Annotated in this window: 46 protein-coding genes, 1 tRNA gene and 1 pseudogene (1 of these 48 cut by a window edge); 23 read left to right on the plus strand and 25 right to left on the minus strand. The window is 70.4% G+C overall.

Going from position 1 to position 57,671, the window contains the following annotated elements; genetic code table 11:
* The first annotated feature begins 68 nt into the window (after positions 1-68).
* The 7 genes from ACFYSH_RS20755 (at position 69) to ACFYSH_RS20785 (ending at position 9,076) form a co-directional block, all read left to right on the plus strand.
* Complete coding sequence (locus ACFYSH_RS20755) at positions 69-2,339, plus strand: FdhF/YdeP family oxidoreductase (protein WP_359466240.1); 2,271 nt, start codon at positions 69-71, stop codon at positions 2,337-2,339.
* A gap of 96 nt (positions 2,340-2,435) precedes the next feature.
* Positions 2,436-2,906, plus strand: a complete 471-nt coding sequence (locus ACFYSH_RS20760) for a hotdog fold thioesterase (protein ID WP_359466242.1) — start codon at positions 2,436-2,438, stop codon at positions 2,904-2,906.
* Positions 2,907-3,504: 598 nt separating this feature from the next.
* On the plus strand, positions 3,505-4,743 hold the full coding sequence (locus ACFYSH_RS20765; RefSeq protein WP_359466244.1) for a branched-chain amino acid ABC transporter substrate-binding protein: 1,239 nt from the start codon (positions 3,505-3,507) through the stop codon (positions 4,741-4,743).
* 100 nt (positions 4,744-4,843) lie between these two features.
* A complete protein-coding gene (locus ACFYSH_RS20770) occupies positions 4,844-5,776 on the plus strand; it encodes a branched-chain amino acid ABC transporter permease (RefSeq protein ID WP_033303185.1) in 933 nt (310 codons plus the stop codon).
* 5 nt (positions 5,777-5,781) lie between these two features.
* A complete protein-coding gene (locus ACFYSH_RS20775; protein WP_359466463.1) occupies positions 5,782-7,506 on the plus strand; it encodes a branched-chain amino acid ABC transporter permease in 1,725 nt (574 codons plus the stop codon).
* 5 nt (positions 7,507-7,511) lie between these two features.
* The gene (locus tag ACFYSH_RS20780) at positions 7,512-8,363 is read left to right on the plus strand and encodes an ABC transporter ATP-binding protein (RefSeq protein ID WP_359466246.1); all 852 of its coding nucleotides are present in this window, start codon (positions 7,512-7,514) and stop codon (positions 8,361-8,363) included.
* On the plus strand, positions 8,360-9,076 hold the full coding sequence (locus ACFYSH_RS20785; protein ID WP_359466247.1) for an ABC transporter ATP-binding protein: 717 nt from the start codon (positions 8,360-8,362) through the stop codon (positions 9,074-9,076). Before ACFYSH_RS20780 ends, ACFYSH_RS20785 begins: the two co-directional genes overlap by 4 nt.
* Before the next feature lie 72 nt (positions 9,077-9,148).
* On the opposite strand, the gene ACFYSH_RS20790 is transcribed toward ACFYSH_RS20785, so the two are convergent.
* Positions 9,149-9,805 carry a response regulator gene (locus tag ACFYSH_RS20790; RefSeq protein ID WP_359466249.1) on the minus strand — a complete coding sequence of 219 codons (657 nt, stop codon included), beginning with the start codon at positions 9,803-9,805 and terminating at the stop codon, positions 9,149-9,151.
* Positions 9,806-9,905: 100 nt separating this feature from the next.
* On the opposite strand from ACFYSH_RS20790, the gene ACFYSH_RS20795 reads away from it, so the two are divergent.
* Positions 9,906-9,978 (plus strand) — tRNA-Leu (locus tag ACFYSH_RS20795).
* 112 nt (positions 9,979-10,090) lie between these two features.
* Entirely contained in the window at positions 10,091-10,870 is a 780-nt protein-coding gene (locus ACFYSH_RS20800; RefSeq protein ID WP_359466251.1) for a helix-turn-helix domain-containing protein, read from the plus strand.
* A gap of 6 nt (positions 10,871-10,876) precedes the next feature.
* Here the strand turns inward: ACFYSH_RS20800 and pyk are convergent, their stop codons facing one another.
* Positions 10,877-12,310 (minus strand): pyruvate kinase, encoded by a 1,434-nt coding sequence (gene pyk, locus ACFYSH_RS20805; protein WP_359466253.1) that lies wholly within the window; start codon positions 12,308-12,310, stop codon positions 10,877-10,879.
* Between the two features lie 249 nt (positions 12,311-12,559).
* Between pyk and ACFYSH_RS20810 the strand changes: the two genes are divergently transcribed.
* Positions 12,560-14,371 (plus strand): bifunctional metallophosphatase/5'-nucleotidase, encoded by a 1,812-nt coding sequence (locus ACFYSH_RS20810; protein ID WP_388754319.1) that lies wholly within the window; start codon positions 12,560-12,562, stop codon positions 14,369-14,371.
* 116 nt (positions 14,372-14,487) lie between these two features.
* On the opposite strand, the gene ACFYSH_RS20815 is transcribed toward ACFYSH_RS20810, so the two are convergent.
* The 5 genes from ACFYSH_RS20815 to ACFYSH_RS20835 all read right to left on the minus strand — a co-directional run bounded on the left by ACFYSH_RS20815 (position 14,488) and on the right by ACFYSH_RS20835 (position 22,757).
* The gene (locus ACFYSH_RS20815) at positions 14,488-16,218 is read right to left on the minus strand and encodes a PE-PGRS family protein (protein WP_388754322.1); all 1,731 of its coding nucleotides are present in this window, start codon (positions 16,216-16,218) and stop codon (positions 14,488-14,490) included.
* 356 nt (positions 16,219-16,574) lie between these two features.
* On the minus strand, positions 16,575-18,053 hold the full coding sequence (locus ACFYSH_RS20820) for a lysine N(6)-hydroxylase/L-ornithine N(5)-oxygenase family protein (RefSeq protein ID WP_388754325.1): 1,479 nt from the start codon (positions 18,051-18,053) through the stop codon (positions 16,575-16,577).
* The gene (locus ACFYSH_RS20825; RefSeq protein WP_388754327.1) at positions 18,050-19,459 is read right to left on the minus strand and encodes a pyridoxal phosphate-dependent decarboxylase family protein; all 1,410 of its coding nucleotides are present in this window, start codon (positions 19,457-19,459) and stop codon (positions 18,050-18,052) included. The genes ACFYSH_RS20820 and ACFYSH_RS20825 overlap by 4 nt, the downstream gene beginning before the upstream one ends.
* A gap of 233 nt (positions 19,460-19,692) precedes the next feature.
* Positions 19,693-22,287 carry an aminopeptidase N gene (gene pepN, locus ACFYSH_RS20830; protein ID WP_359466262.1) on the minus strand — a complete coding sequence of 865 codons (2,595 nt, stop codon included), beginning with the start codon at positions 22,285-22,287 and terminating at the stop codon, positions 19,693-19,695.
* A gap of 134 nt (positions 22,288-22,421) precedes the next feature.
* Positions 22,422-22,757 carry a chorismate mutase gene (locus tag ACFYSH_RS20835; protein ID WP_359466264.1) on the minus strand — a complete coding sequence of 112 codons (336 nt, stop codon included), beginning with the start codon at positions 22,755-22,757 and terminating at the stop codon, positions 22,422-22,424.
* Positions 22,758-22,946: 189 nt separating this feature from the next.
* Between ACFYSH_RS20835 and ACFYSH_RS20840 the strand changes: the two genes are divergently transcribed.
* On the plus strand, positions 22,947-24,749 hold the full coding sequence (locus ACFYSH_RS20840; RefSeq protein ID WP_388754331.1) for a beta-galactosidase family protein: 1,803 nt from the start codon (positions 22,947-22,949) through the stop codon (positions 24,747-24,749).
* A gap of 6 nt (positions 24,750-24,755) precedes the next feature.
* On the opposite strand, the gene ACFYSH_RS20845 is transcribed toward ACFYSH_RS20840, so the two are convergent.
* On the minus strand, positions 24,756-25,532 hold the full coding sequence (locus tag ACFYSH_RS20845) for a serine protease (RefSeq protein ID WP_359466268.1): 777 nt from the start codon (positions 25,530-25,532) through the stop codon (positions 24,756-24,758).
* A 238-nt stretch (positions 25,533-25,770) separates the two neighbouring features.
* Between ACFYSH_RS20845 and ACFYSH_RS20850 the strand changes: the two genes are divergently transcribed.
* On the plus strand, positions 25,771-26,694 hold the full coding sequence (locus tag ACFYSH_RS20850; protein WP_359466269.1) for a hypothetical protein: 924 nt from the start codon (positions 25,771-25,773) through the stop codon (positions 26,692-26,694).
* 38 nt (positions 26,695-26,732) lie between these two features.
* Positions 26,733-27,803, plus strand: a complete 1,071-nt coding sequence (locus ACFYSH_RS20855; RefSeq protein ID WP_388754335.1) for an ankyrin repeat domain-containing protein — start codon at positions 26,733-26,735, stop codon at positions 27,801-27,803.
* Between the two features lie 45 nt (positions 27,804-27,848).
* Here ACFYSH_RS20855 and ACFYSH_RS20860 read toward each other — a convergent pair whose 3' ends face one another.
* From ACFYSH_RS20860 to ACFYSH_RS20870, 3 genes are all read right to left on the minus strand, one after another.
* The gene (locus tag ACFYSH_RS20860; protein WP_388754338.1) at positions 27,849-29,492 is read right to left on the minus strand and encodes a DEAD/DEAH box helicase; all 1,644 of its coding nucleotides are present in this window, start codon (positions 29,490-29,492) and stop codon (positions 27,849-27,851) included.
* Between the two features lie 196 nt (positions 29,493-29,688).
* On the minus strand, positions 29,689-29,892 hold the full coding sequence (locus tag ACFYSH_RS20865) for a cold-shock protein (protein WP_015607926.1): 204 nt from the start codon (positions 29,890-29,892) through the stop codon (positions 29,689-29,691).
* A gap of 464 nt (positions 29,893-30,356) precedes the next feature.
* Positions 30,357-30,878, minus strand: coding sequence for a pyridoxamine 5'-phosphate oxidase family protein (locus ACFYSH_RS20870; RefSeq protein WP_388754341.1), 522 nt, complete (start codon positions 30,876-30,878; stop codon positions 30,357-30,359).
* Positions 30,879-31,113: 235 nt separating this feature from the next.
* On the opposite strand from ACFYSH_RS20870, the gene ACFYSH_RS20875 reads away from it, so the two are divergent.
* Positions 31,114-32,028, plus strand: coding sequence for a rhomboid family intramembrane serine protease (locus tag ACFYSH_RS20875; RefSeq protein ID WP_388754344.1), 915 nt, complete (start codon positions 31,114-31,116; stop codon positions 32,026-32,028).
* Between the two features lie 51 nt (positions 32,029-32,079).
* On the plus strand, positions 32,080-33,333 hold the full coding sequence (locus ACFYSH_RS20880) for an SLC13 family permease (RefSeq protein ID WP_388754347.1): 1,254 nt from the start codon (positions 32,080-32,082) through the stop codon (positions 33,331-33,333).
* 125 nt (positions 33,334-33,458) lie between these two features.
* On the opposite strand, the gene ACFYSH_RS20885 is transcribed toward ACFYSH_RS20880, so the two are convergent.
* The 3 genes from ACFYSH_RS20885 to ACFYSH_RS20895 all read right to left on the minus strand — a co-directional run bounded on the left by ACFYSH_RS20885 (position 33,459) and on the right by ACFYSH_RS20895 (position 40,582).
* Positions 33,459-34,919, minus strand: a complete 1,461-nt coding sequence (locus ACFYSH_RS20885; protein ID WP_359466280.1) for a glutamate synthase subunit beta — start codon at positions 34,917-34,919, stop codon at positions 33,459-33,461.
* Positions 34,912-39,471, minus strand: a complete 4,560-nt coding sequence (gene gltB / locus ACFYSH_RS20890; RefSeq protein ID WP_359466282.1) for a glutamate synthase large subunit — start codon at positions 39,469-39,471, stop codon at positions 34,912-34,914. Before gltB ends, ACFYSH_RS20885 begins: the two co-directional genes overlap by 8 nt.
* Before the next feature lie 379 nt (positions 39,472-39,850).
* A complete protein-coding gene (locus tag ACFYSH_RS20895) occupies positions 39,851-40,582 on the minus strand; it encodes a VIT1/CCC1 transporter family protein (protein ID WP_359466283.1) in 732 nt (243 codons plus the stop codon).
* 222 nt (positions 40,583-40,804) lie between these two features.
* Here ACFYSH_RS20895 and ACFYSH_RS20900 point away from each other — a divergent pair, with 222 nt between their 5' ends.
* Genes ACFYSH_RS20900 through ACFYSH_RS20930 form a run of 7 tightly spaced genes read left to right on the plus strand, consistent with a single transcriptional unit; the run spans position 40,805 to position 48,597 of the window.
* Entirely contained in the window at positions 40,805-41,887 is a 1,083-nt protein-coding gene (locus ACFYSH_RS20900; protein WP_359466285.1) for an ADP-ribosylglycohydrolase family protein, read from the plus strand.
* Positions 41,884-43,212, plus strand: coding sequence for an ADP-ribosylglycohydrolase family protein (locus ACFYSH_RS20905; protein WP_388754352.1), 1,329 nt, complete (start codon positions 41,884-41,886; stop codon positions 43,210-43,212). The genes ACFYSH_RS20900 and ACFYSH_RS20905 overlap by 4 nt, the downstream gene beginning before the upstream one ends.
* Positions 43,148-44,344, plus strand: coding sequence for an ADP-ribosylglycohydrolase family protein (locus tag ACFYSH_RS20910; protein ID WP_388754353.1), 1,197 nt, complete (start codon positions 43,148-43,150; stop codon positions 44,342-44,344). The genes ACFYSH_RS20905 and ACFYSH_RS20910 overlap by 65 nt, the downstream gene beginning before the upstream one ends.
* The gene (locus ACFYSH_RS20915; RefSeq protein ID WP_359466290.1) at positions 44,341-45,708 is read left to right on the plus strand and encodes an ADP-ribosylglycohydrolase family protein; all 1,368 of its coding nucleotides are present in this window, start codon (positions 44,341-44,343) and stop codon (positions 45,706-45,708) included. Before ACFYSH_RS20910 ends, ACFYSH_RS20915 begins: the two co-directional genes overlap by 4 nt.
* Entirely contained in the window at positions 45,705-46,589 is an 885-nt protein-coding gene (locus ACFYSH_RS20920; protein WP_359466292.1) for a ribokinase, read from the plus strand. Before ACFYSH_RS20915 ends, ACFYSH_RS20920 begins: the two co-directional genes overlap by 4 nt.
* Positions 46,586-47,782, plus strand: a complete 1,197-nt coding sequence (locus ACFYSH_RS20925) for a CoA transferase (protein WP_359466294.1) — start codon at positions 46,586-46,588, stop codon at positions 47,780-47,782. Before ACFYSH_RS20920 ends, ACFYSH_RS20925 begins: the two co-directional genes overlap by 4 nt.
* Entirely contained in the window at positions 47,779-48,597 is an 819-nt protein-coding gene (locus ACFYSH_RS20930) for an HpcH/HpaI aldolase/citrate lyase family protein (RefSeq protein ID WP_388754358.1), read from the plus strand. The genes ACFYSH_RS20925 and ACFYSH_RS20930 overlap by 4 nt, the downstream gene beginning before the upstream one ends.
* Positions 48,598-48,675: 78 nt before the next feature.
* Here the strand turns inward: ACFYSH_RS20930 and lgt are convergent, their stop codons facing one another.
* The 11 genes and pseudogenes from lgt to hisI form a co-directional block, all read right to left on the minus strand.
* A complete protein-coding gene (gene lgt, locus ACFYSH_RS20935; RefSeq protein WP_359466298.1) occupies positions 48,676-49,647 on the minus strand; it encodes a prolipoprotein diacylglyceryl transferase in 972 nt (323 codons plus the stop codon).
* 114 nt (positions 49,648-49,761) lie between these two features.
* Positions 49,762-50,583 (minus strand): thioredoxin domain-containing protein, encoded by an 822-nt coding sequence (locus ACFYSH_RS20940; protein ID WP_359466300.1) that lies wholly within the window; start codon positions 50,581-50,583, stop codon positions 49,762-49,764.
* 75 nt (positions 50,584-50,658) lie between these two features.
* Positions 50,659-51,471 (minus strand): tryptophan synthase subunit alpha, encoded by an 813-nt coding sequence (gene trpA, locus ACFYSH_RS20945; RefSeq protein ID WP_359466302.1) that lies wholly within the window; start codon positions 51,469-51,471, stop codon positions 50,659-50,661.
* Positions 51,468-52,748 carry a tryptophan synthase subunit beta gene (gene trpB, locus ACFYSH_RS20950; RefSeq protein WP_359466304.1) on the minus strand — a complete coding sequence of 427 codons (1,281 nt, stop codon included), beginning with the start codon at positions 52,746-52,748 and terminating at the stop codon, positions 51,468-51,470. Before trpB ends, trpA begins: the two co-directional genes overlap by 4 nt.
* Before the next feature lie 125 nt (positions 52,749-52,873).
* A pseudogene (trpM, locus tag ACFYSH_RS20955) lies at positions 52,874-53,074 on the minus strand (tryptophan biosynthesis modulator TrpM); the annotation flags it as partial.
* Between the two features lie 10 nt (positions 53,075-53,084).
* Positions 53,085-53,894, minus strand: coding sequence for an indole-3-glycerol phosphate synthase TrpC (gene trpC / locus ACFYSH_RS20960; RefSeq protein ID WP_359466306.1), 810 nt, complete (start codon positions 53,892-53,894; stop codon positions 53,085-53,087).
* Between the two features lie 113 nt (positions 53,895-54,007).
* On the minus strand, positions 54,008-54,484 hold the full coding sequence (locus ACFYSH_RS20965) for a DUF2752 domain-containing protein (RefSeq protein WP_359466308.1): 477 nt from the start codon (positions 54,482-54,484) through the stop codon (positions 54,008-54,010).
* A 103-nt stretch (positions 54,485-54,587) separates the two neighbouring features.
* Positions 54,588-54,839: an HGxxPAAW family protein gene (locus tag ACFYSH_RS20970; RefSeq protein WP_359466310.1), complete on the minus strand. Its 252-nt coding sequence runs from the start codon at positions 54,837-54,839 to the stop codon at positions 54,588-54,590.
* Between the two features lie 94 nt (positions 54,840-54,933).
* On the minus strand, positions 54,934-55,593 hold the full coding sequence (locus ACFYSH_RS20975; RefSeq protein WP_359466311.1) for a TIGR02234 family membrane protein: 660 nt from the start codon (positions 55,591-55,593) through the stop codon (positions 54,934-54,936).
* Between the two features lie 14 nt (positions 55,594-55,607).
* Positions 55,608-57,101: an anthranilate synthase component I gene (locus ACFYSH_RS20980; protein ID WP_359466313.1), complete on the minus strand. Its 1,494-nt coding sequence runs from the start codon at positions 57,099-57,101 to the stop codon at positions 55,608-55,610.
* Between the two features lie 11 nt (positions 57,102-57,112).
* On the minus strand, positions 57,113-57,493 hold the full coding sequence (hisI, locus tag ACFYSH_RS20985) for a phosphoribosyl-AMP cyclohydrolase (RefSeq protein WP_359466315.1): 381 nt from the start codon (positions 57,491-57,493) through the stop codon (positions 57,113-57,115).
* Positions 57,494-57,578: 85 nt separating this feature from the next.
* Between hisI and ACFYSH_RS20990 the strand changes: the two genes are divergently transcribed.
* Positions 57,579-57,671 carry the 5' end (the start) of a TIGR03085 family metal-binding protein gene (locus ACFYSH_RS20990; protein ID WP_359466317.1) on the plus strand. Its footprint extends 540 nt past the window's final position, so the window shows 93 of its 633 coding nt (coding positions 1-93); its start codon is at positions 57,579-57,581; the stop codon falls past the right edge of the window.

Genomic DNA, 57,671 nt, shown 5'->3' on the forward strand with positions numbered 1-57,671 from the left:
GGTACACCGGACCCGCGTGACAGGATCTGAACAAAGTGAAGGCGCACGAAGGCTCGAAGGGGAGCACCATGGCCACCAAGCCCCCGACCGGTGACCCGGTCCAGGACGCGCCGCGGATCGACGCGGTCCAGCACGCCGCCGCCGGACTGCCGGCCGTCGCCCACACCCTGCGCGTCGCCCAGCAGCAGATGGGCGTGCGACGCACCGCGCAGACCCTCCTCAAGGTCAACCAGAAGGACGGCTTCGACTGCCCCGGCTGCGCGTGGCCCGAGGGCGACGAGCGCCACACCGCCGAATTCTGCGAGAACGGCGCCAAGGCGGTCGCCGAGGAAGCGACCCTGCGCCGCGTCACCCCCGACTTCTTCGCCGCCCACCCCGTCGCCGACCTGGCCACCCGCAGCGGCTACTGGCTCGGCCAGCAGGGACGCATCACGCAACCGGTGTATCTGCCCGAGGGCACCGACCGGTACGAGCCCGTGACCTGGGACCGCGCCTTCGAGATCATCGCCGAGGAACTGACCGCGCTCTCCTCCCCCGACGAGGCGCTCTTCTACACCTCCGGCCGCACCAGCAACGAGGCCGCTTTCCTCCTCCAGCTCTTCGCCCGCGAGTTCGGCACCAACAACCTGCCCGACTGCTCCAACATGTGCCACGAGTCGTCCGGCTCCGCCCTCACCGAAACCATCGGGATCGGCAAGGGCAGCGTCAGCCTCGAAGACCTCCACCAGGCCGACCTGATCATCGTCGCCGGGCAGAATCCCGGCACCAACCACCCCCGGATGCTCTCGGCCCTCGAACAGGCCAAGGCCGCCGGAGCGAAGATCATCTCGGTGAACCCGCTGCCCGAGGCCGGCCTGGAACGGTTCAAGAACCCCCAGACCGCTCGCGGCATGCTCAAGGGCGCCGCCCTCACCGATCTCTTCCTCCAGATCCGCATCGGCGGCGACCAGGCTCTCTTCCGCCTCCTGAACAAAATGATCATCGAGGCCGACGGTGCCGTCGACACCGCCTTCATCGCCGAGCACACCCACGGCTACGAGGAATTCGCCCAGGCCGCCCACGCCGCCGACTGGGACGAGACGCTCGCCGCCACCGGCCTCGACCGCCACGCCATCGAGCAGGCGCTCGCCATGATCCTCGCGTCGGAACGCACCATCGTCTGCTGGGCCATGGGCCTCACCCAGCACAAGCACTCCGTGCCGACCATCCGCGAAGTGGTCAACCTGCTCCTCCTGCGCGGCAACATCGGCCGCCCCGGCTCCGGCGTCTGCCCCGTACGCGGCCACTCCAACGTCCAGGGTGACCGCACCATGGGCATCTTCGAACGGCCCTCCGCCGCCTTCCTCGACGCCCTCGACCAGGAATTCGGCATCACCTCACCACGCCACCACGGCTACGACGTCGTACGGGCCATCCAGGCACTCCGCGACGGCGACGCCAAGGTCTTCTTCGCCATGGGCGGCAACTTCGTCGGCGCCACGCCCGACACCGCCGTCACCGAAGCGGCCATGCGCCGCGCCCGGCTCACGGTCCACGTCTCGACCAAGCTCAACCGCTCGCACGCCGTCACCGGCACCCGCGCCCTGATCCTGCCGACGCTCGGCCGCACCGACAAGGACGTCCAGGCCGGCCGGAAACAGTTCGTCACCGTCGAGGACTCCATGGGCCTGGTCCACTCCTCACGGGGCAACCTCACCCCCGCGAGCCCCCACCTGCTCTCCGAACCCGCGATCGTCGCCCGCCTGGCCCGCGCCACCCTCGGCCCCTCCTCCACCACCCCCTGGGAGGACTTCGAGAAGGACTACGGCACCATCCGCGACCGCATCTCCCGCGTCATCCCCGGCTTCGAGGACTTCAACACCCGCGTCACGCGGCCCGGCGGCTTCAGCCTCCCCCACGCCCCCCGCGACGAACGCCGGTTCCCCACCACCACGGGCAGGGCCAACTTCACCGCCGCGCCCGTGGAATACCCCGAACTCCCCGAAGGCCGGCTGCTCCTGCAGACCCTGCGCTCCCACGACCAGTACAACACCACCATCTACGGCCTCGACGACCGCTACCGCGGCATCAAGGGCGGCCGCCGCATCGTCATGGTCAACCCGGACGACGCCCACGCCCTCGGCCTCGCCGACGGTGCCTACACCGACCTCGTCAGCGAATGGAAGGACGGCGTCGAACGCCGTGCACCGGGCTTCCGCGTCGTCCACTACCCCACCGCCCGCGGCTGCGCCGCCGCGTACTACCCGGAGACCAACGTGCTCGTACCCCTCGACGCCACCGCGGACACCAGCAACACCCCGGCCAGCAAGTCGGTCGTCGTCCGTTTCGAGACGAACTGAGCTCCCCGCCCGGACGAGAGGCCCTAAGCGCACGCTCAGCCGTCTGATAAGAACAGTGCACCCACCAACGACCGCACACGATCGGAGCCGGACCCCATGGGCGAGCACACCGCACCCACGTTCCCCCAGGAGATCATCGACGAGTACGCGGCACTCGGCGTCGACCTCCCCGCACTCTTCTCCGCGGGACACCTCGGTGAGCGCATGGGCGTCACCGTCGTCGAAGCCTCCGCCGAACGCGTCGTCGGCACCATGCCCGTCGAGGGGAACACCCAGCCCTACGGCCTGCTCCACGGCGGCGCCTCGGCCGTCCTCGCCGAAACCCTCGGCTCCGTCGGCAGCATGCTCCACGGCGGCGCCACCAAGGTCGCCGTCGGCGTCGACCTGAACTGCACCCACCACCGCGGCGTCCGCAGCGGTCTCGTCACGGGCGTCGCCACCCCCGTCCACCGCGGCCGTTCCACCGCCACGTACGAGATCGTCATCACCGACGAACAGGACAAGCGGGTCTGCACCGCCCGCCTCACCTGCCTGCTCCGCGACGCAACCGGCCCCGCCGCCGGCTGACCACCCGCCGCCCCGAGGACCCCGCTGCCCGGTCCGGAACGCACACCGCATTCCGGACCGGGCAGACCCATATCCGGGATATTTCCGAGGAGTTGTCGAACACGTACGGTCAACGCCCTTGCGTCACACGCATGTTCCATGACCCATCTCAACAGCCACACCACCTCTGCGGCACATCAAACACATCTCACGGATGTAACACTGCGTAACATGTGTGCAATACACGAAAAACGTCCCACACCCCGCACCCCACGTCGCCGGCCGGCGCCTCCCACGTCCCTTGTGCCCGATTCGCGCGTCAGTACCAAGATCACCCCAAGCCCCTTAGCAGAGCTGCACGTTCTCAGCATGCGGTCACTTCGGCACCCACCGAAAAGCCGTACATGTCCACACAGCGACCACCAAGCCTTCCCCATGGCATAACAAGACAGTCACATCATCGGCGGACCCATCCCGCACCTCCTCACCTGCCCTTAGAGTCACGGCCAGTCACCGCGCCGCCGGGCGCCTCTGCTGCACGGCCCTGTATCGACCAGTACGGCCCGGCGCACGTCACGGCACCTCAGCAGAGGAGGCCGCGCCAGGGAAAGGACCTTTCGTGCGACACCGTTCTTTGCTCATACTCACCACCGTGCTCACCACCGGTGCACTCACCCTCACCGCCTGCGGGTCGCGCGACGACAACAGCAAGAGCGGCGACGGCGACAGCGGCGCCAAGACCACCGTCGTCATCGGTGTCGACGCCCCGCTCACCGGCTCCCTCTCCGCGCTCGGCCAGGGCATCAAGAACTCCGTGGACCTCGCGGCCAAGACCGCGAACAAGAACAACGAGGTCCCCGGCATCGAGTTCAAGATCGAAGCCCTCGACGACCAGGCCGTCCCCGCCTCCGGACAGGCCAACGCCACCAAACTCGTCGGCAACAAGGAAGTCCTCGGAGCCGTCGGCCCCCTGAACTCCGGCGTCGCCCAGTCCATGCAGGGCGTCTTCGAGAAGGCCGGCCTCACCCAGGTCTCCCCCGCCAACACCAACCCCGCCCTCAGCCAGGGCGACAACTGGGGCAAGGGCGACTCCAAGCGCGTCTTCAAGACCTACTTCCGCACCTGCGCCACCGACGTCGTCCAGGGCAAGTTCGCCGCCCAGTACCTCTACAACGACGCCAAGAAGAAGAAGGTCTACGTCGTCGACGACAAGCAGACCTACGGCGCCGGCCTCGCAGCCATCTTCTCCGCCGAGTTCAAGCGCCTCGGCGGCAAGGTCGTCGGCACCGACCACGTCACCGTCAAGGAGACCGACTTCTCCAGCACCGCCGACAAGGTCAAGAGCTCCGGCGCCGACTCCGTCTACTACGGCGGCCAGTACCCCGAGGGCGGCCTCCTCTCCGACCAGATCAAGAAGACCGGCGCCAAGATCCCCACCATGGGCGGCGACGGCATCTACGACCCCGCCTTCATCAGCGCCTCCGGTGAAGCCAACGACGGCGACTTCGCCACCTCCGTCGGCTACCCCGTCGAAGCCCTCCCCACCGCCAAGCAGTTCATCGCCGACTACAACGCCGGCGGCTACAAGGACCCCTTCGCGGCCTACGGCGGCTACTCCTACGACGCCGGATGGGCCATCATCCAGGCCGTCAAGGCCGTCGTCGCCGAAAACGACGGCAAGCTCCCCGAGGACGCCCGCGCCAAGGTCACCGAGGCCATGGCCAAGGTCTCCTTCGACGGCGTGACCGGCAAGGTCTCCTTCGACGAGTTCGGTGACACCACCAACAAGCAGCTCACCGTCTACGAGGTCCAGAAGGGCGCCTGGAAGGACATCAAGAGCGCCACGTTCGAAGACTGACCACCCCAGCACACCCACAGCACATGCTCCTGACCGCGCGAGGGCGCAAACAGCGCCCTCGCGCGGTGTCATATCCGACAAGCTCATCGGAGGCACTGCGGTGAACGAACTGCCGCAACAGCTGGCCAACGGTCTCGCACTCGGCGCGCTCTATGGCCTCATAGCCATCGGGTACACCATGGTGTACGGCATCGTCCAGCTCATCAATTTCGCCCACGGCGAGATATTCATGATCGGGGGCTTCGGCGCCCTCACCACCTACCTGGCACTCCCCAGCGGAACCTCGCTCATGGTGGTCATACCCCTCATGATCGTCGGCGGCGCCATCGCCTCCGTCGCCGTGGCCACGGCCGCGGAACGCTTCGCCTACCGCCCCCTGCGAGGCGCCCCCCGACTGGCACCCCTCATCACCGCGATCGGCCTCTCGATCGTCCTCCAGCAGCTTGTCTGGGGCTTCTACCCCGAAGCCAAGAAGCCGCGCAGCTTCCCCGAGTTCCAGGGCGAGTCGTTCAAGATCCTCGACAACCTCTACCTCCAGCGCGCCGACGCCTTCATCCTCGTCCTCGCCCCCCTGTGCATGCTCGCCCTCGGCCTCTTCGTCGCCAAGAGCCGCAGCGGCCGCGCCATGCAGGCCACCGCACAGGACCCCGACACAGCCAAGCTCATGGGCATCAACACCGACCGCATCATCGTCATGGCCTTCGCCATCGGCGCCGCGTTCGCCGCCGTCGCCTCCGTCGCCTACGGACTCGACAAGGGCCAGATCAACTTCGAGATGGGCTTCATCCTCGGACTCAAGGCCTTCACCGCCGCCGTACTCGGCGGCATCGGCAACATCTACGGAGCCATGGTCGGCGGAGTCGTCCTCGGCCTCGCCGAAGCCCTCTCCATCGCCTACATCGAAGAAATACCCGGCATGCAACAGCTCGGCGGCGGCGCCTGGGCCAACGTCTGGGCATTCGTACTTCTCATCGTCGTCCTCCTCGTCAGGCCACAAGGCCTGCTCGGCGAGCGCGTCGCGGATCGGGCGTGAGAGCCATGACAACCGACACCACCACAACCGCCCCGGCCACCAACGGCCCCCGGACCACCACCCTGCGACGGGTCACCGCCCTCGGCGGCATCGCCACCATCGCCAGCACCTTCCTGTCCTGGACCTACACCGACGAATTCCCCGGCGACCTCACCGTCTACGGCTACCCCGGCGGCCTCCAGGTCCTCACCCTCGTCGCCGGCGCCCTCGTCCTGCTCTACACACTCGCCGCACTCGACACCCGCGGCCTGCGCTGGCTCGCACCCACCGGCACCACCAAAGCCCTGCGCCTCCTGGCCCTCGGCGCCTTCGGCACCACCTGGTTCACCGTCATCGCCATCGCCGTCGAACTCGGCGGCGTCGTCAACCTCGAACCCGGAGGATTCGTCGCAGCGGTGGCCTCCGCCATCCCGCTCACCGCCTTCCTCCTCCCCGACGACACCCGCAAGGCAGCCCGGCCCAAAGAACTCCCCTCCTGGGCCGAGATCCTCATCATCGTCGCCGTCTTCGGCACCGGTCTCCTCGTCGTCACCTACGGCATCGACACCGAATACGCCGAACTCTTCACCGGCTACATGATCACCGCGGGCTTCGCCGTCGCCGCATTCTTCAAAGCGGGCCTCATGGCCCGCCTCTCCCGCCTCACCACCACATACCGCTCCATCGCCGTGGCCGCCGCATTCGTGGCCGCAGCCGCCTTCCCCTTCACCCAGAGCACCGACCAGTACACCCTCATCGCGGTCAACATCCTCATCTTCGCGACCGTCGCACTCGGGCTGAACATCGTCGTCGGCCTCGCCGGACTCCTCGACCTCGGATACGTCGCCTTCCTCGGCGTCGGCGCCTACACCGCCGCACTCGTCTCAGGAACCACCGCATCCGCCTTCGACGTCCAGTTCCCGTTCTGGGCATCCGTCCTCACCGGAGCCGCCGTCTCCCTCATCTTCGGCGTCGTCATCGGAGCACCCACACTCCGCCTCCGCGGCGACTACCTCGCCATCGTCACCCTCGGCTTCGGCGAGATCTTCCGCATCACCGTCGGAAACCTCGACGGCGTGTCCGGACCCCAGATCACCAACGGCCCCAACGGCGTACCCAACATCCCCGACCTCGTCTTCTTCGGATACGACTTCGGCGAATCCCACACGATCCTGGGCATCGAACTCGGCGGCTACGCCAACTACTACCTGCTCATGCTCCTCGCGATGATCCTCGTGGTCCTCGTCTTCAGCCGCGCAGGCAGCTCCCGCATCGGCCGCGCCTGGGTCGCCATCCGCGAGGACGAGACCGCCGCCACCGCCATGGGCATCAACGGCTTCCGCGTCAAACTCATCGCCTTCGCCCTCGGCGCCACCCTCGCCGGCCTCGCCGGCACCGTCCAGGCCCACGTCCAGAGCACGGTCGTCCCCGAGATGTACGTCTTCGCCGGACCCGTGCCCCCCAACTCCGCCTTCCTCCTCGCCGCCGTCATCCTCGGCGGCATGGGAACCATCAGCGGACCCCTCATCGGCGCCGCACTCCTCTACATGATCCCCGCGAAGCTGCAGTTCCTCCAGGACTACCAGCTCCTCGGCTTCGGCCTCGCACTCATCCTGCTCATGCGCTTCCGCCCCGAAGGCCTCATCGCCAACCGACGCGCCCAGCTCGAGTACCACGAGACCGGTCAACTCGACACACCTGAGGGCACCTTGCCCGACTCCGGCGTCGGCACCGTGAAGGCGGGGGCGTGAAAGACATGACGACCACCACCAACGAGACCACCCCCGTCCTGGACGCCGGCGGCGTCACCATGCGCTTCGGCGGCCTCACCGCCGTACGCGACGTCGACCTCACCGTCAACGCCGGCGAGATCGTGGGCCTCATCGGCCCCAACGGCGCCGGCAAAACCACCTTCTTCAACTGCCTCACCGGCCTCTACGTCCCCACCGAGGGCAAGGTCCGCTACAAAGGCACCGTCCTGCCCCCCAAACCCCACCTCGTCACCCAGGCAGGCATCGCCCGCACCTTCCAGAACATCCGGCTCTTCGCCAACATGACCGTCCTGGAGAACGTCCTCGTCGGACGCCACACCAGGACCAAGGAAGGCCTCTGGTCCGCCCTCCTGCGCGGACCCGGCTTCAAAAAAGCAGAAGCCGCCTCCCACGCCCGCGCCATGGAACTCCTCGAGTTCATCGGCCTCCAGGACAAGGCCGACCACCTGGCGCGCAACCTCCCCTACGGAGACCAGCGCAAGCTCGAAATCGCACGCGCACTCGCCAGCGACCCCGGACTCCTCCTCCTGGACGAGCCCACCGCCGGCATGAACCCGCAGGAAACCCGCGTCACCGAAGAACTCATCTTCGCCATCCGCGACATGGGCATCGCCGTCCTCGTCATCGAGCACGACATGCGCTTCATCTTCAACCTCTGCGACCGCGTCGCCTGCCTCGTCCAAGGCGAAAAACTCGTCGAAGGCACACCCGACGTCGTCCAGAGCGACGAACGCGTCGTCGCCGCCTACCTCGGCACCCCCTTCGAGGCGGACACCCCCGACAAGGCCGAGCGCACCACCAGCACCACCAGCAGCACAGAAGGGGAAGACCAGTGACCGCACTGCTCGAGGTCGAGGACCTCAGGGTCGCCTACGGCAAGATCGAAGCCGTCAAGGGAATCTCCTTCAGCGTCGAAGCCGGCCAGGTCGTCACCCTCATCGGCACCAACGGCGCCGGCAAGACCACCACCCTGCGCACCCTCTCCGGGCTCCTCAAGCCCTCCGGCGGCCGGATCATCTTCGACGGGAAGCCCCTCAACGGCATTCCCGCACACAAGATCGTGTCCCTGGGCCTCGCCCACTCCCCCGAGGGCCGCCACATCTTCCCCCGCCTCACCATCACGGAGAACCTCCAGCTCGGCGCCTTCCTCCGCACCGACAAAGCAGGCATCGAGAAGGACGTCCAGCGCGCCTACGACCTCTTCCCCATCCTCGGGGAACGCCGGAAACAGGCCGCGGGAACCCTCTCCGGAGGCGAACAGCAGATGCTCGCCATGGGACGCGCGCTCATGTCCCAGCCCAAACTGCTCATGCTCGACGAACCCTCCATGGGCCTCTCCCCGATCATGATGCAGAAGATCATGGAGACCATCGTCGAGCTCAAGGCGTCCGGCACCACCATCCTGCTCGTCGAGCAGAACGCCCAAGCGGCCCTCTCCCTCGCGGACCAGGGCCACGTCATGGAGGTCGGCAAGGTCGTCCTCTCCGGCACCGGCGCCGACCTGCTCCACGACGAGTCGGTCCGCAAGGCCTACCTCGGCGAGGACTGAGCACGCACGCACCACGGGTAGGGCCCGCCCCGGATCCATCCGGGGCGGGCCCTACCCGTACGTCCTCACCGGCTACTCGGCCGCCTTCTTCTTCTCCTCGGCGTCCTCGATCAACGCCTCCGCCAGCTGCTGCATCGACATCCGGCGGTCCATCGACGTCTTCTGGATCCAACGGAACGCCGCCGGCTCGGAGAGCCCGTAATCCGTCTGCAGAATGCTCTTCGCCCGGTCCACCAGCTTCCGGGTCTCCAGCCGCTGCGACAGATCCGCGATCTCGTCCTCCAGGGCCTTCAGCTCCGCGAACCGGGACACCGCCATCTCGATGGCCGGGACCACGTCGCTCTTGCTGAACGGCTTCACCAGGTACGCCATGGCCCCGGCGTCCCGGGCCCTCTCGACCAGATCCCGCTGCGAGAACGCGGTGAGCATCAGCACGGGGGCGATGGACTCCTCCGTGATCTTCTCAGCGGCGGAGATCCCGTCCAGTACGGGCATCTTCACGTCAAGGATGACCAGGTCCGGCCGGTGCTCCCGCGCCAGCTCGACGGCCCGCTGCCCGTCCCCGGCCTCGCCGACGACCGAGTAGCCCTCTTCCTCCAGCATCTCTTTGAGGTCGAGGCGGATGAGCGCCTCGTCCTCGGCGATGACGACGCGGGTCGTCAGCGGCGGGACGTGCGACTTGTCGTCGTCGGCGGCGTCTACGGGCTGGGGCGACTCGGGGGTGGTCAAGGTGCTCCTCATTTCAAGGCAGGTGCTGCTACCTGAGCCTACCTAGCTCCTGTATCTTTGAGTCACAGCGGGTCTCAGCTAACCTTTGATCCTAAGCCCAGCCCTGGTAGTCCAGCGGAAGAGACACGGTGCTCAAACCACCGACAGCGTGGGTTCGAATCCCACCCAGGGCACTTTGCCTTCAATTCCTAGGTTCGCCTCCGGTTTGCTGATCTTCACACTTGCCGGTGAACGTCCCTTCGATTGGGGGGGCATACCGACGAATGCAGCACAAGACTCCATCGCATGGACCAGCACAATCCGTCGATACGTGACGAAGCGCTCGCTCTCTTGCGAAGCGGTGTCAGCAATCGAGCAACCGCAGAACTGCTGAACGTGCCTCGCGGGACGGTCGGCTGGTGGCTGCACGAGGACCGCAAACAGCGTGGCGTGAAGTGCACGCAGCCCACGGATTGCCCTGTATGTACCGGCCGAGACATCGATCGCATCGCCTATGCGTACCTTCTCGGGCTCTACCTGGGCGACGGCCACATCATCTCCAAGCCTAAGCAGCATCACCTGTCGATCTTCTGCGGCGAAGCCTGGCCCGGTCTGATCGATGAGGCGGAGTCGACGATGCGGAGAGTGATGCCCATGCCACGCACTGCACGGCGTCACAGAAGCGGCTGCGTTGAGGTGAAGTCCTTTAGCAAGCACTGGACATGCATGTTCCCTCAGCACGGGCCTGGCAAGAAGCACGAACGCGCGATCGTCCTCGAAGTCTGGCAACAGGAGATTATCGACGCACACCCATGGGAATTCGTCCGCGGGCTCATCCACTCCGACGGATGCCGGAACATGAACTGGACCACCAGGATCGTCGGCGGGGAACGCAAGCGCTACGAGTACCCCCGGTACTGGTTCACCAACGTCTCCGACGACATCCGCCGGCTCTACACCGACACCCTGGACAAGCTCGGCATCGAGTGGACGCACTGCACCCGCGCAGGCAAGGAGTACAACATCTCCGTAGCCCGACGGGCGTCCGTAGCCCTCATGGACGCTCACGTCGGGCCGAAGTACTGACGACCGTCACTCCGGGCTGTCGTCCTCGCCGATGTGGTGCACCCGTACCAGGTTCGTGGAGCCGGCGACCCCGGGCGGGGAGCCCGCCGTGATGACCACGATGTCGCCCCTCTGACAGCGGCCGATCCGCAGCAGTTCCTCGTCCACCTGCGCCACCATCGCGTCCGTCGACTCCACGTGCGGCCCGAGGAACGTCTCCACCCCCCACGTCAGGTTCAGCTGTGCGCGGGTGGCCTGGTCCGGGGTGAAGGCGAGGAGCGGGATCGGGGAGCGGTAGCGGGAGAGGCGCTTGACCGTGTCGCCGCTCTGGGTGAAGGCCACCAGGAACTTCGCACCGAGGAAGTCGCCCATCTCGGCTGCCGCGCGGGCGACCGCGCCGCCCTGGGTGCGGGGCTTGTTGCGGTCGGTGAGGGGCGGGAGGCCCTTGGCGAGGATGTCCTCCTCGGCCGCCTCGACGATGCGGGCCATCGTGCGGACCGTCTCGACGGGGTACTTGCCGACGCTGGTCTCGCCGGAGAGCATCACCGCGTCCGTGCCGTCGATGACGGCGTTGGCGACGTCGGAGGCCTCGGCGCGGGTGGGGCGGGAGTTGTCGATCATCGAGTCGAGCATCTGGGTGGCGACGATGACCGGCTTGGCGTTGCGCCTGGCGAGCTTGATGGCCCGCTTCTGGACGATCGGGACCTGCTCCAGGGGCATTTCGACGCCGAGGTCGCCTCGGGCGACCATGATGCCGTCGAAGGCGGCGACGATGTCGTCGATGTTGTCGACGGCCTGGGGCTTCTCGACCTTGGCGATGACGGGGAGGCGGCGGCCCTCCTCGTCCATGACGCGGTGGACGTCGTCGATGTCGCGTCCGGTGCGTACGAAGGAGAGGGCGATGACGTCGGCACCGATGCGCAGCGCCCAGCGGAGGTCGTCGATGTCCTTCTCGGAGAGTGCGGGGACGGAGACGGCGACGCCGGGGAGGTTGAGGCCCTTGTGGTCGGAGACCATGCCGCCTTCGATGACGGTGGTGTGGACGCGGGGTCCGTCGACTTCGGTGACTTCGAGGGTGACGCGGCCGTCGTCGATGAGGATGCGTTCGCCGGCGGTGACGTCGGCGGCGAGGCCGTCGTAGGTGGTGCCGCAGGTGGTGCGGTCGCCTTCCATGGGTTCGACGGTGATGGTGAAGTCGTCGCCGCGTTCAAGGAGTACGGGGCCTTCGGCGAAGCGGCCGAGGCGGATCTTCGGGCCTTGTAGGTCGGCGAGGATTCCCACGCTGCGGCCGGTTTCCTCGGATGCCTTGCGCACGCGGTGGTAGCGCTCTTCGTGTTCGGCGTAGGTTCCGTGGCTGAGGTTGAGGCGGGCGATGTCCATTCCCGCTTCGACGAGTGCCTTGATCTGGTCGTATGTGTCGGTCGCGGGTCCCAGGGTGCAAACGATTTTCGCTCGGCGCATGGCTCGAGCCTAGACCTTACCTGCGGGTAGGTATTTGTCTGCGCATGACTGCTCAACGGCCTTTGGGTGAAGGGTTGTTGCTAACTGTTTAATTGTGCGTCGGGGTGCTCCGATGAGCGTGCGCCGGGTCGTTCGGGTGGGTGTGCGGGGGGCTGTCGGTCACCAGATCGAAACCTGTCCGGGGTGTTGCGGGTGGGGGTGGCCGGGTCAGAATCTACGCGCGTTGTTCGCGCGAACGAGGAGTCAAGGATGCCGTTGAACCGTAGGACGTTTCTGGGCCGTTCGGCTGTCACCGGTGCGGGTGTGGCACTGGCGGGAGGGGTCGGTGCGGGGCCTGCGGCGGCCTCGGAGTCGAAGGGGCACGGTCACGGGCGCCCGCCGAAGAGGTACTCGTTCACGGTGATGGGGACGACGGACCTGCACGGCAATGTCTTCAACTGGGACTACTTCACCGACCAGGAGTTCGACGACAAGGCGCACAACGATGTCGGGCTGGCGAAGATCTCGACGTTGGTGGATCAGATCCGTGAGGACCGGGGCCGCCGGAACACGTTGCTGATCGATGCGGGTGACACGATCCAGGGCACCCAGTTGTCGTACTACTACGCGAAGATCGACCCGATCACGGCGAGGCGTGGTCCGGTGCATCCGATGGCGCAGGCGATGAACGAGATCGGTTACGACGCCGCCGCGCTCGGGAATCACGAGTTCAACTACGGGATTCCGGTGTTGCGGAAGTTCGAGGAGCAGTGTGATTTCCCGCTGCTGGGTGCGAACGCGCTGGACGCGAAGACGTTGCGGCCGGCGTTCGCCCCGTATGTGATCAAGCGGATGCGGACACCGCACGGTCGTGATGTGCGGGTGGCTGTTCTGGGGTTGACGAATCCTGGTATCGCGATCTGGGACAAGGCGAACGTGGGCGGGAAGATGGTGTTCCCGGGCCTTGAGGAGCAGGCGGCGAAGTGGGTGCCGAAGCTTCGTTCCATGGGTGCGGATGTGGTGATCGTTTCCGCGCATTCGGGTTCGTCGGGGACGTCGTCGTACGGGGATCAGTTGCCGCACGTCGAGAATGCGGCGGGTCTGGTGGCGGAGCAGGTACCTGGGATCGACGCGATTCTGGTGGGTCACGCGCACTCGGAGATTCCTGAGTACTTCGTGACGAACAAGGAGACGGGGAAGCGGGTCGTTCTCTCGGAGCCGTTGAAGTGGGGGCAGCGGTTGACACTGTTCGACTTCGACCTGGCATGGGAGAAGGGCCGTTGGGTCGTCGAGAAGGTCGGCGCCTCGGTGCTGAACTCGAACACGGTGGTGGAGGATCCGCGGATCACGTCGTTGCTCGGGGATGAGCACACGAAGGTGGTGGCGTACGTCAACCAGGTGATCGGTACGTCGGTGGCGGCGATGACGACCGCGGATGCGCCGTGGAGGGACGAGCCGGTCATCGATCTGATCAACCTGGTCCAGGCGGAGACGGTGAAGGCGGCGTTGGCCGGCGGGGAGTATGCGGCGCTGCCGGTGTTGTCGCAGGCGGCGTGCTTCTCGCGTACGGCCGGGATTCCCGCGGGTGAGGTGACGATCAAGGATGCGGCGGGACTGTATCCGTTCGAGAACACGTTGGAGGCGCGGCTCCTGACGGGGGCGCAGTTGAAGGATTATCTGGAGTTCTCGGCGGCGTATTACGTGCGGACGGCTGCGGGGGGCCCGGTGGACACGTCGAAGTTGACGAATGCGGAGAACATTCCGGATTACAACTACGACGTGGTGTCGGGTGTGACGTACGACATCGATATCGCGAAGCCGGTCGGGTCACGGATTGTGGGGTTGTCGTTCGAGGGGGCGCCGATCGATCCGGCGGCACGGTTCGTGTTCGCTGTGAACAATTATCGGGCGAGTGGTGGGGGTAACTTTCCGCATGTGCCGGGTGCGAAGCAGCTGTGGGCGAATTCGGATGAGATCCGGAACACGATCATCGGGTGGGTCGAGGCGAAGGGCTCGGTGGATCCGGCGGAGTTCGCGTCGGTGGGCTGGCGTCTGACGCGCGATGGTGTGCCGGTGTTCTGAGCGGGCTCGGGCAGGTGGTGTGCGGCGGCTGCCGTCCTTCGGGAGGGCGGCCGCCTTGCTGTGGCCGGCGGTGGTGGGAGTGGGGTGTCCGGCCTGTCGTCCGCCGGTCGCTGCCGTCAGGGTTTCGGTCGTTTCCGTGGGCCGACCAGGTCGTGGTACAGGGCTTTGCGTTGCGGGGAGCCGTCCTCGGTCTCTGCGAGGGCGGCGTCCCACTGCTTCTTGATGTCGTCGAGGAAGGCGCGCCAGTCTCCGTTCTCGCCCATCTCCTGGAGTTCGACGAGGCGTTCGTTCTTGCTCAGTCCGCCGGAGCCGACCTTGTCGCCCTTGTGGCCGTGCAGGACCGACTCCGGGTTGGCGGTGGCTTCGGTGGAGCGGAAGTCGTGTTGGTAGCCCACGGGGCTGGTGGCGTGCGGTGCGAGGGTTTCGATGCCGATCTGCAGCGAGCCGTCCTTGCTTCGGGTCGGCCGGTGGTGGACCAGCAGCATGTGGCCGTAGGAGCCGTTCGGCAGCACCACGTCGCCGTTCCAGTCCTTGGAGCCGAGTCCGCCGCCGGAGATGTCCTGTCCCCACAGGTCAGGACGGTCGGCGCCGAGGGAGACCACGTTGGTGAGGGATGCCATGAGGCCGCCCTTCTCCTTGAAGGCGCCGCGTTTGCCCTCCTTGTTGTCCCCGATGGATGTGCGGTGTGTGGCGAAGCCGCGGTCGACGACGTCGCCTGCGCGGGTGTCCGTGCGGTCGTCCTGGGTGACGCCCAGGAATTGCGGCAGCGAGTACGCCGGTTCGTCCACGGTTCGCAGGGCGGGGATGCGGATGTTGACGCGTCCGCCGTGGGCGAGGGCGCGGATGACGTCCTTCTCGTAGTCGGCGATGTGTGCGCCGGCTTCCGGGTCGTACAGTTTCAGCCCGTTCTGTAGGACGAGCAGCACTTTGGTGAGCATCTCGCGGGCTCGCGCGTCCTTGGCGACGAGGTCCGGCGCCGTGCTCCTGCTTTTGCCCTTGGTCGTTGTGGGGCCCGTTTCGGGGATGCCGTCGGGGTGCAGGCGCTCGGGGTCGATTCCGGCCGGGTAGAGGGTGTCGACGGCCGTCTCCCGGATCTGCTGGTCGCGTTCCCGTTCCAGTTTCTGTTTTTCTTCCGGTGGGGTACCGGGCGCGTTGGTGAGCATGAAGCGGCCGAGGGTGTAGTCGGGGGAGATGGGCGTGTTCCGACCGGCTTCCCGTACGGCGGGGTGGTTGGCGCGGACGGCCAGGGTGGCGGTGAGTACGCGCTTGCCCGCGGGGAGCTTCAGCCAGTCGTCGAATCGGCCTCGGGTGTACTTTTCGGCTTGCTCGTAGGTGCCGATGCCCACCTTGTCGAGCCACTGTGCGTTCACGTGGGAGAGCTGTTGAATGTCGGCCAGGTCCTGGTCGTTGAAGGCTTCGCCGCGCATCACCCGCCGGTCGAGGACCTTTCTGAGCCGGGCCGGTCCCTCGGCCGTCCACTGTTCGGGTAACCAGGTGCCCGGCGCGAAGACGTTCTTCTTCGTCTTCTGTTGCACTGTGTTCTGTTCGATCGACTGGCTGAGGCGGGCGATGGTCTCGGCCCCCTCGGCCTGTTGCCGGGGCGGTTCGGTTTGTTCGGTGGCGGGGTTCTCGGTTGCGGCGCGGTGGTGCGTGCGCTGGGCGGGTGCCGGGCGGGCAGGCTCGTTTTCCGGTCCGGTTCCGGCGGGTGATGTGGTGGTCCTGTCGTCGGCCACACGCTGCAGGTGCCGCACCCATGCGCCGCTCATGGTCGTGGGCTGTTGGCGCCGGAGCGCCGGGCCGGTGGTCGGCTCGCCGGCTTTCCGGTGCTCCCGATCGGCGGAGTGCACAGGTGGTCCTCCTTGGTGCCTGGGGTGCCCTGCTTACTTGTTGTAGGCGAGGATCCTGTTCCGGCCAAGGGCCTGAAGGGCAAGGTCCGGTGTCTGTGAGGCCTCGTTTCAGGGAGCTCTCCGCTCCCCCAGCATGCGGAGGACGGCGGTGTTGCCCGCTGTGCGCTGGAGGTGGGCCAGGCGGGCGGTCACGGAGCTTTCCGGTGCGGGCTGCGCAGATCTCCAGTGGGCGTCGGAGGGCCTCGTGTGCCCTCCCCCGGTCCGGGCCGTCGAACTCTCCACGTCTGCTCTGCCCTCCGTCGCGCCGTGTTCGCCCTGTGCCGGTCAGGTGACGCGAAGGTATCGCCCGGGGGTCTTCAGGGACAACCGGTACCTGCGGTGCGCCCTTGGGTGAGGGGGCTGGGAGGGCTGCCCTGCCCGGGGACGGGGGCGGGGGCGGGGGCCGGGAGGGCGGGGTCGTCGTGCGGGGTGAGGCCGAAGGTGGTGAAGGCGGTGCGTCGTGGGAGGGGGTAGGGGGTGGTGCCGGTGATGTTGTTGATGATGGTGGCGCTGCGCCAGGCGGCGAGTCCGAGGTCGGGGGCGCCGACTCCGTGGGTGTGGCGTTCGGCGTTCTGTACGTAGATGTTGCCGGTGAGGGTGGGGTCGAGGTCGAGGCGGAAGTCGGTGTGGATGCGGGGGCGTCCTCGGGTGTCGCGGCGGATGTGGGGGGCGATGCCGGTGAGGAGGGTGTCGAGGGGGCGTTCGCGGTAGCCGGTGGCGAGGACGACTGCGTCGGTGGTGAGGCGGCTTCGGGTGTTCTGCTGGGTGTGTTCGAGGTGGAGTTCGATGCGGGTGCCGCTGCCGGAGAGGCGGCCTGCGGTGCGGACGCTGACGCCGGGGGTGAGGGTGGCGTCGGGCCAGCCTCCGTGGAGGGTGCGTCGGTAGAGCTCGTCGTGGATGGCGGCGATGGTGTCGGTGTCGATGCCTTTGTGGAGTTGCCATTGCTGGGGGACGAGGGTGTCGCGTACGTGTTCGGGGAGTGCGTGGAAGTAGTGGGTGTAGTCGGGAGTGAAGTGTTCGAGGCCGAGTTTTGAGTACTCCATGGGCGCGAAGGCCTGGGTGCGGGCGAGCCAGTGGATCTTCTCGATGCCGCGGGGGCGGGCACGGAGGAGGTCGAGGAAGATCTCGGCGCCGGACTGGCCGGAGCCGATGACGGTGATGTGGTCGGCTCGGAGGAGTTCTTCGCGGTGGTGGAGGTAGTCGGCGGAGTGGATGACGGGGATGCCGGGGGCTTCGGCGAGGGGGCGCAGGGGTTCGGGGATGAAGGGTGCGGTGCCGACGCCGAGGGCGATGTGGCGGGTGTGGGTGCGGCCGGGGGCTTCGGCTTCGCCGTCGGGGCCGAGTCGGGTGTAGTCGACCTCGAAGTGGGAGCGCTGGGTGTTCCAGCGGATGGCGTCGACTTGGTGGTTGAAGTGGATGGTGGGGAGTTGTTCGCTGACCCAGCGGCAGTAGGCGTCGTATTCGGCGCGGTGGATGTGGAATTGCTCGGCGAAGTAGAAGGGGTAGAGGCGGTCGCGGGTGCGGAGGTAGTTGAGGAAGGTCCAAGGGCTGGTGGGGTCGGCGAGGGTGGTGAGGTCGGCGAGGAAGGGGACTTGGAGGGTGGCGCCTTCGATGAGGAGGCCTGGGTGCCAGTGGAAGGCGGGGCGTTGTTCGTAGAAGGCGGTGGTGAGGGGGCGGGCACCGGGGGTGGTGGGGATGCCGTCGGTGAGGGCGGCGAGGGAGAGGTTGAAGGGGCCGAGGCCGATGCCGATGAGGTCGTGGGTCCGGTTGCCTTCGGGGGTGGTCCGGTCGGTCATCGGGACGTGCTGCCTTCCGTGGCGGTGCCGGTGTGGGCGGGGGTGGCGTGGGCGACGAGGGTGAGGAGACGTGCGAGGTCGTCGGGGGTGGTGTGGGGGTTGAGGAGGGTGGCTTTGAGCCAGAGGCGGTTGCCGGTTCGGGCGCGGCCCAGTACGGCGTGTCCTTGGTGGAGGAGGGCGCGGCGGATGGTGGCGACGGTGGTGTCGTCGGTGTGTGCGGGGCGGAAGAGGACGGTGCTGATGGTGGGGCGGTCGTAGAGCTCGAGCGTGGGGTCTTCTTCGATGAGGTCGGCGAGGTGGTGGGCGGTGGCGATGGTGCGGTCGACGAGGTCGGCGAGTCCGTCGCGGCCGAGTGCTTGGAGGGTGACGGCGATTTTCAGGGCGTCGGGCCGGCGGGTGGTGCGCAGGGAGCGGCCGAGGAGGTCGGGGAGGCCTGCGTCGGTGTCGTCGTCGGCGTTGAGGTAGGGGGCGTGGTGGTGGAGGGGGGTGAGGTCGTGGTGGTGGGGGACGGCGAGGATGCCGGCGGAGGCGGGCTGCCAGCCGAGTTTGTGGAGGTCGAGGGTGACGCTGTGGGCGCGGTGGAGGCTGCGGAGGGCGTGGCGGTGGGTGGGGCTGAAGAGGAGGGGGCCGCCGTAGGCGGCGTCGATGTGGAGTTCGGCGCCGTGGGTGGTGGTGAGGTCGGCGATGTCGGTGAGGGGGTCGATCTGGCCGGTGTCGGTGGTGCCTGCGGTGGCGGTGACGAGGAGGGGGCCGTGGTGGTGGATGAGGGTGTCGTGGAGTGCGGTGGGGTCCATGACGCCGGTGGGGGCGGGGATGACGACGGGTCGGGGGAGGCCGAGGAGCCAGGCGGCGCGGGCGATGCTGTGGTGGGCGTTGGCGGCGCAGATGGTTTGTACGGGGCCGTGGCGTTCGCGGGCGAGGAGGAGGGCGAGTTGGTTGGCTTCGGTGCCGCCGGTGGTGACGAGGGCGTCGGGCTTGGGGGTGTGGGGGTAGATCTCGGTGGCGAGTGCGGTGGTGAGGGCTGTTTCGAGGGCGGAGGCGGCGGGGGCTTGGTCCCAGGAGTCCATGGAGGGGTTGAGGGCTGATGCGGCGAGGTCGGCCGCTGCGGCGAGTGCCAGGGGTGGGGTGTGGAGGTGGGCGGCGCAGTGGGGGTGCGCGGGGTCGGCGGCGCCTTCGGTGAGTGCGGTGACGAGGGTGCGGAGTGCGTGGTGGGCGCCGGTGCCGTGGTCGGGGATGAGGGGGCCGGTGGTGCGGCGGAGTTTTTCGGTGACGGTGTGGGGGCCGCCGGCGGGGAGTGGGCCGTCGCGGCGGGTGGCGCCGTCGAGGAGCGCGGTGAGGACGGTGTCGATGAGGGGGCGCAGGTGGGCGGGGCCTGCGGTGCCTCCGGCGAGGGGCGGGGTGGGCATGGGTGGTGTGGTCCTTCGGGTGCGGGGGGCGGTGGTGCCAGCTTGTCCGGATCGCGGAGGGGGCGGCCGAAGAGCCCAACGATCTGAACCCGAAAGGGGTACTGCCGTTCGGTGTGGGGGTGTTGGAGGGGGCGGGCCTGGTATGGGCGTTCGCTGTTCGTACGACCGTGCCCGGCTCCCTTCGGTGAGGGGCCGGGCACGGTGTGGTGGGTGGTGCGGGTGGGGGGTGCTGGTCAGTGGGCGTCGCGTACGGCGAGGGCGCGGCGGAGGTCGTCGAGCTGGTCGGTCAGTTTGCGGCGCAGGGCGGGGGTGAGTGCGGGGTCGTCGAGGGCCTGTTCGCCGAGGTGGAGGCTGTCGGTGTCGATGGCGTGGGCGGGGAAGGCGTAGCGCCCGGCGGCTTCGGCGATGGCGGGGCCGCGGCGTGCGGCGAGCGCGATGGCGTCGCGGTAGTAGCGGGCGGTGTAGGGGCGGAGGAGTTCGCTCTGTTCGGGCTGCCAGAAGCCTTGGGCGGTGGCGGTGAAGAGGTAGTTGGACAGGCTGTCGTCGGTGAACATGGAGTGCCAGGCGGTTGCTTTGGTCTCGGCGGAGGGGAGGGCGGCGCGGCAGCGGGCGGCGCCTTCCTGGCCGGTGGCGCTGGGGTCCTTGTCGAGTTCCCGGGTGATGGCGGTTTCGTCGGTGGCGCCGAGGACGGCGAGGCGGGTGAGGATGCGCCAGCGGAGTTCGGGGTCGAGTTCGGGCCCGCCGGGGACGGTGCCTTCGTGGAGCCAGTCCTGGATGGTGTCGGGCTGGGTGGCGGCGTCGATGAAGTGGCGTACGGCGGTGAGACGGAGGCCGGGGTCGGGGCTGCCGGGTGTGGTGCCGGAGCTCCGGCTCTGTTCCCAGTCCTTGGCGGTGAGGCCTTCGGTGCGGCGGAGGAGGTCGCGGCACAGGGAGGTGAGGGTGGCGAGGGCCGTGGGCCGGTCCTGGGGTGGGAGGTAGCGGTCCGCGATGTGGGTGGCGGCGAAGCCGAGGACGCCTTGGACGAGGGCGAGGTCGGTTTCGTAGGGGAGGTGGGTGCGGGCGGCGGTGAGGTGGACGGTGGGGTGGAGTTCGCCGTCGCGGACCATGTCGCGGGTGGTGTTCCAGAGCAGGGCGCGGGTGAGGGGGTCGGGGATGCCGGAGAGGTGGGTGAGGGCGGTGTTCCAGGAGTCGGGGTCCAGGCGGATCTTGGCGTAGGTGAGGTCGTTGTCGTTGAGGACGACGAGGTCGGGGCGCCGGCCGGGCTGGGTGGTGGGGGCGTGGTTCTGGGGGATGTCGAGGTCGAAGCGGCTGCGCGGGGTGAGCTGGTCGGTGCCGGTCAGGGTGTCGAGGCTGTGGTCGTAGGTGCCGACGGTGATGCGGTGGGGGCGGCTGCCGGTGCGGTCGACGGTGAGGTTCCAGCTGTTGCCGGTGTTTTCGACGTGGGCGGTGAGGGTGTCGATGCCGGTGGTGCGCAGCCAGTTCGCGGCCCAGGTGTGGACGTCGCGGTCGGTGGCGGTGGCGAGGTTGTCGATGAAGTCGGCGAGGGTGGCGTTGGCGAACTTGTGCCGGGCGAAGTGGGTGTTGATGCCGGCGAGGAAGTCCTTCTCGCCGAGCCAGGCGACGAGTTGGCGCAGGGCCGAAGCGCCCTTGGCGTAGGAGATGCCGTCGAAGTTGAGGAGGGCGGAGGCGGTGTCGGGGACTGCGTCCGGGTCGGGGGCCACGGGGTGGGTGGTGGGGCGCTGGTCGGCGTCGTAGCCCCAGCCCTTTCGGGAGACGCCGAATTCGACCCAGGTGTCGGGGAATGGGGTCTCCCCTGCTCGAACGGAGTTGAGAGCTTGGGGAAGGGTGACTTCGGTGAGGGTCTGGTAGCCCATGTACTCGGCGAAGGACTCGTTGAGCCAGATGTCGTCCCACCAGGTGAGGGTGACGAGGTCCCCGAACCACATGTGGGCCATCTCGTGGGCGACGACCATGGCACGGGTCTGGCGTTCGGTGTCGGTGACGGCGGAGCGGTAGATGAATTCGTCGCGGAAGGTGACGAGTCCGGGGTTCTCCATGGCGCCGGCGTTGAATTCGGGGACGAATGCCTGGTCGTAGGAGTCGAAGGGGTAGGGCTCGTCGAATTTCTCGTGGTAGCGGTCGAAGCAGGCGCGGGTGATGCCGAGGATCTCGTCGGCGTCGGTGTCCAGGTGGGGGGCGAGGGAGCGCCGGCAGTGGATACCGAAGGGCAGTCCGGCGTGCTGGGTGGTGACGGAGTGCCAGGGGCCTGCGGCGACGGCGACGAGGTAGGTGGAGATGGGTGGGGTGGGGGCGATGGTCCAGCGGCCTTCGACGGCCTGGGTGGCGGTGCCGTTGCCGAGGACGGTCCAGCCGGTGGGTGCGGTGACGGTGAGGTCGAACACGGATTTGAGGTCGGGCTGGTCGAAGGCGGCGAAGACGCGCTGGACGTCTTCCATGAAGAGCTGGGTGTAGACGTAGGTCTCACCGTCGGCGGGGTCGGTGAAGCGGTGCATGCCTTCGCCGGTGCGGGAGTAGCGCATGGTGGCGTCGACGGCGAGTTCGTGGGGGCCGGCGGTGAGGCTGTCCAGGGGGTAGCGGTTGCCGTCGAGGCGTTCGGGGTCCAGCGGCTGTCCGTCGAGGCTGAGGGAGCGCAGGGTTTCCGGCTTGATCTCGACGAAGGTGTCTCCGGCCGTGTGGGCGGTGAACCGGATGGCGGTCCTGGAGTCGAAGGTCTCCTCGCCCGTGGTGAGGTCGAGGTCGACCGTGTACCGGTGTACGTCGAGGAGCTGGGCGCGGGTCTGCGCTTCGTTGCGCGTCAGTACGGACATGGCGCCCATGCTGCCGTACGGGTCCGGGGCTGTGCAGTGGGGTTCTCGCAGGGCTGACGGCGGGCGGCGGGTGTCAGCCGCCCGCCGTGCGGGGCGCTGTGCGGCCCGGGCCGAGGCGTCGGTCCCGCCTCGGGTCAGGCGTCGGCCGGTGCGGTCTCGCCCGACGACTCCTCCGCGATCCGTTCGTGGTGCCGGATGACCTCGGCCACGATGAAGCTCAGCAGCTTCTCCGCGAACCCGGGGTCCAGCCTGGCGCTCTCCGCGAGCTGGCGCAGGCGGGCGATCTGACGGGCTTCGCGGGCGGGGTCGGCGGGCGGCAGGTGGTGTGCGGCCTTGAGGTGGCCGACCTGCTGGGTGGCTTTGAACCGCTCGGCCAGCATGTGGACGACTGCGGCATCGATGTTGTCGATGCTTTCGCGCAGCCGGTTCAGTTCCGCTCGTACGGACTCGTCGATGTCGCTCGTGGTCATGGTCAGCGAGCCTAGCGGGAGGCGCGGGGGCGTTCGGGATCCGGGACTCGGTCGCTCCGGCGGGCCGGGCACATGTTCCGGGCCGGGTGTTGTGTCCAAGCACCGGCGTGCTTTCTCCATGGACCGGCCGGGGGGCCGCAGGCGAAGCTGATGGCCGGCGAGGATCGCACACAGGAGCGTACGAGCACGATGACTGACTTCACCGTGGGGGACGACCACTTCCGGCTGAACGGGGAGCCCGTCCGGCTGCTGTCGGGGGCGTTGCACTACTTCCGGGTGCACGAGGACCAGTGGGAGCACCGTCTGTCGATGCTGCGGGCGATGGGCCTCAACTGTGTCGAGACGTACGTGCCGTGGAATCTGCACGAGCCTCGGCAGGGGCGCCTGCGGGACGTGGGGGCGCTCGGCCGCTTCCTGGACGCGGTGCACGGGGCGGGGTTGCTGGCGATCGTGCGTCCGGGTCCGTACATCTGTGCCGAGTGGGAGAACGGGGGGCTGCCCGCGTGGGTGACGGGGCGGTTCGGCCGGCGGGTGCGCACCCGGGACGCGGGGTACGGGGCGGCGGTGGAGCGCTGGTTCGGGGAGTTGCTGCCGCAGGTGGTGCGGCGGCAGATCACCCGGGGCGGGCCGGTGATCATGGTGCAGGCGGAGAACGAGTACGGGAGTTACGGCTCGGACCGGGTGCATCTGGAGTGGTTGGCAGGGCTGCTGCGGCGGTGCGGGGTGACGGTTGCGCTGTTCACGTCGGACGGGCCGGAGGATCACATGCTGACGGGCGGTTCGGTGCCGGGTCTGCTCGCCACGGCCAATTTCGGGTCGGGGGCGCGGGAGGCTTTCGGGGTGCTGCGGCGTCACCGGCCGAGGGGGCCGTTGATGTGTATGGAGTTCTGGTGCGGCTGGTTCGGGCAGTGTGGCGCGGAGCCGGTGGTGCGTGATCCGGCGGAGACGGCGGAGGCGCTGCGGGAGATCCTGGAGTGCGGGGCCTCGGTGAATGTGTACATGGCCCATGGGGGGACGAGTTTCGCCGGGTGGTCGGGGGCGAACCGTTCCGGCCCTTCGCAGGATCAGGGGCTGGTACCGACGGTGACGTCGTACGACTACGACGCGCCGGTCGATGAGTACGGGCGGGCCACGGAGAAGTTCTGGGCGATGCGGAAGGTGCTGGAGGAGTTCGGGGACGGGCCGCTTCCGGCGTTGCCTCCGGAGCCGGTGGGGTTGCGTCCGGTGCGGGTGGAGTTGACGCGGGGCGCGCCGCTGCCGGCCGTTCTGGAGGTACTGGGCGATCCGGAGACGGCGGAGTCGGGGGTCGCGCCGACGTTCGAGGAGCTGGGTGTGGATCGTGGCCTGGTGCGCTACCGGGTGGGTGTGCCGGGGCCGCGGCAGGCGTATCCGCTGCGTGTCGCGGGGTTGCGGGACCGGGCGGTGGCGTACGTGGACGGGGTGCGGCGGGGGGTGCTGACGGAGGAGGACCACACGCTGGAGGAGCCCGTGGCGGGTCCGGCCGAGGTGGAGTTGTGGGTGGAGTCGCTGGGCCGGGTCAACTACGGTCCGCGGCTGGGTGAGCCGAAGGGCATCACGGGCGGTGTGCTGCACGAGCGCCAGTTCTTGCACGGGGTGCGGGCGCGGGGGTTGCGTCTGGACGCGTTCGACGAGCCGGGGGCGGTGGCCCGGGTGCCGTTCGGGGATGCCGGGAGCGTGGGGCGGACGGGGCTGTTCCGTGGCCTCTTCGACCTGGCGGACGTGTCGGGGATCGGTCATGCGGGGCTGGAGCTGCCGGGCTGGACGCGCGGGTTCGTGTGGGTGAACGGTTTCTGCCTGGGCCGTTACTGGTCGGTGGGGCCCGGGCAGGTGCTGTACGTCCCGGGGCCGGTGCTCCGTGAGGGTGCCAACGAGGTGTGGGTGCTGGAGCTGGAGGAGGCCGGGGAGCCGTTCGTGGAGCTGGGCCCGGGGGCGCCCGTCGGGACGGGCGCCCCCGGGGAGCGGCTGGGGTGATCCTGGTCAGAGGGTCGCGGCCGCCGACGCGATGGCGGAGGCGAAGGTCGACACCTGGGTGTACACGCCGGGGTAACCGGGCCGTGCGCAGCCCTCGCCCCAGCTGACGATGCCGACCTGGATCCAGGCTCCGGCGTTGTCCTTGCGGAACATGGGTCCGCCGGAGTCCCCCTGACAGGTGTCCACACCGCCGGCGCTGACGTATCCGGCGCAGATCTCCTGGCTGGCTACGAGGTCGCTGCCGTAGGCCTGGCGGCAGGTGGCGTCGGAGACGAAGGGGACGTTTGCCTTGAGGAGGTGGCGCTGCTGGCCGCCGCCCTCGGTGGCGGCGCCCCATCCTGCGACGGTGAAGGTGCCGGTGTCGTAGGCGGTGGTGGTGGCGATCTTCAGGGTGGGCTGGTTGATGGGCTGGGCGAGTTTGATCAGTGCCCAGTCCTTGCCCACGCCGTTGTAGCCGGGTGCCTGGAGGACCTTGGTGGAGCGGACCTTGACGGCGGAGGACGACTGGAGGTCGACGACTCCGGCGGTGGCGGTGATGGAGGTGTTGTTGCCGGATCCGCTGACGCAGTGGGCGGCGGTGAGCACGACGGTCGGGCTGTAGAGCGCACCGCCGCAGCCCATGGAGAGCCGGACCATGAAGGGGAATTCGCCCTGGGCGGCACGGGTGCCGCCGACGACGGGCGCGGGGGCGGCGGAGGCGTTCGACGGCTGGAGGCTGAGGGTGGCGAGGGCCACCGCGGCTATGACGGAGCATCTCTTGAGGGTGCGCAGAAGCTGCTTCATGGACTGTGCCTGCTTTCGGGTGGGGGGTCGGGGTGGGTGCTGCTGCAGGCGTGCGGGCGTGCGTGTCCTGGTCAGGGGCACAGGCCGGTCAATTTCGCCATGCCCCCGACAAGAGCGATCCGATTATCGGGAAACGTTCACCGCTGCCACAAGGCAGGGTTTCCGGCCAAGATCACTTGTCGGGCATCGGCGGGTTCTTTCCGGATCGACCTAAGCTGAAGGTCCGTTGAAGTCATCGATGGGGGTTCCGGACGTGAGCGACGGCGGCAACGGCAGCGGCGGTCCGGTCGTCCACGGGTTCCCGCATCTCGACGCGGTCCGGTCCGCGATCACCGCGCTCTACCGGCGGCTCTCCCCCGACGGTGTGCGCTCCTACGCCACGAGCCTCGCCCCGGTCGACGCGGCCTTCTCCGACGTGGACGACCTGCATCTCGGCGCCCAGCGGGTGGCGGGCGCCCTGGTGGAGCACCTGCGGCTGCCGCAGGCCCGTGTCGTGGTCGGTTTCCGGCGGATGGAACACGCCGCGAGCGTCGAACTCACCGCCGGGCCGGAGTACTTCATCGAGCTCAACGACCGTTTCCGCACGCACCGCAGGGACATCGGGGCCGCGCTCGCGCACGAGATCACCCATGTCCTGCTGCACCGGCTGGGTCTGGAACTCCCCGGCACCCGCGACAACGAGATCCTCACCGACACCGTGACGGCCTATCTCGGCACGGGCTGGCTCCTGCTCGACGCCTTCCGCCAGGACGCGGTCTCCAGCCAGAAGCTCGGCTATCTCACGCCCGAGGAATTCGGGTACGTACTCGCCAAGCGCGCACTGGTCTTCGAAGAGGACCCGTCGGTGTGGTTCACCAGCCCTCAGGCGTACACGGCGTACACCAGGGGACGGGCCGAGGCCCTGCGTGACCTGCGGCGGCCGCCGTTGACGGCCGCCGGGTGGGCGGGCAGGCGCCGTTACGCCAAGGACCGACGCCACGCCGGGGACCACCCGGGCACCGCCCCGGACCCGTCCGTCCCCTACGCCTTCGAAGCCGGCACGGACGGGCTCCGGGTCTCCTTCGCCTGCCCCACCTGCCACCAGCGCGTCCGGGTCCCGGCCCGGGGCCGGACGCGGGCGCGGTGCGGGCTGTGCCGCACCGTCCTGGAGTGCGACACCTGAGAGACCGGCCCGTACCGGGCAGGTCGTAGGGTCGGTGTATGACGAACGGTCCCGCTGGGGGTGCGAAACCCCTCTTCGAGGCGTTGTACGACGATGAGGACGCCGTCGTACGGGCGCTCCGTGCGGGCGCGTCCGCCGAGTCGGCCGACGAGGAGGGGACGACCGCGCTGTATCTGGCGTCCGTGCAGGACCTGCCGGGCGCGGTGAGGCTGCTCCTGGCCGCCGGCGCGGACCCGAACCGGGCGAGCGGGCCCGAGGCGGGTGATCTGCCGTTGTGCGGGGCGGCGTGCGGCGGCCACGCCGAGGTCGTCGGAGCGCTGCTGTCGGCCGGGGCCGCACCGGACCTGAGCGAGGAGTTCGGCTTCACCGCGCTGCGCTGGGCGGTGGGCCTCGGCCACGCACGGGTCGCGGAAACCCTCCTCGCCCACGGCGCGGACCCGAGCCTGCCCGGCCCGCAGGGTGAGGTCCCGCTGGTGGTCGCGGCCCGGCGAGGATCGGTGCACTCCGTACGGGCCCTGCTCCGGTACGGCGCCCGTGGCCTCTCCCCCGCACTGGACGAGGCCAGGCGCATGCTCACGGTGGACGTGGAGCAGGAACTGCTCGAAGGGCTGCGGCGCCTGTACGGGGACGAGGGCCACGAGAGCACGGTGCGCCGGGCACCGGTGGACGGCGGGGTGACCGTCACGGTCGAACTGCTGCGGGGCGGGGCACCGTTCGCGTCCCAGGAACTGCAGACGGGGCACGGCGCGATCGCGACACTCCTGGAGAACGAGCTGGGTCTGCGTGCCCCGTTCGAGGAGCTGGCCGTCCGGGCGCTGCGGGGCGGGGGCCCCGGGCTGGACAACTGGCTGGTGGCGGTGGGGACGCTGTGGCTGCGCGGCGACGAGGAGACGTTCCGGGCGGCGGCCGCGTGGACGGCGGACGCGGATCCACTGCGGCAGGCGTTCGGTGTGGATGTGCTGGCGCGGCTCGGGTTCGACACCGGCGGCAAGCCGTTCGCCGCACGGGCGGTTCCGCTGCTGCGGGAGCTGACCGGTTCTCCGGACCCGGCGGCGGCCGACGCGGCCGCGCGTGCGCTCGACCGGTACGAGGGCGCGCCCGGGCAGTGAGGAAGGGCGCGGCGACCGGCGGAGGCCAGTCACCGCGCCCGGTGGTCACGCTGCCCGGCGGCCACGGCCGGGAGCGCTGCCGCGCCCGGTGCCTGCGGCCCGGCCGGAGCCGGCGCCCCGGGCGGATCCACCCGCGCTGCCGGCGCCACGAGCCGCACCGCCGCCCGCACCACCACGGGCCGCCCCGCCGGTGCCGCCCTGCGCGGCGCCCGTTCCACCACGTCGCCCGCGGCCCCGGCTGCCCGAACGGAAGGCCCCGCCGGACGCCGGGCCGGAGCCCTGGCTCCCGCCGCGGGTCCGCGGCTTGGGCTGCGTCGGCTGCGGCACCTCGATGACGATCGCGACGCCGGACGGCTCACGCGCGCCCGTGATCCGGCTCAGCTCCTCGTCGCTGGACTTGATCCGGGTGGTGCGCGGCGCGATACCCGCGTCCTGCATCAGCCGGGTCATCTCGCGCTTCTCCTCCGGCAGGACGAGCGTGACGACGCTGCCGGACTCCCCGGCGCGCGCGGTGCGTCCGCCACGGTGCAGATAGTCCTTGTGGTCGGTCGGCGGGTCCACGTTGACGACCAGGTCCAGGTCGTCGATGTGGATGCCGCGGGCTGCCACGTTCGTCGCGACGAGCGCGGTGACCTGGCCGTTCTTGAACTGGTCCAGCGTCCGGTTGCGCTGCGGCTGGGACCGGCCGCCGTGCAGCGCGGCGGCCCGTACGCCGCTGGCGAGGAGACGCTTGGCGAAGCGGTCGGCGGCGCGCTTGGTGTCCACGAACATGATCACCCGGCCGTCGCGGGCGGCGATCCGGGTGGCGACGGCCTTCTTGTCCGTCTCGTCCGCCACGTGCAGCACATGGTGCTCCATGGTGGTGACGGCACCGGCGGACGGGTCGACCGAGTGCACGACCGGGTCGGTGAGGAACATCTTGACCAGCCGGTCGATGTTCTTGTCGAGGGTCGCCGAGAAGAGCATCCGCTGCCCGTCCGGCTCGACCTGCTTGAGCAGTGCGACGACCTGAGGCATGAAGCCCATGTCGGCCATCTGGTCGGCTTCGTCGAGGACGGTGATCGAGACCTGGTCGAGGCGGCAGTCACCGCGCTCGATGAGGTCCTTGAGCCGGCCCGGCGTGGCGACGAGCACCTCGGCGCCGCGGCGCAGCGCTCCGGACTGCCTGCTGATCGACATGCCGCCGACGACGGTGGCGACGCGCAGGTTCACGGAGGTGGCGTACGGGGTCAGCGCATCGGTGACCTGCTGGGCGAGCTCGCGGGTGGGGACGAGGACGAGGGCCAGCGGGGCGTGCGGCTCGGAGCGGCGTCCCGCGGTACGGGCGAGCAGGGCCAGGCCGAAGGCGAGGGTCTTGCCGGAGCCGGTGCGGCCACGGCCGAGGATGTCCCGGCCGGCCAGCGAGTTCGGCAGGGTCGCGCCCTGGATGGGGAAGGGGTCGGTCACGCCCTGTGCGGCGAGGGTCTTCAGCAGCGCGGCGGGCATGTCCAGGTCGGCGAACGCGTCGACGGCGGGCAGCGCGGGGGTCAGTGTCTCCGGCAGGGCGAACTCGCCGCCCTGGGCGGGCACGGTCCTGCGGCGGGCCGGTGCCTTGCCGGATCCTCGGGTGTTCGTCTGCGCCCGGTCCGTGCCGCGCCCCTTGGTCGGGCGGTTACGGGTCGGTCGGTCCTGGCGTTCGGAGCGGGTCATACGGAATTGCCCTCCTGGGGGATTCCTGGGGTTACTGCCGACTGCTGTGGACTGCGTGATGTGCGCCCCAGGATGCAAGCACATGGCAGGTGTCCCGGCGGCGGAGCCGAACCGGGGAGGAGGAGTCGCAAACAGCACAAACCGGGGCCCGCACCGTGAAGGTGCGGGCCCCGGTCGCGAGGTACGCGTCCGGCGATTAGGCCGGGACGATGTTCTCCGCCTGCGGGCCCTTCTGGCCCTGCGTGACGTCGAAGGAGACCTTCTGGCCCTCCTGGAGCTCACGGAAGCCCTGGGTGGCGATGTTCGAGTAGTGGGCGAAGACGTCGGCGCCGCCGCCGTCCTGCTCGATGAAGCCGAAGCCCTTTTCCGAGTTGAACCACTTCACGGTTCCAGTAGCCATGTCATTCTCCTAAAAGAGGTGCAGTGCCGGAAATCCGCACTTTACGAATTCCAAGTCGCCGCATTGAGCCCCATCCGGAGAAAGCCGGAAAACAATAAAGCGCCTGAGGAGGGTTCCCGTCAGGCGCACATAAAGTTCATGGGTACCAAAACTGCAACTCGGCAACCGTAGCACGTTCTGTCGGCGAGCGGCAGATCACTTCGCTCAGGCACGCCGGAAGATCCGCTGACCAGCACCGTGGCGGGGACTGTTCACGGCGGGTTCCATGACCGTTCCCGGATGGTTCCTGCCCTGTCCCCCCATGGGGTCCGGGCACTTCCCCGGGTGGGGAGACCTCGCGCTCCGCCGCCCGGCCCGGACGGCACGGGGAGAACAGCCGGTTCACCTGATTGCCGTAGCGGCGCGCCTCCGCGACCACGCACCGGCGGCAGCCGGTCGCACGTGGGGGTTACGCCGAACGGGCGTCACGACTCGCGGACCGGGCTTTCGTCGGCCTTCCTGCGCAGGGTGCGCAGGGGGTGGCCGGGGCGCCACACCTGGACGACGATGTCCTCGCCGTCGATCCCGGTGCGGACCACCTCCGTGGGGTCGGCACGGAAGAGGAGGAAGGGCTCCGGCGGGTTCACCTCCTCGGCGAAGCGGGCCCGGACGGCGTCGTCGGTGACCTCCACCGCCCGCCCGGAGATCCGGGTGTCCCCGTCGGTCATCTCCGCGTCCGGCCCCGGGTTGGCGTGGATGGCGAAGCGGGGGTCACGCCGCAGATCGAGGGCCTTGCGCGAGTTCGGCATCATGCCGAACCACAGCGTGTCCATCCGGAAGTTCACCTCGAGGCCGGTGACCCGGGGGGAGCCGTCCACGCGCAGGGTCGCCAGGACGTGGTGCTTGTACTGCTGGAACCGCCTCCGCACGGTGTCGGCGAAGGCCGGCTCCGCCGCGCGGAAGTCCTGCCAGGAAGGGGGTGTCACGTTCGATGTCATGGGTGCCATCGAACCCCGTAACCAGGACATCCTCTGTCGTGTTTCGTCGCGCGTCACCGGATCGGACGCCACTCACGTCGCCGGCTGCCGGCCAGGCCCCTTGCGGCCACGGGAGCTCCGGGCGCAGTCCCCCGCCCGGGCGCGTGATGCCCGCGGCCCCAGGTGTGTCCCGCTTCACCCGCGTTCGCTATCTTGAGCGCCGCCGCCCCCTGCGGCCCTCCGTCCACGAATGAAGGAGCCGGCCATGACGGCCGCCGCCACCACGTGTTACCGCCACCCGTCCTACGAGACGTATGTGCGCTGCACGCGTTGTGACCGCTACATCTGCCCCGACTGCATGCGTGAGGCGTCGGTCGGGCACCACTGCGTGGAGTGCGTGAAGGAGGGGCAGCGCTCGGTCCGGCAGGCACGTTCACTGTTCGGTGGCGCGGTGCCGAGCGCCGCGACGCCGGTCGTCACGTATGTGCTGATGGTGCTGAACATCGCCGCGTACGTCGTCGAGGTGGTCCGGTCGGAGACGGTGGACCGGTTCGGGATGCTCGGGGCGGTGCTGGTCGACCCGGAGGGCGGGCAGTACTACTACAAGGGTGAGACCTACCCGGGGTTCGAGCTGGCCGGGGTGGCCGACGGTGAGTGGTACCGGCTGCTGACGGGCGCTTTCCTGCACCTGCCGCCCGACGCGTCGTTCGGCGTGATGCACCTGGTCTTCAACATGCTCGCGCTGTGGAACCTCGGCAGGGTCGTGGAGGGCCAGCTGGGCCGGGCGCGGTATCTGGCGCTGTATCTGCTGTCCGCGGTGGGCGGTTCGGTGCTGGTGTACCTGGTCTCACCGGAGACGACGGCGGTCGGCGCGTCCGGTGCGATCTTCGGCCTCGCGGCGTCCTTCTACGTCATCAACCGCCGTCTGGGACGGGACATGGGGCCGGTCAACCGCTTCATGGCGGGGTTCCTGCTCTGGATGGTGATCTCCGCCGTGTTCACCTCGTGGGAGGGCCACCTCGGCGGGCTGCTGACCGGCGGCCTGGTGACGTACGGTCTCGCGTACGCCCCGGCGAAGCTCCGGACGTCTGCGGCCCAGCTGGCCGGCGGGGCAGTGCTGGCCGTGCTGCTGGCTGCGGTGATCGCCGTCCGGACGGCGGCTCTGACGGGCGCGGCCTGACGCGAACCCGCCTGCCCCTGAGCGGCGTCCGCTTTCTGGGACCATCGTCCCATGCTGAGAGATGCTTCGGTGGGACGTGCGGCGGACGGGGGCATCGGGTCCGGTGAAGAGGCAGCCGGGCGTGGCCGGCGTCCGCACCCGCTCGACTGGCTCGCGGGAGGTCTGCTGGCTCTGGGCCTGCTGGCGGTGGTGACCGGGCTGTTGCCCTCGGAGACCGCCGCGGCGCAGACGCGTCGCGTCGGGCCCCTGGTGGTGTTCCTGGGCACCGTGATCGTGATGGCCGAGCTGACGGGCCGGGCGCAGGTCTTCGATGTGGTGGCGGCCTGGGTGGCGCGGGCGGGGCGGGGGCACTATCCGCTGCTCTTCGGGCTGTGCGTGCTGTTCGCCTCGCTCACCACGATCACGCTGAATCTGGACACCACGGCGGTGCTCCTCACCCCGGTGATGCTGGCGCTGGCCACCCGGGTGGGGATCGCGGCGATGCCCCTGGCGATGACGACGGTGTGGCTCGCCAATACCGCGAGTCTGCTGTTGCCGGTCTCGAACCTGACGAACCTGCTGGCGGCGGACCGGGTGGCCCTCTCGCCGGCCGGTCTGGCCGCGGTGATGTGGCTGCCCCAGCTCGCGTCGATCGCGGTGACGGCGGTGTGCCTGTGGGTCTTCTACTGGCGGCGTGGCCGGCGGGGCGCGGACCGGTACTCCCCGCCGGGAGCACCGGTGGTGGAGGACCCCGTTCTGTCGCGGATCTGTGCGGTTGCCTGTGCGGGCTTCCTGCTGGCGCTCCTGGTCGCGGACGTTCCGCTCTGGTCGGCGTCGCTGACGGCGATGGCGGTGGTCGTGGTGGCGTTCGCCGTACGGCGCCGGCGGGAGCTGCGACTGTCGCTGGTGCCGTGGCGACTGCTGGTGCTCGTCCCGGGGATGTTCCTGGTGGTGGCGACGGTCGACGCACACGGTCTGCACGAGCTGCTGAAGTCGGCGCTGGGGTCGGACAACGGCTTCCTGGGGATGCTGCGGTCAGCGGCGGTGGGGGCGGGGCTGTCGAACGTCCTGAACAACCTGCCGGCCTACCTGGCGGGCGAGGCGGTCGTCCCGGCGGGGAACCACGAGCAGTTGCTGGCTCTGCTGATCGGCGTCGATGTGGGGCCGCTCGTCACTCCGTGGGCGTCCCTGGCGACGCTGCTGTGGTTCGAGCGCTGTCGTTGGCACGGGACGCGGATCGCCATGGGTCCGTTCGTGGGGACCGGTCTGGTGCTGTCGGTGACGGGCACCCTGGCCGCCGTGTCCGCGCTGGCGCTGGTCAGCTGACCCGCCGCCGGGCCGGCGCGCGTGTGGACGCGCCGCGGCGCCCTCCCCTTGTCCGGTCGGGGACGGGGGGAGGGCGCCGCGTTCAGTTCCGTACGCCGTTGTACGGGACGTCTGTGTGCCGTGGATCAGACCGTCAGGGAGCGGTCCGTCGGGCGGATCGGGGCGTGCAGGGCACTGGTTCCGGTCAGGAAGCGGTCCACGCCGCGCGCCGCGGAGCGGCCCTCGGCGATGGCCCAGACGATGAGGGACTGGCCGCGGCCGGCGTCACCGGCGACATAGACGCCGTCGACGTTGGTCGCGTAGTTCTCGTCGCGTGCGATGTTGCCGCGCGCGTCGAGCTCCAGGCCGAACTGCTGGACGAGACCGTTGGCCTGGTCGGTACCGGTGAAGCCCATGGCCAGGGTGACGAGCTGGGCCGGGATGACCCGCTCGGTGCCGGCCTTCTGCTCCAGCTTGCCGTCCTTGAACTCCACCTCGATGAGGTGGAGGGACTGGACGTTGCCGTCCTCGTCGCCCTCGAAGTGGGTGGTGGAGACGGAGTAGAGCCGCTCGCCACCCTCCTCGTGCGCGGAGGTGACCTTGTAGAGCATGGGGAAGGTCGGCCAGGGCTGGTTGGCGTTACGCTCCTCGCCCGGCTGCGGCATGATCTCCAGCTGGGTGACGGAGGCCGCGCCCTGCCGGTGGGCGGTGCCGACGCAGTCCGCGCCGGTGTCGCCGCCGCCGATGACGACGACGTGCTTGCCCTGGGCGGTGATCGGGGAGACCGTGAGGTCGCCCTCCTGCACCTTGTTGGCGAGCGGGAGGTACTCCATCGCGAAGTGCACGCCGTTCAGCTCGCGGCCCGGGACGGGCAGGTCGCGGGAGACGGTGGCACCGGCGGCGATGACGACCGCGTCGTAGCGGCGGCGGAGCTTCGTGGCGTCGATGTCCTTGCCGATCTCCACCTCCGTGCGGAACTTGGTGCCTTCCGCGCGCATCTGCTCGATGCGGCGGTTGATGTGCGACTTCTCCATCTTGAACTCGGGGATCCCGTACCGGAGGAGTCCGCCGATGCGGTCCGCGCGCTCGAAGACGGCGACGGTGTGGCCGGCCCGGGTCAGCTGCTGGGCGGCGGCGAGACCCGCCGGGCCCGAGCCGATGACGGCGACGGTCTTGCCGGAGAGGCGCTCGGGCGGCTGCGGGGTGACGTCGCCGCTGTCCCACGCCTTGTCGATGATGCTGACTTCGACGTTCTTGATGGTGACGGCGGGCTGGTTGATGCCGAGGACGCACGCCGACTCGCACGGAGCGGGGCACAGGCGGCCCGTGAACTCCGGGAAGTTGTTCGTGGCGTGCAGGCGCTCGGACGCCGCCGACCAGTCCTCGCGGTAGGCGTAGTCGTTCCACTCGGGGATGAGGTTTCCGAGGGGACAGCCGTTGTGGCAGAACGGGATGCCGCAGTCCATGCAGCGGCCGGCCTGCTTGCTGATGATCGGGAGCAGCGATCCCGGAACGTAGACCTCGTTCCAGTCCTTGACACGCTCGCCGACGGGGCGGGTCTGGGCGACCTCGCGTCCGGTGGTCAGGAAGCCCTTGGGGTCAGCCATTGGTCGCCGCCTCCATCATCTTCTCGGTGGTCTCCTGCTCGGAGAGACCGGCGAGCTCAGCGGCGTCCTTGGCGGCGAGCACTGCCTTGTAGGTGGACGGGATGATCTTGCTGAACCGGGCGACCGAGGTGTCCCAGTCGGCCAGCAGCTTCTCGGCGACCGTGGAGCCGGTCTCCTCCTGGTGGCGGCGCACGACGTCGTGCAGCCACAGCTTGTCGGTGTCGTCGAGGAGCTCGACCGCGCCGACGTTGCCGGTGTTGACGTTGTCGAGGTCCAGGTCGATGACGTACGCGATGCCGCCGGACATACCTGCGGCGAAGTTACGTCCGGTCTCGCCGAGGACGACGGCGTGCCCGCCGGTCATGTACTCGCAGCCGTGGTCGCCCACGCCTTCCGAGACGACCGTGGCACCGGAGTTACGGACGCAGAAGCGCTCGCCGGTCCGGCCGCGGAGGAACAGCTCGCCGCCGGTGGCACCGTAGCCGATGGTGTTGCCGGCGATGGTGGAGTACTCGGCGAGGTGGTCCGCGCCGCGGTCCGGGCGGACGATGACGCGACCGCCGGAGAGGCCCTTGCCGACGTAGTCGTTGGCGTCGCCCTCCAGGCGCAGCGTCACACCGCGCGGTACGAACGCGCCGAAGGACTGGCCCGCGGAGCCGGTGAAGGTGATGTCGATGGTGTCGTCGGGCAGGCCCGCACCGCCGAACTTCTTGGTCACCTCGTGGCCGAGCATCGTGCCGACGGTGCGGTTGATGTTGCGGATCGCGATCTGTGCCCGGACGGGCTGGGCCGCCTCGGCGCTGTCGGCGTCCAGGGCGTCGGCGGCGAGCTTGATCAGCTCGTTGTCGAGGGCCTTGGCCAGTCCGTGGTCCTGCTCGGCGATCTGGTGGCGCACCGCGCCCTCGGGGAGCTCGGGCACGTAGAAGAGGGGCTCGAGGTCGAGGCCCTGTGCCTTCCAGTGGGTGACGGCCCGCTCGGTGTCGAGGAGCTCGGCGTGGCCGACGGCCTCCTCGATCGTGCGGAAGCCGAGCTCGGCGAGGATCTCGCGGACCTCTTCGGCGATGAACTCGAAGAAGTTGACGATGTACTCGGCCTTGCCGGAGAACCGGTCACGCAGGACGGGGTTCTGGGTGGCGATGCCGACCGGGCAGGTGTCGAGGTGACATACGCGCATCATGACGCAGCCGGAGACGACGAGCGGCGCGGTCGCGAAACCGAACTCCTCGGCGCCCAGCAGCGCGGCGATGACGACGTCCCGCCCGGTCTTGAGCTGGCCGTCGGTCTGGACGACGATGCGGTCGCGCAGGCCGTTGAGCAGCAGGGTCTGCTGGGTCTCGGCGAGGCCGAGCTCCCAGGGGCCGCCCGCGTGCTTGAGCGAGGTGAGCGGGGACGCGCCCGTGCCGCCGTCGTGGCCGGAGATGAGGACGACGTCCGCGTGGGCCTTGGAGACACCCGCGGCGACCGTTCCGACACCGACCTCGGAGACCAGCTTCACGTGGACGCGGGCCGCCGGGTTGGCGTTCTTGAGGTCGTGGATCAGCTGAGCCAGGTCCTCGATGGAGTAGATGTCGTGGTGCGGCGGGGGCGAGATCAGGCCGACGCCCGGGGTGGAGTGCCGGGTCTTGGCGACCCACGGGTAGACCTTGTGGCCGGGCAGCTGGCCGCCCTCGCCGGGCTTGGCGCCCTGCGCCATCTTGATCTGGATGTCGTCCGCGTTGACCAGGTACTCGCTGGTGACACCGAAGCGGCCGGAGGCGACCTGCTTGATGGACGAGCGGCGCGCCGGGTCGTAGAGACGCTCGGCGTCCTCGCCGCCCTCACCGGTGTTGGACTTGCCGCCCAGCTGGTTCATGGCGACGGCGAGCGTCTCGTGCGCCTCCTGCGAGATGGAGCCGTACGACATGGCGCCGGTGGAGAAGCGCTTGACGATGTCGGCCACCGACTCGACCTCGTCGATGGAGATCGGCTCGCGGCCGCTCTTGAAGCCGAAGAGTCCGCGGAGCGTCATGAGGCGCTCGGACTGCTCGTTGACCCGGCCGGTGTACTTCTTGAAGATGTCGTACCGGCGGTTGCGGGTGGCGTGCTGGAGGCGGAAGACCGTCTCCGGGTCGAACAGGTGCGGCTCGCCCTCGCGGCGCCACTGGTACTCGCCGCCGATCTCCAGCGCGCGGTGCGAGGCGGAGATGCCGGAGGCCGGGTACGCCTTGGTGTGCCGGGCGGCGACCTCCTTGGCGACGACGTCGAGGCCGGCGCCGCCGATCTTGGTGGCGGTGCCGTTGAAGTACTGGGCGACGAAGGCCTCGTCGAGGCCGACGGCCTCGAAGACCTGGGCCCCGCGGTAGGAGGCGACGGTCGAGATGCCCATCTTGGACATGACCTTCAGGACGCCCTTGCCGAGGGCGTAGATCAGGTTGCGGATGGCCAGCTCGGGCTCGATGCCCTCGATGAACGTGCCGGCGCGGACGAGGTCCTCGACGGACTCCATCGCGAGGTACGGGTTGACGGCGGCGGCGCCGTACCCGATGAGCAGCGCGACGTGGTGGACCTCACGGACGTCACCGGCCTCGACCAGCAGGCCCACCTGGGTGCGCTGCTTGGTGCGGATGAGGTGGTGGTGGACGGCCGAGGTGAGCAGCAGCGACGGGATCGGCGCGTGCTCGGCGTCGGAGTGCCGGTCGGACAGGACGATGAGACGGGCGCCGTCCTCTATGGCGGCGTCGACCTCGGTGGTGATCTGCTCGATCCGGGCGGCGAGGGCCTCACCGCCGCCGCTGACGCGGTAGAGGCCGGAGAGGGTCGCGGCCTTCATTCCCGGCATGTCGCCGTCGGCGTTGATGTGTATGAGCTTGGCCAGCTCGTCGTTGTCGATCACCGGGAAGGGCAGCGTCACGGCGCGGCACGCGGCGGCGGACGGTTCCAGGATGTTGCCCTGGGGGCCGAGCGTGGAGCGCAGCGAGGTGACGAGCTCCTCGCGGATGGCGTCCAGCGGCGGGTTGGTGACCTGGGCGAACAGCTGGGTGAAGTAGTCGAAGAGCAGCCGGGGGCGCTCGGAGAGCGCGGCGATCGGCGAGTCGGTGCCCATGGAGCCGAGGGGTTCACCGGCGGTGCGGGCCATCGGGGCGAGGAGGACGCGGAGCTCTTCCTCGGTGTAGCCGAAGGTCTGCTGGCGGCGGGTGACCGAGGCGTGGGTGTGGACGATGTGCTCGCGCTCGGGGAGGTCCTCGAGCTCGATCTCGCCGGTTTCCAGCCACTCCTGGTACGGGTTCTCGGCGGCCAGGGACGCCTTGATCTCGTCGTCCTCGATGATGCGGTGCTCGGCGGTGTCGACGAGGAACATCTTGCCGGGCTGGAGGCGGCCCTTGCGAACGACCTTGGCCGGGTCGATGTCCAGGACGCCGACCTCGGAGGACAGGACGACCAGTCCGTCGTCGGTGACCCAGTAGCGGCCGGGGCGCAGACCGTTGCGGTCGAGGACCGCGCCGACCTGGGTGCCGTCGGTGAAGGTGACGCAGGCCGGGCCGTCCCAGGGCTCCATCATCGTGGAGTGGTACTGGTAGAAGGCGCGGCGGGCCGGGTCCATGGACGCGTGGTTCTCCCACGCCTCGGGGACCATCATCAGCACCGAGTGGGGCAGCGAGCGGCCACCGAGGTGGAGCAGCTCCAGGACCTCGTCGAAGGAGGCGGAGTCGGAGGCGTCCGGGGTGCAGACGGGGAAGATCCGGTCGAGCTGCGCTTCTCCGAAGAGGCTGGACGCGAGCTGGGACTCGCGGGCCTTCATCCAGTTGCGGTTGCCCTTGACCGTGTTGATCTCGCCGTTGTGCGCGACGAAGCGGTACGGGTGGGCGAGCGGCCAGCTGGGGAAGGTGTTGGTGGAGAAGCGGGAGTGCACCAGCGCGACGGTCGTGGCGAAGCGGCGGTCGGAGAGGTCCGGGAAGAACGGCTCCAGCTGCCCGGTGGTGAGCATGCCCTTGTAGACGATCGTGCGTGCGGAGAGTGAGGGGAAGTACACCCCGGCCTCACGCTCGGCGCGCTTGCGCAGGACGAAGGCCTTGCGGTCCAGCGCGATGCCGGCGTTCTCGCCGTCGGCGACGATCAGCTGGCGGAACTCCGGCATGACGGCGCGGGCGCCCTTGCCGAGGATGTCAGGCGCGACCGGGACCTGGCGCCAGCCGAGGACGTCGAGGCCCTCTTCGGCGGCGATCTTCTCGATCTGCTTGACGGAGTCGGTGGAGTCCTCCGCGGGCAGGAAGGCGATGCCTACGGCGTAGGAACCGGCCTCGGGGAGCTCGAACGCGGTCTCTTCGCGGAGGAAGGCGTCGGGGACCTGGAGGAGAATGCCGGCGCCGTCACCCGAGTCGGGCTCGGATCCTGTGGCGCCGCGGTGTTCGAGGTTGCGCAGTACGGTCAGCGCCTGCTCGACCAGCTCATGGCTGGCCACACCGGTCAGAGTGGCCACGAACCCGACACCACAGGCGTCGTGCTCGTTACGGGGGTCGTACATCCCCTGCTGGACAGGGCGACCGTCCATGGGCGACCAGGCGTCGGAACGCATCGGCTCTCCCGTCGTCGTCGTGGCATGTGCTGTGCCGAGGGACGACTCTGGCCCTCTGCGAAATTTCGTGCAGGTTACATGATGGAACGCTTCTCAAAAACCGGAAAGACTGTTCCAACATGCGGACACCACGGAGTCGTGGTGCACGTGGGTCATGATCGGCGGGATCCTTGTGGATCACCGTCCGGGGAGACCGCAGAGAGCAGGCGTCGTTGCCCGCGAGTGTCTACGGCTCTTGCCCTGCGGTCATGGAAACGAAACCGCCGAGTAACGGCTACTTATGTGTAGCGCTGCATAGCGTCTCATTTTACGGTGGGGACACCGTATCCGCCCAGTGACGTGCGTCAAGACGTACGTCACACCGAGGCGCCCCGGGTCCTCAGCCGACGGCGACACCGAACAGCGTGCCCAGTCCGTACGTGATCGCCGCGGCGGCGCCGCCGAGCACGAGCTGGCGCAGTCCGCTGAACCACCAGGAGCGCGCCGTCACCCTGGCCACCACCGCTCCGCAGCCGAACAGGCCGGCCAGGGCCAGCAGCACGGCGGGCCACATGGAGGTGGCACCCAGCAGGAAGGGCAGTACGGGCAGCAGAGCGCCCAGTGCGAAGGCGCCGAAGGAGGACACCGCGGCCACGAGCGGCGAGGGCAGGTCGCCCGGGTCGATGCCCAGTTCCTCGCGGGCGTGGATCTCGAGCGCCTGCTCCGGGTCCTGGGACAGCTGGCGCGCGACCTCCCGGGCGAGCGCGGGCTCGACTCCGCGCGATTCGTAGAGCTCGGCGAGCTCCCGCATCTCGTCCTTGGGGTGCTTGCGCAGCTCGCGCCGCTCGACGTCGAGCTCGGCCTCGACGAGCTCACGCTGCGAGGCGACGGAGGTGTACTCCCCTGCGGCCATCGAGAACGCGCCGGCAGCGAGCCCGGCCAGGCCGGTGATGACGATGGTCTGCTGGGACACCGCCCCTCCGGCGACGCCCGTCATCAGGGCGAGGTTGGAGACGAGGCCGTCCATGGCACCGAACACCGCGGGACGCAGCCAGCCACCGTTGACGTCACGGTGGGTGTGGTTGTCCCGGTGCGCCTCGTGCAGGACGGCGTCGGTCTCGATGATGGACACAGCTCTCCCCTTCTCCGGGAGCGGGCCCCTTGTCCTCCTCCCGCTCCACAACGTCGAAAGTACGCACGAAACAGGCCTCCCGCCAGCAAGGAAGGCCGAACTTACCTGCCCCGAGGACGTCACCCGGGCGGCCGATTTGTACGATCCGCGAGCCTCTCTTCGGCACGAGCGGGGAAACCTCGCGTATCCGGTCTTTCCGGGTGCGAGCGAAGGGGCGACACGATGGAGCTCAGAGCGGACGGCGCGGCGGCGAGCACGGGTGACCGGGCCCGGGGGGCATTGCTGGGGCTCGCGGTGGGGGACGCGCTCGGAGCCCCGGCGGAGAACCTGCGGCCGTCCGAGATCCGCCGCCGCTGGGGCCGCATCGAGGGCTTCGTCAGCGACGATCCGGCCGGGACCGACGACACCGAGTACGCGATCTTCTCCGGACTGCTGCTGGCCAGGCACGGCTCGGCGCTCACCGTCTCGCATGTCGAACGGGCCTGGCACCACTGGATCGCCGATCTGGACGAGGGCCCGTTCCGTGGCGCCGGATTCAGCGAGCGCGGCACGCTGGAGAACCTGCGACGCGGTCTCGCCGCCCCGATCTCCGCGCAGCACCGGCACGCCTGGAGCGACGGACTCGCGATGCGGGCGGCGCCCTTCGGGGTGTTCGCGGCGGGCCGTCCCGCCGAGGCCGCGCGGCTGGTGGCGGTGGACGGGCGGGTCAGCCACGACGGCGAGGGCATCTACGGCGGGCAGGCGGTCGCGGCGGGGGTGGCGGCCGCGATGGTGGGGGCGGGACTCGCCTCCGTGATCGCCGCCGCGCTCTCGGTCGTACCGATGGACTCCTGGACGGCCCGCTCGCTGCGCCGTGCGGTCACGGCCGCGCAGCGCTCGTACCCGGACCGGCTGGCCGGGGAACGCGCGGTGCGCTCGGCGGTGGTGATCGGCGGCTACCCGTGGACGGATCTGGCACCGGAGGCGGTGGGCCTGGCCTTCGGCGCCCTCACGGCGGCGCGCGGTGATTTCCGGTCGGCGGTACTCACGGCCGTGAACATGGGCCGGGACGCCGACACCACGGCCGCCGTGGCGGGCGCACTGGCCGGCGCTCTGCACGGGGCGTCGGCGATCCCCCCGGACTGGGCGGCGGCGATCGGGCCGGTGCGCGGCAGCTGCCTGCCGTCGATGCGCGGCTACCACGTACTGGACATCGCGGATCTGCTGACCCCGGACGACGGGGAGGATACGCCGGGGACGTCTCCCGCCCCGGGCCGGGAGCCCGGCACCGCCGCCGCCCCCGGCGGCCGGCTGGGTGCCCGGTGACCGCCGCCGGCCACGCCCCGCAGGGCTCGCCCGCCGTGACGGAGTCCACCCCGCACGTGGCCATCCGGATCACCGCCGAACCGGCGGCCGCCGCCGGCGCCGGCGCCGGGAGCTGCGGCGCTCCGGGCAGGCGGGCCAGGATCGAGGGGCTGCTGCTCGGGCTGGCCGCCGGTGACGCCGCCGGCTGGCCGGCCGCGCGGCACCGGGCGGCGCGGATGCCGGAGTGGACGCGGCGGCTCACCCGGGAGCTGGACACCTTCGCGGAACAGAACGCGACGACGACGCTGCCCGTGCCCATCGCCCTCAACCAGCCGCCGGAACCGCTGCGGCTCGGCCCCTCCGACGACGCCGAGTGGGCCGCGTTCGCCGCCCGGACGGTGCTGGCCGCCGCTGCCGACCACGCACCGGGCCTCTCTCCCGGCCACCGGGTGCGGGACGCGGTCGACCGGTCGTGGAACGCGCTGGCGGCGAAGGTCGCCGCCGCGAGCGCCCGGGCGCCCGAGGTCGAGTCGGCGGTCCTGCCGCTGCGGGCCCGGATCTCCGTACGGGCCGGACTCGGCAACCTGGCCGCCGGGCTGCGGCCGCCCGCCACCGGCCACGACAACCCGCACTACTTCGACGACGCGGCCTGCGTACGCGCCGCCGTCCTCGCGGTCATGCACCCCGGGGACCCGGCGGCGGCTGCCGGGCTCGCCGAGTTCGACGCCCGCTACACCCAGGACGGTGACGGGGTGCACGGCGCGCGCGCCGTCGCCGCCGCGATCGCCGAGGCCTTGGCCGGAGCGGATGTCGACTCGGTGGTGGACGCCGCGCTCGACCAGCTTCCGGACGGCACCGAGATCGCGCGCAACGCCGTCCACGCCGTGCGGCTGGCCCGGGAGTTCGCCGACGAGGCGGCGGGCGCCTTCGCGCTCGTCCCGGTGCTGGAGCACCAGATCGTGGACCACGTCTACAGCTACGGGATCGCCGCGGCCGAGACCGTGCCCGTCGCCCTGGCCCTGGCGACCGCCGCCCGGGGCGCGTTCACCCAGGCCGTTCCCGCCGCGGCCTGTCTGTCCCGGGTCGCCGACTCCGCCCCGGCACTGGCAGGGGCCCTGACCGGGGCGCTGGGCGGAGCGGGGACGGTGCCCGCCGGCTGGCGGGAGGCCTGTCGGACGCTGGCCGGGTGCGCGCTGCCCCGGCTCGCGGGCACCGACCTCGTCGAACTCGCCGGGCTGCTCGCAGCCACGGAACCAGCCGCCCCGGGTGGACAATTCCGGCATGGCACACAAAACATCCGCACCGCTCGCGGTCGGCACGACCACTACGGCACTCACCCTGGATGAACGCGTCACCGGAGCCCTCGTCGGCGCGGCCGTGGGGGACGCGCTCGGCGGTCCCGTCGAGGGCTGGACACCCGAGCAGATCACCGAGCGCCACGGCGGCCGGGTGACCGGCGTCGTCGGGCCCTGGTACGGCGACGACTGGCGCACCGCGCGCCCCATCGCCCCGTACCACAAGGGTGACGGGCACGTCACCGACGACACCCTGATGACCCATGCGCTGGTCCGGGTGTACGAGACGGTGCGCGGCCACCTCGACGCCTACGCCGTCGCCGACCACCTCGTACCGGACCTGATGTCGCGACCCCGCTGGATTCCGGAGCTGGAAGCCGAGGCACTCCCCCTGCAGCGCCTCTTCCTCGCCGAGAAGTGGATCGTCACTCGGCTGCACTACGGGCACGCCGACCCTCGCGAGGCGGGCTCGGGCAACGTCGTCAACTGCGGGGCGGCGATGTACATGGCCCCGGTCGGCCTGGTGAACGCGGCCCATCCGGAGGCGGCGTACGCGGAGGCGCTGGACGTCGCGGGGGCCCACCAGTCCTCGTACGGCAGAGAGGCGGCCGGGGTGCTGGCGGCCACCGTCGCCGCCGCGTGCGCGCCCGACGCGACCCCCGCATCCGTCGTCGAGACCGCGCTGGCCCTGGCCAAGGACGGCACCCGGTCGGCGATCGAGTCGGTGTGCGAAGTGGCCGCCCGCTACACGGACTTCGAGTCCGCACTGCTGCCACTGCGCGCCGCCGTGGCCCCGTTCGACACGGTGGGCCCCCACTACCGCGACCCCTCGCTCGGCGCCCGGCGGCCTTCCCGGCTGCACTCGATCGAGGAGCTGCCTGTCGCGCTCGGCATGCTGCTCGTCGGCGGCGGCGACTACCGCCACACGGTGCTCGGTTCGGTCAACTACGGCCGTGACTGCGATTCCATCGCCACGATGAGCGGGGCGCTCGCCGGTGCACTCCACGGCGAGCAGGCGATCCCCGAGGCCTGGGTGAAGACGGTCGGCGAGGCCAGCCGCCTCGATCTGCACGCACCGGCGCGGGCCCTGGCGGACGTCACCCGGGAGATCTTCGTACAGGACACGGCGCGGCGCCGCAGGCACGAGGCGGCGTTCGCCGTGCTGGCGGGCGACGGCAGGTGACCGTACGTCTGACCTGGGTCCAGCCGGAGGACCTGGTGGGCCACGAGCTGCGCCAGGCAGCGCAGGACGGCCGGGACGCCGGGGACATCGAGCGGCGCTGGTACGCGGCGGGCGGCGCCCCCGCCCCGGAGCGCGCGGGGGCCTCGGAGCCCTCCGTCCCGCACCGGCTGCGCGCGCTCGCCGAGCAGCTGCTGGACGAACTAGCCCTGCTGGAAAGCCCGTTGGCCGATGACGAGCCGACCGGCCTGGACCGGATCCGGGCCGTCTGCCCACGCTGGCCCGCCCCGCGTACCCGCCCCGTCTCCCCCGGCCCCGACCGTCTGCACGCGGCCTGGCTGGGCCGGGCCGCCGGCTGTCTGCTGGGCAAGCCGGTCGAGAAGCTGCCGCTGGCCGGCATCCGCGCGCTGGCCCGCGCCACCGGCAACTGGCCGATCGGCACCTGGTTCACCGCTCGCGGGCTGTCCGCCGAGCTGACCGCGCGGTACCCCTGGAACCGCCGCTCGGCGCCCACCTCCCTCGCCGAGAACATCGACGGGATGCCGGAGGACGACGACCTCGACCATCCTCTGCTGACCCTGCTGCTCCTCCAGCGGCACGGCCGGGACTTCAGCACGTCCGACCTCGCCAGGCTGTGGCTCGAAGAGCTCCCGGCGGGCCGTGTCTTCACCGCCGAGCGCATCGCGTACCGCAACCTGCTCGACGGCGTCGAGCCGCCGGACACCGCACGCCACCGCAACCCGTTCCGGGAGTGGATCGGCGCCCAGATCCGGGCCGACGTGCACGGCTGGACACACCCCGGCGACCCGGGGGCGGCAGCGGAGCAGGCTCACCGGGACGCCGTCCTCACCCACACGGCCAACGGGGTGTACGGGGCGATGTTCACCGCCGCCGCTCTCGCCGAGGCGGCGGGCGGGGAGACGGACGTGCACGGCTGCCTGGCGGCCGGGCTGCGCGTGGTGCCGCCCCGGTCCCGGTACGCCCGTGCGGTACGCCTGGGGATCCGGGCGGCCCGCGACGAACCGGACTTCGACACGGTCGTGGACCGTCTCCACGCCGCCTACGGGCCCACCCACCACTGGGTGCACGTCCTGCCCAACGCGGCACTCCTGGCCGCCGCCCTCACCCACGCCGACGGGGACTTCGGACGCTCCATCGGCTGCGCGGTGTCCGGCGGCTGGGACACCGACTCCAACGGCGCGACGGCCGGCTCGCTCACGGGGCTGCTGGCCGGGCGGGCCTCCGCGCTGCCCGACCACTGGACCGCCCCGCTCAAGAACCGCCTCGCCACATCCGTACCCGGCTTCGACTCCATCGGCTTCGACGCCCTCGCGGAACTGACTCTTCAGGAGGTACGCCGCCCATGACAGCGATCGCGGTGCTCGGCAGCACCACCATGGACCTGGTCGCCTACGTCGCCCGGGCCCCCGGGCGCGGGGAGACCGTCACCGGACGGGAGTTCCGGACCGTCCCCGGGGGGAAGGGCGCCCACCAGGCCGTCGCGGCGGCCCGCGCGGGAGGCGACGTCGTGATGATCGGTGCGGTCGGTACCGACGAGTACGGCTCGCTGCTCCGGACCCGTCTCGAACACGCCGGTGTGGACACGGAACTGCTGCACACCGTCGCGGGGCCCAGCGGCACCGCGCACATCGTCGTGGACGACGAGGGATCGCACACGATCGTGGTGATCCCCGGTGCCAACGGCACCGTGACCGCGCTCGGCACCGGCGAGGAGGCCGCCGTCGCGGCGGCCGGCCTGCTGCTCCTGCAGCTGGAGCTTCCGCTCTCCGTCGTGACGGAGGGGGCGCGGACCGCGAAAGCCCACGGTGTACGGACGATCCTGACCCCCTCCCCCGTGCAGCCCCTGCCCTCCGGGCTCCTGGACACCGTCGACCTGCTGGTCCCCGACGAGCACGAGGCGGCCGCGCTCACCGGGTGCTCGGATCCGCGTGCCGCCGCCCAGATCCTGCTCCGCCAGGTCCCCGAGGTCGTGATCACGCTCGGCCGGAAGGGCTGTCTGTACGCGGCCAGGGGCGGCGAGCCCGTCCTCTTCCCTGCCCCCGAGGTCAGCACCGTCGACGCGACCGGCGCCGGGGACGCCTTCGTCGGCACCCTCGCCGTGGCGCTGGTCGAGGGCCGGGGCGTACCCGAGGCGCTGGCATGGGCCTCGGCGGCGGCCGCGCTCTGCGTCCAGCGGCCCGGTGCCCAGACGTCCATGCCGTACCGCAGCGAGAGCGGGGCCGTGTGAACACGACGACCGCTCCTCTCGCCGGCCTGCGGGTCCTGGATCTCGCCACCCTCTTCGCCGGCCCGCTCGCGGCCACCATGCTCGGCGACTTCGGTGCCGAGGTCATCAAGGTCGAGCATCCGCGAAAGCCCGACCCCTCCCGGGGGCACGGCCCCGCGAAGGACGGCGTCGGCCTGTGGTGGAAGCTCCTCGGCCGCAACAAGCGCACGCTGACGCTCGACCTGTCCTCCCCGGGCGGCCGGGACGTGCTGCTGCGGCTGGCCGCCCGCACCGATGTGATCATCGAGAACTTCCGGCCCGGCACCCTGGAGCGCTGGGGGCTCGGCTGGGAGGAGCTGTCCGCCGCCAACTCCCGGCTGGTGCTGACCAGGGTCACGGGCTTCGGGCAGACGGGCCCGTACGCGCACCGGCCGGGCTTCGGCACGCTCGCCGAGGCGATGAGCGGTTTCGCCGCCGTCACCGGGGAACCGGACGGGCCGCCGACCCTGCCGCCGTTCGGGCTCGCCGACTCGATCGCGGCGCTCGCCACGGCGTACGCCGTGATGACGGCGCTGGCCGGACGGGACCGCACCGGCCGCGGCCAGGTGGTGGACATGGCGATCATCGAGCCGATCCTGACCGTGCTGGGGCCTCAACCGCTCTGGTACGACCAGCTCGGATACGTCCAGCCGCGGACCGGCAACCGCTCCCGCAACAACGCCCCGCGCAACACCTACCGCACCTCCGACGGACACTGGGTGGCCGTCTCGACCTCCGCCCAGTCCGTCGCGGAACGCGTGATGCGTCTCGTGGGGCGCCCGGATCTGATCGAGGAGCCATGGTTCACCGCCGGAACCACGCGCGCCGAGCACGCCGACGAACTCGACGAGGCGGTGGGCCACTGGATCGCCCGGCGTACCAGGGAGGAGGCGGTGGACGCGTTCGAGAAGGCCGAGGCGGCGATCGCGCCGATCCAGGACGTCCGGGACGTGATGGAGGATCCCCAGTACCGGGCGCTGGGCTCGATCGCCGAGGTCGACGACCCCGAACTGGGGCCGCTGCGGATGCAGAACGTGCTGTTCCGGCTCTCGGAGACACCGGGGGCGATCCGCTGGGCCGGCCGGCCGCACGGAGCGGACACCGCCGAGATCCTGGCGGAGCTCGGCCTCCCCGCACCGACGATCGCGGCGCTGCGGGACGAGGGCGCGCTGTGAGCGGCCCGGCGGTGGCGCTGACCTGGCTGTACGTTCCCGGGGACCGGCCCGGGGTGGTCCGCAAGGCGCTCGGCGCGGGTGCGGACGTGGTGATCGTGGACCTGGAGGACGCGGTCGCCCCGGAACGCAAGGAATACGCACGGTCGGCGACGGTGGAGCTCCTCGCGGATCCGGTCACGGTGGACCCGATGGCAGTGCCGGTCCATGTCCGGGTGCACGGCGAGGACGACGTGAAGGCGCTGGCGGGCCTGCCGGGGCTGTCCGGGATGCGGCTTCCCAAGATCACCCATGCGGCGTCCGTGCACCATGTCGCGGCTCTGGCGCCGGGGGTGCCGCTGTATCCGCTGCTGGAGTCGGCGCTGGCCATCGAGCACGCGTACTCGATCGCCGGGGCGCATCACGCCGTGCGGGGCATCGCCCTGGGCGAGGCGGACCTCCGGGCGGATCTGGGGGTGCGGGACGACGCCGCACTGGACTGGCCGCGCAGCCGTGTGGTGATCGCCGCCCGGGCGGCCGGACTCGACCCTCCCGTGATGTCGGTGTACCCCGATGTCCGGGACCTGTCCGGGCTGCGGTCGTCCTGTGCGCACGGGAGAAATCTCGGTCTGCTCGGCCGTGCGGCGATCCATCCGCGGCAGTTGTCCGTCATCGAGCGGGCGTTCCGGCCCGTGGCGTGCGAGGTCGAGGCGGCGGAGCAGATCCTGGAGGCGTCCCGGACCGAGGCGGGGGCGCAGGCCCTGCCGGACGGCCGTTTCGTCGACGCGGCGGTGGTGGCGGCAGCGGAACGCACGCTCTCGTTGGCTCGGCGTCGCTGAGAACTCCCGTACGTGCGCAAGGGGGCCCCGGACCTCTGTGGTCCGGGGCCCCCTCTCACCACACGCGTGGGTGGAGCGTCAGCTCCTGTCGGCCTTCTGCGTGCTCTCGTCGGCCTGCGTCGCCTGCGCCTCGGGGGCGGGCTCGGCGTCGGCGGGGGCTTCCTCGGAATCGGCGTCGGTGGCGGTGTCCTCGGCGGAATCGGCGCCGGTGGCCTTCCCGCCGTCCTCCGCCGGGCTCACGGCGGGCTCGACGATCTCCTCGCGGCCGGGGCGCACCTTCGCCGAGATCACGATGTAGGCGACGGCGAGCACGAACACGATGATCGCGGTCCACACGTTCAGCCGGAGGCCCAGTACGTGGTGCGCCTCGTCGACGCGCAGGTACTCGATCCATCCGCGGCCCGCGCAGTACGCCGCGACGTACAGCGCGAAGGCCCTTCCGTGTCCGAGCTTGAAGCGGCGGTCCGCCCAGATGACCAGGAGCGCGACGCCGACGCACCACAGCGACTCGTACAGGAACGTCGGGTGGTAGGTTCCCGCGACCCGGTTCGGGCCCTCGCTGATCTTCAGCGCCCAGGGCACGTCCGTCTGCTTGCCGTACAGCTCCTGGTTGAACCAGTTGCCCCAACGGCCGATCGCCTGGGCGATGGCGATGCCGGGGGCCAGCGCGTCCGCCCAGGCCGGGAGCGGGATCCCACGGCGGCGGCAGGCGATCCAGGCACCGACCGCGCCGAGCGCGATCGCGCCCCAGATACCGAGGCCGCCTTCCCAGATCTTGAAGGCGTCCACCCAGTTCTCACCGTCGCTGAAGTACAGCTGGTAGTCGGTGATCACGTGGTAGAGCCTGCCGCCGACCAGGCCGAAGGGCACGGCCCACACGGCGATGTCGGCGACGGTGCCGGCTCTGCCGCCCCTGGCGATCCAGCGCTTGTTGCCGAGCCAGACGGCGACGAAGACACCGATGATGATGCAGAACGCGTAGCCGCGGAGCGGGATCGGGCCGAGCTCGATCACGCCGGTCGACGGGCTGGGAATGAAGGCAAGGTTCATGACGGGGTCGACGCTACCCTGCCGGACGGTCCGTGCGGCGAGCCGTCCGGCAACTTCTGGGTAACGGGTACTCCGACGGAGCGTCCGCGGGGGCGCGTTCCTCGCCCACGACGCCTACGACGACGGTGTCGCCCCGACGGTGCCGGGCTTCTTGCCCTTGTTCGCCGCCGCGACCCACTTCTTCAGGTTGGCCACGGAGATCTGTTCGTCCCCCTTCTTCGGGAAGACCGACTCGCCGTTGAGCAGCACGGTCGGTGTGCCCTCGAACCCGCCCTCGTCGAAGGCGTCGCCGGACTTCTCGACCCAGCTGTCGTGGGTGCCGTCCTCCACACAGGTGCGGAAGCCGGGTGTGTCGAGGCCGTCCACCTTGCCGGCCAGTTCGATCAGCTTGCTGTTGTCGGCGAAGGCGTCGTCGGTCTCCGTGGGCTGATTGCGGTAGAGGACGTCGTGGTACGGCGCGAACATGCCGACGTCCTGGGCGCAGGCGGCCGCGTTGGCCGCGCGGAGCGATCCGCTGCCGCCGAGATTGCCGTCGATGATCGTGACCAGGTGGTACTCCACCTTGAGCTGCCCGCTGTCCGCGAGCTCCGTGATCGTGTCGCGGAAGGCGTTCTCGAACTGGGCGCAGGCCGGACAGCGGAAGTCCTCCCAGACGGTGAGCGTGGACGGCGCGTCGTCGGCTCCCACCTGGAGGGCCAGGCCGTCCTCCCCCACCGCCCCGGACGGGGTGACGGCGGGCCCGGCCTCACGGTCCTGGTCGTCCTTGCCCGCGTCGGCGGCGATCACACCGATCACGGCGGCCAGCGCCAGCACCCCCACCACGGCGGTCGCCACGATCAGCGTGCGGCGCCGGCGCTCCCGTGTCCGGTCCTGCTCACGCCGCTGGACGAGCCGGTCACGCGCGGCTCTTCTTCGGTCCTCGTTCTTGTCGCTCACACCGGGCAAACGAACCGGGGAGGCGCGCGAGCGCCTCCCCGGCCCCATGTCCACCCGTACGGGTGATGAGCGCGGTCAGCGCTTTCGAACGCCTTCGGCCAGTTCGCCCGCCAGCGCGCGGACGGCGGCGAGGCCTGCGGCCTCGTCCGGGGCGTCCAGCATCCGCTTCACGAAGGCCGATCCGACGATCACCCCGTCGGCGAAGCCCGCGACCTGCCGGGCGTGCTCGGCGGTGGACACGCCGATGCCCACACAGACCGGCAGGTCCGTGGTGGCGCGGGTGCGGCGCACCAGGTCCTGGGCCTGCTCGCCGACCGATGCGCGGGTGCCGGTGACCCCCATCAGCGAGGAGGCGTACACGAAGCCGGAGCCCGCCGCCGTGATGGTGGCCAGGCGGGCGTCCTGGCTGCTCGGGGCGACGACGAAGACGGTGGCGAGACCGTGCTTGTCCGCGTACTCCCTCCACAGCCCGGACTCCTGGACCGGCAGGTCGGGCAGGATGCACCCGGCGCCGCCCGCCTCGGCGAGCTCGGCCGTGAACCGCTCCACGCCGTACCGGTCGACCGGGTTCCAGTACGTCATGACGAGGATCGGCGCACCCGTCGCCTCATGGGTCTCCCGGACCGTACGCATGATGTCGGCGATCTTGAGGCCGCCGCGCAGCGCGATGTCGTCCGCGGTCTGGATGACCGGTCCGTCGAGCACCGGGTCGCTGTGCGGGAGTCCCACCTCGATGACGTCGGCGCCGCCCGCGACGGCCGCCTTGACGGCCGCGATGCCGCCGTCGACGGTCGGGAAGCCGCCGGGCAGGTAGGCGATGAGCGCCGCCCGGTCCTCGGACGCCGCCCTGGCCAGCGTCAGCTCGAGAAGCTCTCGGTTGCCGCTCACTTGGTGACCTCTTCCTCTCCGTCGGCCACATCGGCCTCGACGACCGCGTCGGCACCGTCGTACAGCCCGAAGTACCGCGCCGCCGTGTCCATGTCCTTGTCGCCGCGGCCGGACAGGTTGACCAGGATCAGCCCGTCCTTGCCGAGCTCCCTGCCGACCTCCAGGGCCCCGGCCAGCGCGTGCGCGCTCTCGATGGCCGGGATGATCCCCTCGGTGCGGGAGAGGAGGCGCAGCGCCTGCATGGCCGCGTCGTCCGTGACCGCGCGGTACTCGCCGCGGCCGACGTCCTTGAGGTAGGCGTGCTCCGGGCCGATGCCCGGGTAGTCGAGCCCGGCCGAGATCGAGTACGGCTCGGTGATCTGGCCTTCCTCGTCCTGGAGGACGTAGCTGCGGGAGCCGTGCAGGATTCCGGGCTCACCCGCGGTCAGCGTCGCCGCGTGCTCGCCGGTCTCCACACCGTGCCCGGCGGGTTCGCAGCCGATCAGCCGGACGCCCGCGTCCGGGATGAAGGCGTGGAAGAGGCCGATGGCGTTGGAGCCGCCGCCGACGCAGGCGACCGCGGCGTCCGGCAGCCGGCCGGTGCGCTCCAGGATCTGGCGGCGGGCCTCGACGCCGATCACCCGGTGGAAGTCGCGGACCATAGCAGGGAAGGGGTGCGGTCCGGCGACGGTGCCGAAGAGGTAGTGGGTGCGGTCCACATTGGCGACCCAGTCGCGGAACGCTTCGTTGATGGCGTCCTTGAGGGTCCGGGAGCCGGACTTCACCGCGACGACCTCGGCGCCGAGCATCCGCATCCGCGCCACGTTCAGCGCCTGGCGCTCGGTGTCGATCTCACCCATGTAGATGGTGCACTCGAGCCCGAAGAGGGCGCAGGCGGTCGCGGTCGCGACACCGTGCTGTCCGGCTCCGGTCTCCGCGATGACGCGGGTCTTTCCCATGCGCTTGGTGAGCAGCGCCTGGCCGAGCACATTGTTGATCTTGTGTGAGCCTGTGTGGTTGAGGTCCTCGCGCTTGAGGAAGACGCGGGCACCTCCGGCGTGCTCGGCGAAGCGCGGGACCTCGGTCAGCGCGCTGGGACGGCCCGTGTAGTCGACCATGAGCTGGTCGAGTTCTGCGGCGAAGGCCGGATCCGCCTTGGCCTTGTCGTACTCGACGGCCACCTCGTCCACGGCGGCGACCAGCGCCTCCGGGATGAACTTGCCACCGAAAGCGCCGAAATAGCCCTCGGCGCTGGGAATCAGACCTTCGGGGTCCGGAATGAAGAAGTCGGACGACATGCGACGTGCTCCTCGAATCGCAAACGGGTGATGTCACCGTATGCGCCATGAGCTGAGCGCCACGCCGGCCGGTGGACTGCCGGGGCGGTGGGACGTACGGGGCTCAGCACAGGCGCGGAACCCGTACGCCATCGCATGCCGTTGACCTGCCCCGGCTCGTCGCCGATCACGTACCGCACGCGCCGGCCGTGCACACGCCGGGCGGGGGCGCGGCAGCCACGGGGGCGGCAGCCGCGCGCCAGCGGCGCGTGCGGGTCCCGGGCGGCCCCGGCCCCGGCGGGCCGCAGGCCCGGCCGGACACGGGACGCGGGACGGTCGGCGGCCATGAGGAGGGTGTCAGCCCCGTCCGTGCCGGAGCGCGGGGTGGGCGCCGGCGGCGACCAGGTCGGCGACGGCGGCACGGGGGTCGCGTCCGGTGACCAGGGACTCACCGACGAGTACGGCGTCCGCGCCGGCGTTGGCGTAGGCGATGAGGTCGTGCGGACCGCGGACACCTGACTCGGCGACCTTGACGATGTGGCCGGGGATCTCGGGGGCTACGCGGTCGAAGGTGGAACGGTCGACCTTGAGGTCCTTGAGGTTGCGCGCGTTGACACCGATGATCTTCGCCCCGGCGTCGACGGCGCGCTCCGCCTCCTCCTCGTCGTGCGCCTCGACGAGCGGCGTCAGACCGATCGACTCGGCGCGCTCGATCAGTGAGACCAGGGCCTCCTGGTCGAGGGCGGCGACGATCAGCAGCGCGAGGTCGGCGCCGTAGGCCCGGGCCTCCCACAGCTGGTACGAGGTGACGATGAAGTCCTTGCGCAGGACCGGGATGTCGACCTTGGCGCGGACGGCCTCCAGGTCGGCGAGCGAGCCGCCGAAGCGGCGCTCCTCGGTGAGGACCGAGATGACGGATGCCCCGCCGGCCTCGTAGTCCGCGGCGAGCGCGGCCGGGTCGGCGATGGCGGCAAGTGCCCCCTTGGAGGGGCTGGAACGCTTGACCTCGCAGATGACGGTCACGCCCTCGCCCCGCAGTGCGGCGACACCGTCCTTGGCCCGGGGAGCGCGCGCGGCGCGTTCCTTGAGCTCGTCGAGGCTGACACGCGCCTGCCGCTCCGCGAGGTCGGCGCGAACGCCGTCAATGATCTCGTCGAGCACACTCACGCGAGCGGCCCCCTTCCGAAGCGGTGATGGGTACAGGATCAGCCCTCTCGATGGTATCCGCAGGAGGGCTCAAGGCTCGCATCCGGCGTCCTCACGTCCCACCACCTGGTCATTCACGGCGCCAGTGCCGAGCCGAACGGCAGGTTTCTGACCACGGAGAACACCAGCAGCACCGCGCCGACGCCCCACCAGTAACGGGGCGCGACACCGATCCTCAGGGGCGTGCCCCGGCTCGCACGGACCGTCCAGAGCAGCCAGACCACGGCGAAGACGGCGAAACCGACGACGGCCAGGGCGTTGGAGCCGAGAGCGGTGGCGAGGTCTCCGTGGGCGAAGGCGTGGGCACTGCGCAGCCCGCCGCATCCGGGGCAGAGGAGTCCGGTGAACCGGAGCATGGGGCAGACCGGGTAGTGACCGGGCTCGTTGGGGTCGACCGCGGCGACGTAGCCGAAGGCCCCGACGACGGCGGCCATGACCCCGACGGGAACGGCGAGCCGCCGGATCCGGGAGACCGGGGCGGGGGGCGGCGCGAGCCCGGGTACGGAGGCCGGGTCCGGGGCGGGGGCTGCGGGAGAGGCTGAGGCGTCCACGCGCCGATTGTCCCCGCTCACGCGGAGAGGCGCAGCCCGGTCCGGGCTGCGCCTCGCGTCGTGTCCTGGGAGCGGCACCCGCCGGGTGCCCCTCAGGGCTGTCCTAAGCCGTGATCTGCGCTCGTGCGGCGCGGGCACGGGCGGCCGCCATCTCGGCGGACTCCTTCGGCATGCCGAGACCGGCCATCTTCATGGCGAGACCGACGACCCCGCCGAGGAGCGTCACGGCGATGCCCACCCAGAAGCCGAGCGTGTTCGCCGCGACCATGAAGAGGCCCGCGACGCAGAAGCCGATGAAGGAGATGATGACACCGGTCCAGGCGGCCGGGGTGTGTCCGTGGCTGCTGCCCGCCATGAGTTGCTCCTTGTTGGTGTTGCGCTGAAGGTGTCGCGCTCGTGAAAGCTTGCTGCCATTGTCCCGTACGCGCCGGTGGACGTGAGGCTGGGGGTCATGCCTCGCGCGTCGGGTCCTCGCCGCGGTCCAGGGCTTTCCACAGTTCCTCGGGCCGGTCGGGGTCCGGGGCGGTGCGGGCGGCCTTGCGGGGGCGGGGGGTCCCGTCGCGCTCGTACCGTCCCGACATGGCCGGCCAGCGGCTGCCGTAGCGCAGTGCGAGCAGCCCGGCGAGCAGGATCAGCAGCCCGCCGGCCGCGGTGACGTAGGGCCAGGCGGTGTGGCTGAGGGCGCCGATGGTGGCCGCGGTGTTGCCTGTGGTCTGCGCGGCCTGCTCGTCCAGGGCGGCGCTGTCCGAGGCGCCCGTCCAGGCGCTCAGCCCGGCGCCGAGACCGCTGAGCGCCAGCAGTCCGGCGACGAGCAGCCGGCCGACGCCGCGGACGGCGAAGACGGCGACGAGGGCGGCCAGGCCCACGACCGCCAGGGCCGCCGGGAGGCCGGTGACGTCCTGGCCGTCGGCGCTGAGCGGCAGCGTGCCGCCGCCCACGGACGCCTTTCCCTCCGCCCAGGTCTGCCCGGAGGCGAGGAGGACGACGGTGGCGCCGGCCGCCCCGGCGAGCAGGCCGGCGGCCAGGCTCCGGCGGCTTCCGGCGCTGTCGGGCGCGGAGGCGGCTCGGGCACGGGACTGGGGTACGGGGACAGCACTCACGTACTCCACTATCCCCTACCGGCTCAGCACGGCCGGAGGCGGTTCGCCGTATGCACGGCCCGCAGGACCGCGGCGGCCTTGTTGCGGCACTCCATGTCCTCGGCGGCGGCGTCGGAGTCGGCGACGACACCCGCACCTGCCTGGACGTACGCGGTGCCGTCGCGGAGCAGGGCGGTCCTGATGGCGATGGCGGTGTCGGAGTCCCCGGCGAAGTCGAGGTAGCCGACGCAGCCCCCGTACAGGCCCCGGCGGGTGGGTTCGAGCTCTTCGATGATCTGCAGGGCTCGGGGTTTGGGTGCGCCGGAGAGCGTGCCTGCGGGGAAGCACGCGGTGAGGACGTCGAAGGCGCTGCGACCCTCGGCGACACGGCCGGTGACGGTGGAGACGATGTGCATCACGTGTGAGTACCGCTCGACCGACATGAAGTCGACGACCTCGACGCTGCCGGGTTCGCAGACGCGTCCCAGGTCGTTGCGGCCGAGGTCGACGAGCATCAGGTGCTCGGCGCGTTCCTTCGGGTCGGCGAGGAGCTCCTCGGCGAGCGCCTGGTCCTCCTGCGGGGTGGCGCCCCGGTGCCTGGTCCCGGCGATCGGGTGGACCATCGCCCGGCCGTCCTCGACCTTGACGAGCGCCTCGGGGCTGGAGCCGACGACGTCGAAGCCGTCGAAGCGGAAGAGGTACATGTACGGCGACGGATTGGTGGCGCGCAGGACCCGGTAGACGTCCAGGGCACTCGCCGTGCACGGCGTCTCGAAGCGCTGGGAGGGGACGACCTGGAAGGCCTCGCCGGCCCTGATGCGCTCCTTGACGTCCTCGACGGCGTCCATGTAGGCCTGGCCGCCCCACAGCGCGGTGTAGGGCGGGAGTTCGGAGGGCGGCAGTGCGGTGGGGGCGTTCTCCACGGGCCGGGACAGGTCGCGCTCCATCGCGTCGAGCCGGGCGACCGCGTCCTCGTACGCCTCGTCGACCCCGGTGTCCAGGTCGTTGTGGTTGATCGCGTTGGCGATCAGCAGGACGGTGCCGTCCTGGTGGTCGAGCACGGCGAGGTCCGAGGTGAGCAGCATGGTGAGCTCGGGGAGCTTCAGGTCGTCGCCACCGTGCTCGGTGATCCGCTCCAGCCGGCGGACGACGTCGTAGCCGAGGTAGCCGACCATGCCGCCGGTGAACGGCGGCAGGCCGTCGTCGCCGACCAGGTCGCGGGGGGTGTGCAGTATTTCCACGGTGGTCCGCAGCGCCCGCAGCGGGTCACCGTCGAGGGGGACGCCGACGGGCGGGGTGCCGAGCCAGTGCGCCTGCCCGTCGAGGGAGGTCAGGGTGGCGGCGCTGCGTACCCCGATGAAGGAGTAGCGGGACCAGGTGCGGCCGTTCTCCGCGGATTCGAGGAGGAAGGTGCCGGTGCGTTCGGCCGCGAGCTTGCGGTAGAGCCCCACGGGGGTGTCACCGTCCGCGAGGAGCCTGCGGCTGACGGGGACGACACGCCGGTCGGCGGCGAGCTTGCGGAAGGTCTCGAGATCCATGGCGGCTGACCTTATCGGGGCGCGGTGAGCGGAAGGACGTCCTTGTCGAAGCAGGTCCGGTCGCCGGTGTGGCAGGCGGCACCCGTCTGGTCGACCTTCACCAGGACCGTGTCGGCGTCACAGTCCAGGGCGACGGAGACGACCTGCTGGGTGTGTCCGGACGTGTCGCCCTTGACCCAGTACTCCTGGCGGCTGCGCGACCAGTAGGTGCAGCGGCCCGTGGTGAGGGTGCGGTGCAGCGCCTCGTCGTCCATCCAGCCGAGCATGAGCACCTCGCCCGTGTCGTACTGCTGGGCGATGGCCGGGACCAGTCCGTCGGGGCCTCGCTTGAGGCGGGCGGCGACGTCGGGGTCGAGGTTGCTGGCGGGCGTGGAGCCGGGCGTGCTGGTCATGCGCCCCATTGTGCCGCGCCCGGTGGCACCTCCCGGCCGTGCGTCCACTGGGCGGACCGCGTGCGGCGGTCGTACGCTGGCGGGCATGTCGACCCATGCGAAGCGTGAACGTCTTCTGCTCGCCGACCTGTTGGAAGCGGCGGGTCCCGAGGCCCGGACCTTGTGCGACGGCTGGAAG

The sequence above is a fragment of the Streptomyces sp. NPDC005791 genome (assembly GCF_042871485.1).
GTDB lineage: Bacteria > Actinomycetota > Actinomycetes > Streptomycetales > Streptomycetaceae > Streptomyces.

Bases quoted from the DNA above. Each gene is read 5' to 3' on its own strand.
- ACFYSH_RS20755 (WP_359466240.1), top strand. From the start codon at position 69: ATGGCCACCAAGCCCCCGACCGGTGACCCGGTCCAGGACGCGCCGCGG.
- ACFYSH_RS20760 (WP_359466242.1), top strand. From the start codon at position 2,436: ATGGGCGAGCACACCGCACCCACGTTCCCCCAGGAGATCATCGACGAG.
- ACFYSH_RS20775 (WP_359466463.1), top strand. From the start codon at position 5,782: ATGACAACCGACACCACCACAACCGCCCCGGCCACCAACGGCCCCCGG.
- ACFYSH_RS20780 (WP_359466246.1), top strand. From the start codon at position 7,512: ATGACGACCACCACCAACGAGACCACCCCCGTCCTGGACGCCGGCGGC.
- ACFYSH_RS20800 (WP_359466251.1), top strand. From the start codon at position 10,091: ATGGACCAGCACAATCCGTCGATACGTGACGAAGCGCTCGCTCTCTTG.
- pyk (WP_359466253.1), bottom strand. From the start codon at position 12,310: ATGCGCCGAGCGAAAATCGTTTGCACCCTGGGACCCGCGACCGACACA.
- ACFYSH_RS20810 (WP_388754319.1), top strand. From the start codon at position 12,560: ATGCCGTTGAACCGTAGGACGTTTCTGGGCCGTTCGGCTGTCACCGGT.
- ACFYSH_RS20820 (WP_388754325.1), bottom strand. From the start codon at position 18,053: ATGACCGACCGGACCACCCCCGAAGGCAACCGGACCCACGACCTCATC.
- ACFYSH_RS20825 (WP_388754327.1), bottom strand. From the start codon at position 19,459: ATGCCCACCCCGCCCCTCGCCGGAGGCACCGCAGGCCCCGCCCACCTG.
- pepN (WP_359466262.1), bottom strand. From the start codon at position 22,287: ATGTCCGTACTGACGCGCAACGAAGCGCAGACCCGCGCCCAGCTCCTC.
- ACFYSH_RS20835 (WP_359466264.1), bottom strand. From the start codon at position 22,757: ATGACCACGAGCGACATCGACGAGTCCGTACGAGCGGAACTGAACCGG.
- ACFYSH_RS20840 (WP_388754331.1), top strand. From the start codon at position 22,947: ATGACTGACTTCACCGTGGGGGACGACCACTTCCGGCTGAACGGGGAG.
- ACFYSH_RS20845 (WP_359466268.1), bottom strand. From the start codon at position 25,532: ATGAAGCAGCTTCTGCGCACCCTCAAGAGATGCTCCGTCATAGCCGCG.
- ACFYSH_RS20850 (WP_359466269.1), top strand. From the start codon at position 25,771: ATGGGGGTTCCGGACGTGAGCGACGGCGGCAACGGCAGCGGCGGTCCG.
- ACFYSH_RS20855 (WP_388754335.1), top strand. From the start codon at position 26,733: ATGACGAACGGTCCCGCTGGGGGTGCGAAACCCCTCTTCGAGGCGTTG.
- ACFYSH_RS20860 (WP_388754338.1), bottom strand. From the start codon at position 29,492: ATGACCCGCTCCGAACGCCAGGACCGACCGACCCGTAACCGCCCGACC.
- ACFYSH_RS20865 (WP_015607926.1), bottom strand. From the start codon at position 29,892: ATGGCTACTGGAACCGTGAAGTGGTTCAACTCGGAAAAGGGCTTCGGC.
- ACFYSH_RS20870 (WP_388754341.1), bottom strand. From the start codon at position 30,878: ATGGCACCCATGACATCGAACGTGACACCCCCTTCCTGGCAGGACTTC.
- ACFYSH_RS20875 (WP_388754344.1), top strand. From the start codon at position 31,114: ATGACGGCCGCCGCCACCACGTGTTACCGCCACCCGTCCTACGAGACG.
- ACFYSH_RS20880 (WP_388754347.1), top strand. From the start codon at position 32,080: ATGCTGAGAGATGCTTCGGTGGGACGTGCGGCGGACGGGGGCATCGGG.
- ACFYSH_RS20885 (WP_359466280.1), bottom strand. From the start codon at position 34,919: ATGGCTGACCCCAAGGGCTTCCTGACCACCGGACGCGAGGTCGCCCAG.
- gltB (WP_359466282.1), bottom strand. From the start codon at position 39,471: ATGCGTTCCGACGCCTGGTCGCCCATGGACGGTCGCCCTGTCCAGCAG.
- ACFYSH_RS20900 (WP_359466285.1), top strand. From the start codon at position 40,805: ATGGAGCTCAGAGCGGACGGCGCGGCGGCGAGCACGGGTGACCGGGCC.
- ACFYSH_RS20910 (WP_388754353.1), top strand. From the start codon at position 43,148: ATGGCACACAAAACATCCGCACCGCTCGCGGTCGGCACGACCACTACG.
- ACFYSH_RS20920 (WP_359466292.1), top strand. From the start codon at position 45,705: ATGACAGCGATCGCGGTGCTCGGCAGCACCACCATGGACCTGGTCGCC.
- lgt (WP_359466298.1), bottom strand. From the start codon at position 49,647: ATGAACCTTGCCTTCATTCCCAGCCCGTCGACCGGCGTGATCGAGCTC.
- trpB (WP_359466304.1), bottom strand. From the start codon at position 52,748: ATGTCGTCCGACTTCTTCATTCCGGACCCCGAAGGTCTGATTCCCAGC.
- ACFYSH_RS20970 (WP_359466310.1), bottom strand. From the start codon at position 54,839: ATGGCGGGCAGCAGCCACGGACACACCCCGGCCGCCTGGACCGGTGTC.
- ACFYSH_RS20980 (WP_359466313.1), bottom strand. From the start codon at position 57,101: ATGGATCTCGAGACCTTCCGCAAGCTCGCCGCCGACCGGCGTGTCGTC.
- hisI (WP_359466315.1), bottom strand. From the start codon at position 57,493: ATGACCAGCACGCCCGGCTCCACGCCCGCCAGCAACCTCGACCCCGAC.